This is a genomic window from Paracoccus sp. (in: a-proteobacteria), from assembly GCF_030538695.1.
Classification (GTDB): Bacteria; Pseudomonadota; Alphaproteobacteria; order Rhodobacterales; family Rhodobacteraceae; genus Paracoccus.
Window position 1 is genome coordinate 57,672 of record NZ_JAUNTN010000007.1, and the last position, 57,671, is coordinate 115,342.

51 protein-coding genes (2 of these 51 cut by a window edge) are annotated in these 57,671 nt (G+C 61.2%); 29 read left to right on the forward strand and 22 right to left on the reverse strand.

Annotation, left to right across the window (positions count from 1 at the left end):
* The 10 genes from Q4G24_RS05250 to Q4G24_RS05295 all read left to right on the forward strand — a co-directional run.
* A protein-coding gene (locus Q4G24_RS05250) for a nitrite reductase (protein WP_303365456.1) crosses the window boundary here: on the forward strand, window positions 1-1,269 show its 3' portion. The gene continues 570 nt to the left of window position 1, outside the view; the window shows 1,269 of its 1,839 coding nt (coding positions 571-1,839); its start codon lies beyond the left edge, outside the window; the stop codon is at window positions 1,267-1,269.
* A 69-nt stretch (window positions 1,270-1,338) separates the two neighbouring features.
* Window positions 1,339-2,112, forward strand: coding sequence for a uroporphyrinogen-III C-methyltransferase (cobA, locus tag Q4G24_RS05255; protein ID WP_303365457.1), 774 nt, complete (start codon window positions 1,339-1,341; stop codon window positions 2,110-2,112).
* Window positions 2,105-2,419 (forward strand): cytochrome c, encoded by a 315-nt coding sequence (locus Q4G24_RS05260; protein WP_303365458.1) that lies wholly within the window; start codon window positions 2,105-2,107, stop codon window positions 2,417-2,419. Before cobA ends, Q4G24_RS05260 begins: the two co-directional genes overlap by 8 nt.
* 59 nt (window positions 2,420-2,478) lie before the next feature.
* Window positions 2,479-3,624, forward strand: coding sequence for a cytochrome D1 domain-containing protein (locus Q4G24_RS05265; protein ID WP_303365459.1), 1,146 nt, complete (start codon window positions 2,479-2,481; stop codon window positions 3,622-3,624).
* Window positions 3,624-4,574 carry an AsnC family transcriptional regulator gene (locus tag Q4G24_RS05270; RefSeq protein WP_303365460.1) on the forward strand — a complete coding sequence of 317 codons (951 nt, stop codon included), beginning with the start codon at window positions 3,624-3,626 and terminating at the stop codon, window positions 4,572-4,574. The genes Q4G24_RS05265 and Q4G24_RS05270 overlap by 1 nt, the downstream gene beginning before the upstream one ends.
* The gene (locus Q4G24_RS05275; RefSeq protein ID WP_303365461.1) at window positions 4,571-5,044 is read left to right on the forward strand and encodes an Lrp/AsnC family transcriptional regulator; all 474 of its coding nucleotides are present in this window, start codon (window positions 4,571-4,573) and stop codon (window positions 5,042-5,044) included. The genes Q4G24_RS05270 and Q4G24_RS05275 overlap by 4 nt, the downstream gene beginning before the upstream one ends.
* Window positions 5,041-5,523, forward strand: a complete 483-nt coding sequence (locus Q4G24_RS05280; protein WP_303365462.1) for an Lrp/AsnC family transcriptional regulator — start codon at window positions 5,041-5,043, stop codon at window positions 5,521-5,523. Before Q4G24_RS05275 ends, Q4G24_RS05280 begins: the two co-directional genes overlap by 4 nt.
* A gap of 9 nt (window positions 5,524-5,532) precedes the next feature.
* Complete coding sequence (nirJ, locus tag Q4G24_RS05285; protein WP_303365463.1) at window positions 5,533-6,756, forward strand: heme d1 biosynthesis radical SAM protein NirJ; 1,224 nt, start codon at window positions 5,533-5,535, stop codon at window positions 6,754-6,756.
* 43 nt (window positions 6,757-6,799) lie between these two features.
* Window positions 6,800-8,323, forward strand: a complete 1,524-nt coding sequence (locus tag Q4G24_RS05290) for a nitrite reductase (RefSeq protein ID WP_303365464.1) — start codon at window positions 6,800-6,802, stop codon at window positions 8,321-8,323.
* The gene (locus tag Q4G24_RS05295; protein ID WP_368660925.1) at window positions 8,301-8,543 is read left to right on the forward strand and encodes a hypothetical protein; all 243 of its coding nucleotides are present in this window, start codon (window positions 8,301-8,303) and stop codon (window positions 8,541-8,543) included. The genes Q4G24_RS05290 and Q4G24_RS05295 overlap by 23 nt, the downstream gene beginning before the upstream one ends.
* A gap of 37 nt (window positions 8,544-8,580) precedes the next feature.
* Here Q4G24_RS05295 and recF read toward each other — a convergent pair whose 3' ends face one another.
* The 6 genes from recF to mutM form a co-directional block, all read right to left on the reverse strand.
* Window positions 8,581-9,660 (reverse strand): DNA replication/repair protein RecF, encoded by a 1,080-nt coding sequence (recF, locus tag Q4G24_RS05300; RefSeq protein ID WP_303365466.1) that lies wholly within the window; start codon window positions 9,658-9,660, stop codon window positions 8,581-8,583.
* Entirely contained in the window at window positions 9,657-10,775 is a 1,119-nt protein-coding gene (gene dnaN / locus Q4G24_RS05305) for a DNA polymerase III subunit beta (RefSeq protein WP_303365467.1), read from the reverse strand. Before dnaN ends, recF begins: the two co-directional genes overlap by 4 nt.
* Window positions 10,776-10,826: 51 nt before the next feature.
* Window positions 10,827-12,176: a chromosomal replication initiator protein DnaA gene (gene dnaA, locus Q4G24_RS05310; RefSeq protein ID WP_303365468.1), complete on the reverse strand. Its 1,350-nt coding sequence runs from the start codon at window positions 12,174-12,176 to the stop codon at window positions 10,827-10,829.
* A 520-nt stretch (window positions 12,177-12,696) separates the two neighbouring features.
* Window positions 12,697-12,963, reverse strand: coding sequence for a 30S ribosomal protein S20 (rpsT, locus tag Q4G24_RS05315; RefSeq protein ID WP_303365469.1), 267 nt, complete (start codon window positions 12,961-12,963; stop codon window positions 12,697-12,699).
* A gap of 149 nt (window positions 12,964-13,112) precedes the next feature.
* Window positions 13,113-13,889 carry an enoyl-CoA hydratase gene (locus Q4G24_RS05320; RefSeq protein WP_303365470.1) on the reverse strand — a complete coding sequence of 259 codons (777 nt, stop codon included), beginning with the start codon at window positions 13,887-13,889 and terminating at the stop codon, window positions 13,113-13,115.
* A gap of 206 nt (window positions 13,890-14,095) precedes the next feature.
* Entirely contained in the window at window positions 14,096-14,941 is an 846-nt protein-coding gene (gene mutM / locus Q4G24_RS05325; protein ID WP_303365471.1) for a bifunctional DNA-formamidopyrimidine glycosylase/DNA-(apurinic or apyrimidinic site) lyase, read from the reverse strand.
* Window positions 14,942-15,017: 76 nt separating this feature from the next.
* Between mutM and ubiE the strand changes: the two genes are divergently transcribed.
* Together ubiE and ubiB are read left to right on the forward strand one after the other, a co-directional pair.
* Entirely contained in the window at window positions 15,018-15,764 is a 747-nt protein-coding gene (gene ubiE / locus Q4G24_RS05330; protein ID WP_303365472.1) for a bifunctional demethylmenaquinone methyltransferase/2-methoxy-6-polyprenyl-1,4-benzoquinol methylase UbiE, read from the forward strand.
* Window positions 15,765-17,291, forward strand: a complete 1,527-nt coding sequence (gene ubiB / locus Q4G24_RS05335; protein ID WP_303365473.1) for a 2-polyprenylphenol 6-hydroxylase — start codon at window positions 15,765-15,767, stop codon at window positions 17,289-17,291.
* A gap of 36 nt (window positions 17,292-17,327) precedes the next feature.
* Here ubiB and Q4G24_RS05340 read toward each other — a convergent pair whose 3' ends face one another.
* Both Q4G24_RS05340 and Q4G24_RS05345 read right to left on the reverse strand, forming a co-directional pair.
* A complete protein-coding gene (locus tag Q4G24_RS05340) occupies window positions 17,328-17,990 on the reverse strand; it encodes a flagellar hook capping FlgD N-terminal domain-containing protein (RefSeq protein ID WP_303365474.1) in 663 nt (220 codons plus the stop codon).
* Between the two features lie 11 nt (window positions 17,991-18,001).
* Complete coding sequence (locus Q4G24_RS05345; RefSeq protein WP_303365475.1) at window positions 18,002-19,723, reverse strand: flagellar hook-length control protein FliK; 1,722 nt, start codon at window positions 19,721-19,723, stop codon at window positions 18,002-18,004.
* A 169-nt stretch (window positions 19,724-19,892) separates the two neighbouring features.
* On the opposite strand from Q4G24_RS05345, the gene Q4G24_RS05350 reads away from it, so the two are divergent.
* From Q4G24_RS05350 to carB, 7 genes are all read left to right on the forward strand, one after another.
* Entirely contained in the window at window positions 19,893-20,135 is a 243-nt protein-coding gene (locus Q4G24_RS05350) for a hypothetical protein (RefSeq protein WP_303365476.1), read from the forward strand.
* On the forward strand, window positions 20,125-20,442 hold the full coding sequence (locus tag Q4G24_RS05355) for a hypothetical protein (protein WP_303365477.1): 318 nt from the start codon (window positions 20,125-20,127) through the stop codon (window positions 20,440-20,442). Before Q4G24_RS05350 ends, Q4G24_RS05355 begins: the two co-directional genes overlap by 11 nt.
* A 167-nt stretch (window positions 20,443-20,609) precedes the next feature.
* The gene (locus tag Q4G24_RS05360) at window positions 20,610-21,440 is read left to right on the forward strand and encodes a flagellin (protein ID WP_303365478.1); all 831 of its coding nucleotides are present in this window, start codon (window positions 20,610-20,612) and stop codon (window positions 21,438-21,440) included.
* Window positions 21,441-21,526: 86 nt separating this feature from the next.
* The gene (flaF, locus tag Q4G24_RS05365) at window positions 21,527-21,895 is read left to right on the forward strand and encodes a flagellar biosynthesis regulator FlaF (protein WP_303365479.1); all 369 of its coding nucleotides are present in this window, start codon (window positions 21,527-21,529) and stop codon (window positions 21,893-21,895) included.
* On the forward strand, window positions 21,892-22,293 hold the full coding sequence (gene flbT, locus Q4G24_RS05370; RefSeq protein ID WP_303365480.1) for a flagellar biosynthesis repressor FlbT: 402 nt from the start codon (window positions 21,892-21,894) through the stop codon (window positions 22,291-22,293). Before flaF ends, flbT begins: the two co-directional genes overlap by 4 nt.
* Window positions 22,290-23,087: a DUF1217 domain-containing protein gene (locus Q4G24_RS05375; protein ID WP_303365481.1), complete on the forward strand. Its 798-nt coding sequence runs from the start codon at window positions 22,290-22,292 to the stop codon at window positions 23,085-23,087. Before flbT ends, Q4G24_RS05375 begins: the two co-directional genes overlap by 4 nt.
* Window positions 23,088-23,170: 83 nt before the next feature.
* Window positions 23,171-26,506: a carbamoyl-phosphate synthase large subunit gene (gene carB, locus Q4G24_RS05380; RefSeq protein ID WP_303365482.1), complete on the forward strand. Its 3,336-nt coding sequence runs from the start codon at window positions 23,171-23,173 to the stop codon at window positions 26,504-26,506.
* 135 nt (window positions 26,507-26,641) lie between these two features.
* On the opposite strand, the gene Q4G24_RS05385 is transcribed toward carB, so the two are convergent.
* From Q4G24_RS05385 to Q4G24_RS05410, 6 genes are all read right to left on the reverse strand, one after another.
* Window positions 26,642-27,739 (reverse strand): flagellar basal body P-ring protein FlgI, encoded by a 1,098-nt coding sequence (locus tag Q4G24_RS05385; protein WP_303365483.1) that lies wholly within the window; start codon window positions 27,737-27,739, stop codon window positions 26,642-26,644.
* Window positions 27,736-28,731 (reverse strand): flagellin, encoded by a 996-nt coding sequence (locus Q4G24_RS05390; RefSeq protein ID WP_303365484.1) that lies wholly within the window; start codon window positions 28,729-28,731, stop codon window positions 27,736-27,738. Before Q4G24_RS05390 ends, Q4G24_RS05385 begins: the two co-directional genes overlap by 4 nt.
* An 11-nt stretch (window positions 28,732-28,742) precedes the next feature.
* Window positions 28,743-30,203: a flagellar hook-associated protein FlgK gene (gene flgK, locus Q4G24_RS05395; RefSeq protein WP_303365485.1), complete on the reverse strand. Its 1,461-nt coding sequence runs from the start codon at window positions 30,201-30,203 to the stop codon at window positions 28,743-28,745.
* A gap of 15 nt (window positions 30,204-30,218) precedes the next feature.
* Complete coding sequence (locus Q4G24_RS05400; protein WP_303365486.1) at window positions 30,219-31,550, reverse strand: flagellar hook protein FlgE; 1,332 nt, start codon at window positions 31,548-31,550, stop codon at window positions 30,219-30,221.
* Window positions 31,551-31,640: 90 nt separating this feature from the next.
* Window positions 31,641-32,441, reverse strand: coding sequence for a flagellar motor protein MotB (locus Q4G24_RS05405; RefSeq protein WP_303365487.1), 801 nt, complete (start codon window positions 32,439-32,441; stop codon window positions 31,641-31,643).
* 74 nt (window positions 32,442-32,515) lie between these two features.
* Window positions 32,516-34,108, reverse strand: coding sequence for a GMC family oxidoreductase (locus tag Q4G24_RS05410; protein ID WP_303365488.1), 1,593 nt, complete (start codon window positions 34,106-34,108; stop codon window positions 32,516-32,518).
* A 56-nt stretch (window positions 34,109-34,164) separates the two neighbouring features.
* On the opposite strand from Q4G24_RS05410, the gene Q4G24_RS05415 reads away from it, so the two are divergent.
* The 4 genes from Q4G24_RS05415 to Q4G24_RS05430 are packed head-to-tail and all read left to right on the forward strand — an operon-like array spanning window position 34,165 to window position 38,222.
* Window positions 34,165-34,881, forward strand: a complete 717-nt coding sequence (locus Q4G24_RS05415) for a paraquat-inducible protein A (RefSeq protein ID WP_303365489.1) — start codon at window positions 34,165-34,167, stop codon at window positions 34,879-34,881.
* Window positions 34,878-35,534 carry a paraquat-inducible protein A gene (locus tag Q4G24_RS05420; protein WP_303365490.1) on the forward strand — a complete coding sequence of 219 codons (657 nt, stop codon included), beginning with the start codon at window positions 34,878-34,880 and terminating at the stop codon, window positions 35,532-35,534. The genes Q4G24_RS05415 and Q4G24_RS05420 overlap by 4 nt, the downstream gene beginning before the upstream one ends.
* The gene (locus tag Q4G24_RS05425) at window positions 35,531-37,585 is read left to right on the forward strand and encodes an intermembrane transport protein PqiB (RefSeq protein ID WP_303365491.1); all 2,055 of its coding nucleotides are present in this window, start codon (window positions 35,531-35,533) and stop codon (window positions 37,583-37,585) included. Before Q4G24_RS05420 ends, Q4G24_RS05425 begins: the two co-directional genes overlap by 4 nt.
* A gap of 1 nt (window position 37,586) precedes the next feature.
* Window positions 37,587-38,222, forward strand: a complete 636-nt coding sequence (locus Q4G24_RS05430) for a membrane integrity-associated transporter subunit PqiC (RefSeq protein ID WP_303365492.1) — start codon at window positions 37,587-37,589, stop codon at window positions 38,220-38,222.
* Here the strand turns inward: Q4G24_RS05430 and Q4G24_RS05435 are convergent, their stop codons facing one another.
* Genes Q4G24_RS05435 through Q4G24_RS05445 form a run of 3 tightly spaced genes read right to left on the reverse strand, consistent with a single transcriptional unit; the run spans window position 38,223 to window position 41,954 of the window.
* Window positions 38,223-39,005 (reverse strand): 3'(2'),5'-bisphosphate nucleotidase CysQ, encoded by a 783-nt coding sequence (locus Q4G24_RS05435; RefSeq protein ID WP_303365493.1) that lies wholly within the window; start codon window positions 39,003-39,005, stop codon window positions 38,223-38,225. It lies immediately after the preceding gene.
* Window positions 38,992-40,341: a TldD/PmbA family protein gene (locus Q4G24_RS05440; RefSeq protein ID WP_303365494.1), complete on the reverse strand. Its 1,350-nt coding sequence runs from the start codon at window positions 40,339-40,341 to the stop codon at window positions 38,992-38,994. The genes Q4G24_RS05435 and Q4G24_RS05440 overlap by 14 nt, the downstream gene beginning before the upstream one ends.
* A gap of 53 nt (window positions 40,342-40,394) precedes the next feature.
* On the reverse strand, window positions 40,395-41,954 hold the full coding sequence (locus tag Q4G24_RS05445) for a DUF2125 domain-containing protein (protein ID WP_303365495.1): 1,560 nt from the start codon (window positions 41,952-41,954) through the stop codon (window positions 40,395-40,397).
* Between the two features lie 80 nt (window positions 41,955-42,034).
* On the opposite strand from Q4G24_RS05445, the gene Q4G24_RS05450 reads away from it, so the two are divergent.
* Both Q4G24_RS05450 and Q4G24_RS05455 read left to right on the forward strand, forming a co-directional pair.
* The gene (locus tag Q4G24_RS05450; protein ID WP_303365496.1) at window positions 42,035-42,652 is read left to right on the forward strand and encodes an enoyl-CoA hydratase/isomerase family protein; all 618 of its coding nucleotides are present in this window, start codon (window positions 42,035-42,037) and stop codon (window positions 42,650-42,652) included.
* Between the two features lie 58 nt (window positions 42,653-42,710).
* The gene (locus Q4G24_RS05455; RefSeq protein WP_303365497.1) at window positions 42,711-43,853 is read left to right on the forward strand and encodes an alpha-D-ribose 1-methylphosphonate 5-triphosphate diphosphatase; all 1,143 of its coding nucleotides are present in this window, start codon (window positions 42,711-42,713) and stop codon (window positions 43,851-43,853) included.
* Here Q4G24_RS05455 and Q4G24_RS05460 read toward each other — a convergent pair.
* Window positions 43,850-44,962, reverse strand: coding sequence for an NADH:flavin oxidoreductase/NADH oxidase (locus Q4G24_RS05460; protein ID WP_303365498.1), 1,113 nt, complete (start codon window positions 44,960-44,962; stop codon window positions 43,850-43,852). The genes Q4G24_RS05455 and Q4G24_RS05460 overlap by 4 nt on opposite strands.
* A 141-nt stretch (window positions 44,963-45,103) precedes the next feature.
* Here Q4G24_RS05460 and Q4G24_RS05465 point away from each other — a divergent pair, with 141 nt between their 5' ends.
* From Q4G24_RS05465 to Q4G24_RS05480, 4 genes are all read left to right on the forward strand, one after another.
* Entirely contained in the window at window positions 45,104-45,721 is a 618-nt protein-coding gene (locus Q4G24_RS05465) for a TetR family transcriptional regulator (RefSeq protein ID WP_303365499.1), read from the forward strand.
* A gap of 74 nt (window positions 45,722-45,795) precedes the next feature.
* Window positions 45,796-46,983: an efflux RND transporter periplasmic adaptor subunit gene (locus Q4G24_RS05470; RefSeq protein WP_303365500.1), complete on the forward strand. Its 1,188-nt coding sequence runs from the start codon at window positions 45,796-45,798 to the stop codon at window positions 46,981-46,983.
* A 3-nt stretch (window positions 46,984-46,986) separates the two neighbouring features.
* Entirely contained in the window at window positions 46,987-50,133 is a 3,147-nt protein-coding gene (locus Q4G24_RS05475) for an efflux RND transporter permease subunit (RefSeq protein ID WP_303365501.1), read from the forward strand.
* 168 nt (window positions 50,134-50,301) lie between these two features.
* Window positions 50,302-52,389, forward strand: coding sequence for a TonB-dependent siderophore receptor (locus Q4G24_RS05480; RefSeq protein WP_303365502.1), 2,088 nt, complete (start codon window positions 50,302-50,304; stop codon window positions 52,387-52,389).
* Here Q4G24_RS05480 and Q4G24_RS05485 read toward each other — a convergent pair.
* The 4 genes in view from Q4G24_RS05485 to Q4G24_RS05500 are tightly spaced (at most 19 nt apart) and all read right to left on the reverse strand, a layout consistent with a single transcriptional unit that may run on beyond the window.
* On the reverse strand, window positions 52,386-53,318 hold the full coding sequence (locus Q4G24_RS05485; RefSeq protein ID WP_303365503.1) for a DMT family transporter: 933 nt from the start codon (window positions 53,316-53,318) through the stop codon (window positions 52,386-52,388). The genes Q4G24_RS05480 and Q4G24_RS05485 overlap by 4 nt on opposite strands.
* A gap of 18 nt (window positions 53,319-53,336) precedes the next feature.
* Entirely contained in the window at window positions 53,337-54,734 is a 1,398-nt protein-coding gene (locus Q4G24_RS05490; protein ID WP_303365504.1) for a hypothetical protein, read from the reverse strand.
* Entirely contained in the window at window positions 54,731-55,771 is a 1,041-nt protein-coding gene (locus Q4G24_RS05495; protein WP_303365505.1) for a hypothetical protein, read from the reverse strand. Before Q4G24_RS05495 ends, Q4G24_RS05490 begins: the two co-directional genes overlap by 4 nt.
* Before the next feature lie 19 nt (window positions 55,772-55,790).
* Window positions 55,791-57,671 carry the 3' portion of a glycosyltransferase family 2 protein gene (locus tag Q4G24_RS05500; RefSeq protein ID WP_303365506.1) on the reverse strand. The gene runs 429 nt beyond the window's last position, so the window shows 1,881 of its 2,310 coding nt (coding positions 430-2,310); its start codon lies off the right edge, out of view; it ends in the stop codon at window positions 55,791-55,793.

The window sequence follows — 57,671 nt, forward strand, 5'->3', positions numbered from 1 at the left end:
ACCTGGCAGGTTCGGATTGCGCCGGAAGATCGTCCGACCGAGCAACTGAACGACTGGGATCTGGACAACATCTTCTCGGTCACGCTGCGGGATGCCGGTCAGATCGCCCTGATCGACGGCGACACCTATGAGATCAAGCGCATCGTCAACACCGGCTATGCGGTTCACATCAGCCGGATGTCGGCCTCGGGTCGTTATCTGATGGTGATTGGCCGCGACGCCAAGATCGACATGATCGACCTGTGGATGGAAGAACCCGATGTGGTTGCCACCATCAAGGTCGGCTCGGAAGCCCGCTCAGTCGAGACCTCGAAGTTCGAAGGCTGGGAAGACAAATATGCGATCGCCGGCACCTACTGGCCGCCGCAATATGTCATCATGGACGGCGCCACGCTGGAGCCGCTGAAGATCGTGTCCACCCGCGGCATGACCTATGACGAGCAGGAATATCACCCGGAACCGCGTGTTGCCGCGATCCTGTCCTCGCACTTCCGGCCCGAGTTCATCGTCAACATCAAGGAAACCGGCAAGATTCAGCTGGTCGATTATACCGACCTGAAGAACCTGAAGATCACCGAGATCGAGACCGAACGCTTCCTCCATGATGGCGGTCTGGACAGCACGCACCGCTACTTTATCACGGCGGCTAACGCGCGCAACAAACTGGTCGTCATCGACACCAAGGAAGGCACGCTGGAAGCCATTGAGGACACCGGCGGCGCGACCCCGCACCCCGGCCGTGGCGCGAACTTCACCCACCCGGATCACGGTCCGGTCTGGGCAACTTCGCACCTTGGCGACGATTCGGTGGCGCTGATCGGCACCGACCCGGAAGGCCACCCGGATCAGGCGTGGAAGATCGTCGAGAGCTTCCCGGCACTTGGCGGCGGCTCGCTGTTCGTCAAGACGCACCCGGAATCGACGCATCTCTATGTCGATGCGACCTTCAACCCCGAAGCCGAAATCTCGGGCAGCGTGGCGGTGTTCGACACCACCAAGATGAAGGCCGGGGAACAGCCCGAACTTATCACCCTGCCGATTGCGGAATGGGCTGAAATCTCGGGCGGTCAGCCGCGCGTGGTGCAGGGCGAGTTCAACAAGCAAGGCACCGAAGTCTGGTTCAGCGTCTGGAACGCACAGGATCAGGAATCGGCCATCGTGGTTGTGGACGACAAAACGCTTGAGCTGAAACACGTCATCAAGGACGAGCGCCTTGTGACGCCGACCGGCAAGTTCAACGTCTACAACACGCAAAAAGACGTTTACTAAGATCATCGCCGGGGGCGGGCCACCTGCCCCCGGCATCCTTTCCCCAAGCCATATCGCAAGGGCAGTCACATGAACGGCAAAGTCTTCCTCATCGGCGCGGGTCCGGGCGACCCTGACCTGCTGACCATCAAGGCCCTGCGCCTGATCCAAAGCGCCGATGTGGTGGTCTATGACCGCCTTGTCAGCCCCGAAATCATGGCACTGATTCCCGCCGGAACCCGCTGCATCAGCGTCGGCAAGGTTGCAGGCTTTCATGCCGTGCCGCAGGACCGCATCAACGCGCTGCTGGTCGATCTGGCCCGACAGGGCCACAGCGTTGCCCGCCTGAAAGGTGGCGACCCGCTGATTTTTGGCCGCGGCAGCGAGGAGGCCGAGGAGCTGGCGCAGGCGGGCGTCGCCTATGAATACGTCCCCGGCATTACTGCCGCGCAAGGGGCCGCCAGCACCACCGGCATCGGCCTGACCCATCGCGGGCTGGCGACCGGGGTGCGCTATGTCACCGGCCACCGCGCACGGGACGAACAGCTTGATCTGGACTGGGCCTCGCTTGCGGACCCGGACACCACGCTGGTGGTCTATATGGGCGCCGCAAATATGGGTGAGATTTCCGCCCGGCTGATCGCCCATGGCCTGCCGACCGATACGCCGGTTCTGGCGATAGCCCATGCCACCACCCCCCGCGAACAACGGCGCATTTCAACCCTTGCGCGGATCGCGGACGATATGGCCCGCGACCCGTTCGAAGCCCCGGTGCTGTTTATGATCGGCCGCGTGGTCGGCCTGTATCAGCAGGCAGGCTCTGAAACACTGGCGCCGGTGCTGCGTCTGGTGGCGCATGGTTAAAGCCGCCGCCGTCCTGCTGCTGGCGCTTGCCTTGCCCGCCACCGCCGAGGAGATTACCCCCGCCCGCGCCGCCGAGCTGGAACATATGGTTCGGCAGGATTGCGGATCATGCCACGGGTTACGCCTGACCGGCGGGCTTGGCCGTCCGATCACCGCGCAGGCGCTTGCGGGCTATGATCCCGACGGATTGGCCGCTATCATCCTCGACGGTGTGCCGGATACGGCCATGCCGCCATGGCGTCCGCTGATTTCGGAATCCGAGGCGCGGTGGATCGCGGATTATCTGCTGAAGGAGCCAAACCCATGATTTCGCGCCTTGGTTCTGCCCAAAGCCGCCTCCGGCGGGGATATTTGGGGACAAAAGATGTGCTGATTGCTGCGCTTCTGACCCTGACCTTTGCCCTGCCCGCACTGTCGCAGGACTTGCGCGGCACCGGCGACCTTGGCCTTGTGATCGAGCGCGAGGCCGGTTCCCTGCTGGTGGTCGATCAGACCGCCCGCACCAGCATCGGCCAGATCGAGGGGTTGGGCGACCTGTCCCATGCAACCATCGTCTATGCGCCTGACGCGCGCCACGCCTATGTCTTTGGCCGCGACGGCGGGCTGACCAAGGTGGACATCCTGACCCAAACCATCGTGAACCGGGTGATACAGGGCGGCAATTCCATCGGCGGGGCGATTTCCGACGATGGCAAGCTGATCGCCGTGTCGAATTATGAACCCGGCGGGGTCAAGGTGTTCGATGCTGACACGCTGGAACTGGTGGCCGATATTCCAATGGAATCGAAAACCGTTGGCATTGCGGATGTGCCCGGCAGCCGTTTTATCGTCGCCACATGGGACACGGGCGAGGTCTGGATTCTGGACTTTTCCGCTGGCACGACCCCCGAAATCACCCGGCTGGAGGGGATCGGCAAGAACCCCTATGACGCGCTGCTGACCGGCGACGGGCGCATCTATATCGTCGGCCTGTTCGGGGAAAAGGGCCTGACCGCCGTCGATCTGTGGCAAAACCCACCGAAAGTCACGCATTTCCTGCCCGATTACGGCAAGGATCAGCAGGACATGCCGGTTTACAAGATGCCGCACCTGCAAGGCTGGACGCTGGCCGAGGGAACCTATGCTCTGCCCGCCGCCGGATTGCATCAACTGCTGTGGGTCGATGCCGAAACCCTGTCTGAAATCGGCCACACCGATCTGGCGGGCCAGCCGGTGTTTGCCGTCGCCCGCCCGGACAAGCGCGAAATCTGGGTCAATTTTGCCCCGCCGCATAATGACACCATCCAGATCGTCGATACCCAGACACATGAGGTCATCGACACGCTGAAACCCGGCAAGGGTATCCTGCACCTTGAGTTCACCCCCCGCGGGCGTGAGGTCTGGCTGTCGGCCCGCGACGATAACAAGGTACTGATCTATGATGCCCGCAGCCATCAGCCGATCTCGGAAATCGAGGCTGCCGCGCCTTCGGGCATTTTCTTTACCGACCGCGCCCATCGCACGGGGCTGTAATGGACGATCTGGACCTGCGCCTGCTGAATGATTTTCAGCGTGACCTGCCGCTGGTGCCGCAGCCTTTTGCCGCGATTGGCGCGGCTTTGGGCATTTCAGAAGCCGAGGTGCTGACCCGGCTGCAAAGGCTGGTCGCGGCAGGGCGGATTTCGCGCGTGGGGGCCACCTGCCGGCCGAATACGGCGGGGGCCTCGACACTGGCAGCGCTGGCGATTCCGCCGCAGCGAATCGAGGACGTGGCCGCCATCGTCAGCGAGGAGCCGGGCGTTAACCATTCCTATCTGCGCGAGGACCACTGGAACCTGTGGTTCGTGGCCACCGCACCGGATGCGTCCACGCTGGCACAAAGCCTTGCCCGGATTGGTCAGCGCAGCGGGCTGCGTGTGCTGTCGCTGCCGCTGGAACAGGCATATAATATCGACCTTGGCTTTCCGCTGACCGGCCCGCGCCAGTCGATGCCGCCCGACCGCCCCGCCGATCTGTCGGTGCTGCGCACGGGCGACCGCGCCCTGATGCACGCCTTGTCCAGCGGGCTGACGCTGGAGCCGCGCCCCTTTGCCGCGCTTGGTGATGAAACCACCGTTCTGGACCGTATCCGGGTGCTGGCGGATGCTCGTATCCTGACCCGCGTGGGCGTGATCGTGAAACACCGCCGCCTTGGCTGGACGGAAAATGCGATGGTGGTCTGGAACCCCGCCCCCGACCACATCGCGGCGGCGGGCCGGGCCTTGGCGGCGCTGCCGGGCGTCACCCTGTCCTATCGCCGCCGCCCGGTGCCGGGCGTCTGGGACTGGCCGCTGTTCTGCATGATTCACGCCCGTTCCCGCCCCGAGGCGCTGGCAGTGCTGGACCGCGCCCGCGCCTTGCCGGAACTGGACGGGGTGGCACATAAGATCCTGTTCTCGACCCGCTGTTTCAAACAGCGCGGCGCATTGATCGAGGCCGCATGAGACGTTCCCCCCTGCCTGCCGAGGCGCTGGACGCCACCGACCGCGCCATTCTGAACCGCTTGCAGGACGGCTTTCCGCTGTCGCCGCGCCCCTATGACGAGGCCGGAGCCGCGCTTGGCATCAGCGGCGATGACCTGATCGCCCGCATCAAACGCCTGTCCGAGATCGGCGCAATCACCCGTTTCGGTCCGTTCTTTGACGCGGCGGCGATGGGCGGGGCGTTTTGCCTTTGTGCAATGGACGTGCCTGCGGATGATTTTGACCGGGTGTTGTCTTTGGTCAATGCACATCCCGAGGTCGCCCATAATTATGAGCGAAACCACCGGCTGAATATGTGGTTCGTCCTTGCCACCCCGACCCCGGAAGGCATTGCCCGCACCGCCGCCGCCATTGAACAGGAAACAGGTCTGACCGTGCTACAATTCCCCAAACTGCACGAGTTCTTTATCCGCTTTCGGGTGCCTGCATGAGCGCCCTTTCAGATTTTGAACGCCGCCTGATGGCCGCGACACAGGCCGGGCTGCCGCTGGTGGCGGAACCCTATGCTGCGCTGGCCGCTGATCTTGGGGTCAGCGAACAGCAGGTGATCGACGCGCTGACCGCGATGCAGGACCGCGGCGTGATCCGGCGCATCGCGCTGGCGGCAAATCACTATGCGCTGGGGATGGTCGCCAATGGCATGAGCGTCTGGGACATCGACGACGCACAGGCGATTGCCTTGGGCGAGCAGGTCGGGGCGCTGGATTTTGTCAGCCATGCCTATCTGCGCCCACGGGCCGAGGGCTGGCCCTATAACCTGTTCGCCATGCTGCACGGCAACAGCCGCGATGAGGTCGAGGCCAAGCGCGATCAGGTTCGCGCCCTGCTTGGACAAGCGCGGCGCAGCGATGATATTTTGTATTCCACGCGCATCCTGAAAAAGACCGGGATGCGCCTGCGCGACAGCTAAGGAGGCGATATGTTCCGCCTGAGCCAATATATGCACCAGCTTGTGAACCCGACACCCGTGCGGCGGCGTGGCGCGGGCGGGCCGGTCAAGCCGGTGGTGATCTGGAACCTGACCCGGACCTGCAACCTGAAATGCCGGCATTGCTATACCGTGTCATCGGATCACGTCTTTCCGGGCGAGCTGACCCACGAACAGGCCATGGGCGTTTTGCGCGACCTGTCGGATTTCCGCATCCCGGCGCTGATCCTGTCGGGGGGCGAGCCGATGTCGCGCTTTGACTTCTGGGAACTGGCCGAGGAAGCCCGCCGTCTGGATTTCCGCCACCTGTCGCTGTCCACCAACGGCACCAAGATCAATGCTAAAAATGTGGACCGGCTGGCGGATCTCGGGTTCGACTATGTGGGGATCTCGCTGGACGGAATCGGCGCGGTGAACGACTGGTTCCGCGGTGTCGAGGGGGCTTTTGACGACGCACTTGCAGGCGTCCGGGCCTGCAAATCGCGGGGCGTCAAGGTCGGGCTGCGGTTCACCATCACCGAGCAGAATGGCAAAGACCTGCCCGCCATGCTGGACCTGTGCGAATCCGAAGGGGTGGACAAGTTCTATCTGTCGCATCTGGTCTATGCAGGCCGGGGCGACAAGCACCGGGGCGACGATACCGAACACGGCCATACCCGCCGCGCCATGGACCTGCTGATTGAACGGGCATGGGATGCGGTCTCGAACGATCGTCCGCTGGAAATCGTGACCGGCAATAACGACGCCGATGCTGTCTGGTTCATGCGCTGGGCCGAGCAGCGTTTCGACCCGCAGGCCGTTGCCCATGTGGCCGACCACCTGCGGGCATGGGGTGGTAATTCGTCGGGCCTGGGGGTTGGGAATATCGACCCGCAAGGTCGGGTGCATCCCGATACCTACTGGTCGGATTACACCATCGGCAGCGTCAAAGATAAACCGTTTTCCCAGTGGTGGACCGGCGATGATCCGATGCTGGCCACGCTGCGCACCCGCCCGCGCCCGCTGAAAGGGCGTTGCGGGGCCTGTGCCTATAAAGATATTTGCGGCGGCAATACCCGCATCCGGGCGCTGCAACTGACCGGCGACCCCTGGGCCGAAGACCCTGCCTGCTATCTGTCGGCGCAGGAAATCGGCGTCGAGGGCGCCGATCTGGACCGCCTGACTGTCACCCCCTTCAAAGGTAAAAGCCATGATCCCGCGCATCGGTTCTTCTGAAACCTGCCTCCGGCGGGGATATTTGGGGACAAAAGATATGCTGATGGTGGCGCTTTTGGCCTTACTGCCGGGTGCGGCGCTGGCCGATGCGGCGGCGGATTATGCTGAGCATTGTGCGTCCTGCCACGGTGAGGAACGGCTTGGCGGCACCGGCCCGGCGCTGATCCCGGAAACGCTGGGCCGTGTGCGTGGGCTGGAACAGGTCATCGCGGACGGGCGCGTGTCCACGCAGATGGCAGGCTTTGCCGATCAGCTTTCGCCCGATCAGATCGCCGCGATGGTCGATTATATCAAAGCCCCGCTGGATCACACACCCGACTGGACTTTGGACGAGATGGCCGCAAGCCGCGAGATGGCGGCGGATTACGCGCCGGTTGATGCGCCGGTGTTCAGCGCCGATCCGATGAATATTACGCTGGTTGTGGAAACCGGCGATCACCACGTCAGCGTGCTGGATGGCGACACGTTCGAGGTGTTGGACCGTTTCGCCACGCCCTATGCCGTGCATGGCGGGCCAAAGTTCACCCCGGACGGGCATTATGTGTTCATCATGTCCCGCGATGGCTGGGTGCAGAAATACGACATCTGGGCTTTGCGTGAAGTTGGCCGCATCCGTGCCGGGCTGAACAGCCGCAACATCGCCATGAGCGAGGACGGCAAATGGCTGGCGGTGGCGAATTACCTGCCCAACAGTCTGACCATTCTGGACAGCGACACGCTGGAGCCGGTGAAATCCGTTCCCGTGGTGGCCAAGGATGGCACCTCCAGCCGGGTCAGCGCGGTCTATCAGGCACCGCAGCGCAAGTCCTTTGTGCTGGCGCTGAAGGATGCACCGGAGATTTGGGAAATTGCGACCTCAGACGATGGTGGGCCGTTTTATGATGGCGGCGCCCATTCCTATACCACGGGTCAGGTCGAGGCTGTTGGGGTCGAGCAGGGCCTGTTCGCCCGCCGCCGCATCGTGCTGGATGAGGCGGTGGATGATTTCTTTTTCACCCCCGACTATCGCGCATTGATCGGCGCGAACCGGGATGGAGACAAGGGGGTCGTGGTTAACCTTGATGTCGGGCGTATCATTGCCGAGCTGCCCCTACCGGGGATGCCGCATCTGGGGTCGGGGATCAGCTGGATTCGCAACGGTCATCGCGTGGTGGCAACCCCACATCTGGGAGAGGGCGTTCTGTCGGTGATCGACATGGACGACTGGTCCATCGTGAAAGAGGTCAAAACCAACGGTCCGGGATTTTTCCTGCGCAGCCATGACAGCAGCCCCTATGTCTGGGCCGATGTGTTTTTCGGCCCGCACAAGGATGAAATGCATATCATCGACAAGCAAAGCCTTGAGATCGTGAAAACCCTGCGCCCCGAACCTGACAAAACGCTGGCCCATACCGAGTTCACCCGCGACGGCAAATACGCGCTGGTCTCCTTGTGGGAGGATGATGGCGCGGTGCTGGTCTATGATGCCAAAACGCTGGAGGAGGTCAAGCGCCTGCCGATGCGGAAACCTTCGGGAAAATATAATGTCTGGAACAAAATCAACTTTGAAGACGGAACCAGCCACTAGAACGGGCTGGCCGGTCTGGAAGCTGGCGGTGTTATTTTACCCGTTCTCGATTCTGGCGGTGTGGATCAACCTGTTTTTCCTTGGGCTGATCGGCACCTGGGTCGGATTGGCGGCAATCTCCCCTGTCACGGCGCTGATCGTGTCGGTTTTTCTGGGGATACCGGCGACATGGGGCTTCGGAATCTGGGTGCGCAGGCTGATGGATCAGGCCGAGGAATGATTCTTGCCTCCGGCGGGGATATTTGGGGACAAAAGATTCAGGCGCTTTCCTGCAACATCGAGCCTTCCGCGTCCGGCATCACCCGCAGCATCAAGGCGCGGTTGGTCAGCGTTTCAAATAATTCCGGGCCGGTGCCGGTCAGCAAGCTTTGCGCAGGCAAGGCCAGCAGCTCGTCGTAAAGCAGCGCCCGGCGATCCGCGTCCAGATGGGCCGCGACCTCATCCAACAGCAACAGCGGGCGGTATTCCGCAAGGGCGCGGGCGTTGGCAAGGATCAGCGACAAAAGCAGGGCCTTTTGCTCGCCGGTCGAGGCCAGCGCGGCAGGCAAGCCCTGCCGCCCCCAAACCGCGCCAAGATCGGCGCGATGCGGGCCGGTCAGGCTGCGCCCGGCAGCCATATCACGGCGGCGGTGGTCATCCATGCGGGCGGCGATACTGTCCGGGTCGGGATCGTCAGCATGACCTTCACCCGGCAGCAGCGACAGGCTGGCGGCGGGAAAAGCGTCCGAACCTTGCGCCTGCGCCGCCGTCAGCCCGGCCAATGCCGCCAGCCGGTTCCGGGTCAGCGCCGCGCCGGATTCCGCCATCTGCCATTCCAGTGCCCGATACCAGCCGGGATCGCTGATCTGGTCGCGCAACAGGCGGTTGCGTTCCCGCATCGCTTTTTCATAGGCCAGCGCGTGATCGGCATGGTCGGGCGCAAAGCTGAGGGTCAGCCGGTCCAGAAACCGCCGCCGCGCCTCGGGCGCATCGGTCCACAGGCGGTCCATCGCTGGCACCAGCCAGATCACGCGCGTCAGCCGGGCCAGCGCGGTCTGCGGCGCAGGCTTGTCGTCGATCTGCACCTGCCGCGTGCCGCCGGGATCGGCGGTGATGGTGATGTCGTGATCGTCCAAAGCTGCCCGGATCCGCCAACCCGAACCCGCGGCCTGCCGCGCCTGATCGGCGGCAGGAACGCCGCGCAAACCACGACCAGGGGCCAGCATCGAGACGGCCTCAAGGATATTGGTCTTGCCCGCACCATTGGGGCCAAAAATCGCCACTGGCCGCGCGTCGAGATCAAGCGACAAGCGCGGCCATGACCGGAATTGCGCAAGGGTCAGGCAGGTAAGGGTCACACCCGCATCGGCATCACGACATAGACGGCCGAAGTGTCGCTGCCCTCACGGATCAGCGCCGCATCGCCCGAGCCGTTGAACAGGAACACCGCGTTTTCACGGTCCACCTGCGCGGCGATTTCCTGCAAATATTTGGCGTTAAAGCCAATTTCCAGCGGCTCGTCGCCATAGGCCACGGCCAGTTCCTCCTCAGCCGCACCGGCGTCGGGGGCGTTCACCGACAGGATCAGCCGATCCATGTCCAAGGCCAGCTTGACGGCGCGGGAACGCTCGCTGCTGACGGTGGCCACGCGATCCACGGCGCGGGCGAAATCCGAGGCATCAACCTGAAGCTGGCGGGTGTTCCCGGTCGGGATCACGCGCGTATAATCAGGGAATGTGCCATCAATCACCTTGCTGGTCAGGGTGATGGTCGGGGTGGCAAAGCGCACCTTGGTTTCGCTGACCGAAACAGCAATCAGCGCATCGTCGTCATCCAGCAGCTTGCGCAGCTCGGCCACGGTTTTCTTGGGCACGATCACGCCGGGCATATCGCTGGCCCCTTCGGGCAGCGGGGCATCAATCCGGGCCAGACGGTGGCCGTCGGTCGCCACGCAGCGCAGCGCCGGGCCATTTTCCGACTGCGCAACGTGCATATAGACACCGTTCAGGTAATAGCGGGTTTCTTCGGTCGAGATGGCGAACTTGGACTTGTCGAACAGCCGCCGCAGGTCCGGCGCCTTGGCGCTGAAATTGGCGGTATATTCACTGTTGGCCATGACCGGAAAATCTTCACGCGGCAGCGTCGCCAGGCTGAAATTGACCCGCCCGGCCTGCACCGTCAGCCGCCCCGAGGCGTCATCGCTGGCAATGGAAACCAATGCGCCATCGGGTAGTTTACGGGCAATTTCGTTCAGCAGCGCCGCCGAAACCGTGGTCGCGCCGGGGCGTTCGACCTGCGCCGGGGCGCGGTCCACAACCTCGGTGTCCAGATCGGTGGCGCGGAAACTGACGCCCTCGGGCGTGGCCTCGATCAGCACATTGGCCAGAATCGGAATGGTGTTGCGACGCTCAACCACCGATTGGGCCTGATTGACAGCTTTGACCAGAACGGCCCGTTCGATTGCGAATTTCATGCCGCGCCCCCGTGTTATGGAACTACCTTTTAACGCCCTGCGAGGGCTTACTCAAGTTTCCAGAAGCCGGCGCAGAAGATCAACGTCTTCGGCAAGCTGCTGATCCTGCGGGGTCAGCTCCTCGATCTTGCGGATGCCGTGCATAATCGTGGTGTGATCGCGCCCGCCAAAGCGGCGGCCAATATCGGGCAAGGACCGGCTGGTCATCTGCTTGCACAGATACATTGCAATCTGGCGCGGACGGGCAATGGCGCGGGCGCGTTTCGGCCCGATCATATCGGCCAGACGGATGTTGTAATGTTCGGCAACCTTGCGCTGGATTTCCTCGATCGTCAGCTTGCGGTCGCTGGCGCGCAGAATATCGGCAAGGCAATCCTGCGTCATTTCCAGCGTAATTTCACGGCCCATCAGGCTGGCAAAGGCGAACAGCCGCTGCAAAGCGCCCTCAAGGACGCGCACGTTCGAGGTGATCTTGCGGGCCAGAAACTCCAGCACACCAGAGGCGATTTGCAGGCCCGGATATTGCGCCCGGAAGGTCTCGGCCTTGGTTTGCAGGATGCCAAGGCGCAATTCGTAATCGGTCGGGTGCAGGTCCACGATCAGCCCGCAGGACAGGCGCGACTTGATCCGATCCTCAAGATCCTTGATCTCGCCCGGTGCGCGGTCGGCAGAAATAACGATCTGTTTGCCCTGATCGACCAGCGCGTTGAAAGTGTGAAAGAACTCCTCCTGCGTGGAATCCTTGCCGGCGATGAACTGCACATCATCGACCATCAGCACGTTCACGGTGCGGAACATTTCCTTGAAATCCATGACGGTGCGTTCGCGCAACGCCTGAACAAAGCGATACATGAACTGTTCCGCCGACAGATACAGCACCCGCGAATCAGGCTGGCGGGTCTGAATCTCGCGTGCGATGGCGTGCATCAGGTGGGTTTTGCCAAGCCCGACACCACCATACAAAAACAGCGGGTTGAAGGTGACGGGGCCGCCTTCGGCCACACGGCGGGCAGCGGAATAGGCCAGCTCATTCGGCTTGCCCACGACGAAATTGTCAAAGGTGAAACGCGTATCCAGCGGGGCGCTGATGTCATCACGCACCGGCGCAGGGCGGGCCGGGCCGGCAGCCACGGCACCCGCACCCAAAGATGCGGCAGGACGGCTGGCTGCGATTTCAAAAACAATACGATCAACCGGATGGCCTGCATCGTTCAACGCCCGCAGAATCGGGTCCGAGAAATTGCGCGACACCCAATCGGACATGAAGCGGGTCGGGCTGGTCAGCTCGGCCACACCATCGTTCAGCCCGGTCAGGCGCAGTTTCTCGATCCAGGCTGCAAAATTATCCGCACCAACGGTTTTCCGCAGCGTCGAGCAGGCCTGACCCCAAATATCGTCCATTTTCGTTTCGTCCTTCCATGTCCCCAACCCCCGCCCGGAACGACCGGCAGGACGACGATTCAGCACACGGGAGACACAGCACCACCCACCCGGCCAATGACCGGACAGCGCGGCAAATCTGTTCCGTCAGACACGAAGCCGGGCCCGTGGCAGCGGGCCGCGAGGCTTCCGGGCTGGATCGCGTGGCAGCGCAATCTGGCCTGCCGCCGAATCGCCCGCATCCGTTTGGGATGCGAAATGCCTGTTCTGGCAAGGATTCGACGGGGTGTCCCCCAATGCGACGTGAATCGCTGCAAGGAAGCTAACAATCCACAGCCCCCCCCTGCAACCGATCTTCGCGCTTGACATAAAAATCGGCGGGCCGAATCTGGAACATGCGTAAAATTACGCAACACATTCCAAAAAATCTATTAAACACATACCCTTAGCGCAAACATGCAAAAGGGCGCATCCCTAGTGGAATACGCCCAAAAACTGTGTTTTCTGCATTAAAACGGGGGCTGCACGCCCCCGAAATGGCTTATGCCGACAGCGCCTTCACACGTGCCGCCAAGCGCGAGATTTTACGCGACGCGGTATTCTTGTGGATAACACCTTTGGTCACGCCGCGCATCAGTTCCGGCTGCGCGGTTTTCAGCGCCTCAGCGGCAACAGCAGCGTCCCCACCGGCAATGGCTTCCTCGACCTTGCGGATGAAGGTGCGGATACGCGAACGACGGGCTTTGTTCACTTCGGTGCGGCGCTCGATCTGGCGGGCGCGTTTCTTCGACTGGGGCGTATTGGCCATGGGTGTGGTCCTGTTCTTGCAATATATCGGTTGCACGAAAAGACCCAAGACACCGTTCCAAAGAACGGCACTGATTCTTGCCTTAAGCGGGCCCACGCGCATGTAAGCCCCGGCCTATAAGGCAGCCGGGGCGAAAAGAAAAGCGAAAATCAGCGGTCGCGGAACTGCGGCTGACGTTTTTCAAGGAAAGCCGCCATGCCTTCTTTCTGATCCTCGGTCGCAAACAGCGAATGGAACAGGCGGCGCTCGAACAGCAGCCCTTCGCGCAGCGTGGTTTCATAGCTGCGGTTGACGGCCTCTTTGACAGCCAGAGTGCTGATTGCGGATTTCTCGGCAATTTTGCGGGCGGTCGCCATCGCCTCGGGCAACAGCTTGGCCGCCGGAATCACCCGGCTGACAAGGCCGGAACGCTCGGCCTCCTCGGCATCCATGAAGCGGCCGGTCAGGTTCATTTCCATCGCCTTGGATTTGCCGACGAATCGGGTCAGCCGCTGGGTGCCGCCGATACCCGCGATCACGCCCAGGTTGATTTCCGGCTGACCGAACTTGGCCGTATCCGCCGCAAGAATGAAATCACAGGCCATCGCCAATTCGCAACCACCGCCCAGCGCATAACCCGCAACCGCCGCGATGATTGGTTTGCGCACCCGCAGGATACGGTCGATTTCCGCGCCGAACAGGTCTTGGGAAAACACCTCGGTATAGGTTTTTTCCGACATTTCCTTGATGTCCGCGCCCGCCGCGAAGGCCTTGTCGCTGCCGGTCAGCACGATGCAGCGCACCTTGTCGTTGCTGTCGGCATCGGCCAGCGCCTCTCCCAGCTCCGTCAGCAAGGCCGAATTCAGCGCGTTCAGCGCCTCGGACCGGTTCAGGCGAATCAGCGCCACATGGTCTTCGATTTCAACGATCAGGTTCTGGTAAGCCATCAGTCTGCCTTTGCGAGATCAGTTGCCCATCACTAACAGGTGAACATCCACCGTGCCAGCATCTTATCGCCCGGACCCCAGCCGTTGCCCGATACGACGCGATCCGTTATGCTGTTTGTTGCTTGCGTCGTTCCGGTGATTGGACCCCACAGGCGCAGGCGCGGACGGTCGGATCACCCCGACCGTCTTTTAGCGCGATCCGTCTTTTACCGCTGACAGGCCGGGCAAAAATAGCTGCTGCGCCCGGATTGCACGATCCGCTGGATCACGCCTCCGCAGCCCGGCGTTGGACAAGCTGCGCCTTCGCGGTCGTAAACCCGGAAACTGTGCTGGAAATAGCCCAGCTCGCCCGTCGCCTGCCGGTGGTCGCGCAGCGAAGACCCGCCCGCCGCAATCGCCTCGGTCAGCACGTCGCGGACATAACCGACCAGCGCCGCAAGCCGCGCAGCCCCGATCCGCCCCGCCGCCCGACGCGGGTCGATCCCTGCACGGTGCAACGCCTCGGACACATAGATATTGCCCAACCCCGCCACGATCCGCTGATCCAGCAGCGCCGCCTTGACCGGCGCACGGCGGTTCGCAAAAACTGCCCGCAGGTAACCGGGACTGAAATCCGGCGACAATGGTTCCGGCCCCAAATGCGCCAGCAAGGGATGTTCCTGCCCCTCGCGCACCAGATCGACCATGCCAAAGCGGCGGGCGTCGTTGAACACCACCACACCCCCGGCACCAGTATGAAACACCACATGATCGTGACGTGGCAGAACGGCCGGGTCGCGGTGGAACTGCGCCATCGCATCGCCCTGCACCAGCAAACGCCCCGACATGCCCAGATGCAGCAAAATCGACCCGCCCCGATCCAGATCCATCAGGATATATTTCGACCGCCGTCGCAGCGCATCGACCCGCGCGCCCGTCGCCATCTGCACCAGATCCGGCGGCATCGGCCAGCGCAGATCGGGGCGACGCAGCTCTAACCGGGTGATCTGCTGCCCTTCCAGCACGGGAATCAGACCCTGACGGACGGTCTCGACCTCTGGCAGTTCTGGCATTCCGTCCCCTTTCGTCGCATTGTGCAGCCGGGCTTGCCGCATTAGGTGGGGCAAACCGCGCCATAGGACAAGAGCGATGACCGATCACAAAACCACCCATTTCGGCTTTCAGACCGTGGATGAGGACGCCAAGGCCGGAATGGTTCATGGCGTGTTTTCGCGCGTCGCCTCGCGCTATGATGTGATGAACGACCTGATGAGCGTGGGCATTCACCGGATCTGGAAAAACGCCATGATGGACTGGCTGGCACCGCGCAACGGGCAGCATTTGCTGGATGTGGCAGGCGGCACAGGCGACATCGCCTTTCGTTTCCTGAACCGCGCACCCAGCGCCCGTGTCACCGTCTGCGACATGACCGAATCCATGCTGATTGAGGGCCGCAAACGGGCCGAAGCCGACCGCCTGGCCGACCGTCTGGCATGGGTCACGGGCGACGCCATGGCCCTGCCCTTTGCCGATAACAGCTTTGACCGCTATACGATCAGCTTCGGCATCCGCAACGTCACCCGCATCCCCGATGCCCTGGCCGAGGCATATCGCGTGCTGAAACCCGGCGGCCGCCTGATGGTGCTGGAGTTCAGCCAGATCCCGGTGCCGATGCTGCAATGGGCCTATGACCGCTATTCCTTCAACGTGATCCCGGTCATGGGGCAAGTGGTGGCGAATGACCGGGACAGCTATCAATATCTGGTCGAATCGATCCGCAAGTTCCCCGATCAGGAGACCTTCGCCGCCATGATCCGCGAGGCAGGTTTTGGCCGCGTGACCTATCGCAACCTGTCGATGGGCATTGCCGCCCTGCATTCCGGCTGGAAGCTGTAAATGCGCGGTCCGCATAATATCTGGCGGCTGATCCGCACCGGGGCCACCTTTGAACGCACCGGCGCCATGGGCGAGGCCCTGACCGCCTTTAACGCGCCCCCGCGTCTGCGTCTGGCGGCGCGGATCATGGGCTGGCCGTTCCGCTGGCTGGGCTACCGCGGCGACCCGGACCTGCCGCCGATCACCCGCGCCATCACCGCGCTTGGCCCGGCCTATATCAAGTTTGGCCAGATCCTTTCGACCCGCCCCGATGTGGTCGGCCCGCAGATGGCCGAACAGCTTTCGATGCTGCAAGACCGCCTGCCCCCCTTTGAGCAGACCGAGGCCCTGCGCATCGTCGAAACTGAACTGCGCCGCCCGGTCGATGACCTGTATTCGCAGTTTTCCGAACCTGTTGCCGCCGCCTCGATCGCGCAGGTTCACCATGCCCGCCGTGCCGATAACGGACGCGAAGTTGCGGTGAAAATCGTCCGCCCCGGCATCGAAGCAGCCTTTCGCCGCGACATCGACGCCTTTCATTTTGCCGCCGGGATGATCGAGTTCCTGTCCCCCGCCAGCCGCCGTCTGCGGCCGCGCGATGTGATTCACCATTTTGAATCGGTCGTCGCCGGAGAGCTGGACCTGCGGTTGGAGGCTGCCTCGGCCTCGGAATTTGCCGAAAACACCAAAAACGACACCGGTTTCGACGTGCCGGACCCGCATTGGCCGCTGACCACGCGACAGGTGCTGACCAGCGATTGGGTCGATGGCATCCCCTTGGGCGATGTGGCCGCAATCCGCGCCGCCGGGCATGATACCAACGCCCTTGGTGAACGCATCCTTCAGCTTTTCCTGCAACATGCGCTGCGCGACGGGTTTTTTCACGGCGATATGCATCAAGGGAACCTGAAAGTCGCGCCGAACGGCGATCTGGTCGCCTATGATTTCGGCATCATGGGCGAGATCGACGAATACACCCGCCGGGTTTACGCCGAAATCCTGATGGGCTTTATCCAGCGTGATTACGCCCGCGTTGCCCGCGTGCATTTCGAGGCCGGATATGTCCCCGCCGATCAGGACGAGGCCGGTTTTGCCCGCGCCCTGCGTGCCGTAGGCGAACCGATTTTCGGGGCCGACGCCAGCCAGATTTCCATGGCCAACCTGCTGTCCTATCTGTTCGAAGTCACCGAACGCTTCGGCATGGCCACCCGAACCGAGCTGATCCTGCTGCAACGCACCATGGTCGTGGTCGAAGGCGTCGCCCGGTCGCTGAACCCACAGATCAACATGTGGCAGGTCGCCCGCCCGGTGGTCGAGGATTACATCCGCAGCACCCTTGGCCCCCGCGCGGTGGCAAAAGACGGCATCCGCATCCTGCAAAGCCTGTCGCGTTATGCACCAATGCTGCCGAAGATAATTGATGACAGCATTGCACAGCGCCAGCACAACACCGCCCCCCCCAAGAGGCGCGGCCTCACCCCGGCAACCATGGCGCTTACGACGGCAATGCTGGGGCTTGGTCTGGTCATCGGACTGCTGGCGGGCTAACCGCCAGCAACGCCAAAGCCTGCACAACCCCATCATCTATGACTGCGGCGCACGAATCGCCGTCACCTCACTCAGCCTTGCGGTGACACCGCCTTCCAGCCCCAGAATGACGCCGTTGCTGCCAATTTCGGTTTCAACCACGCGGGCATAGGTCTCGACATCACCTTCTGAAATCACATCACCGCCACGCAAAGACTGAATCCTGAAGGAATAGACGCCGTTCGGCAGGGTGCCATCCGCTCCATCCGGTCCCGTCCAGTCGATTTGCCCCTTGCCCGGCCCAATCGACTGCTGCGTCAATTCCCGCCCATAGCGGTCCGAAACGATCAGCACCACATCATCGGCCAGCCCATGTGGTTCGATCTGCAATGTCAACGGCTTGCCCGAGAAATACGCCTGCCCGGCGACGCGAACCTCTTTGCCGATCCAGCCCGCAACCTGACCAAGATCAGATTGTCCCTGCCCCGCCAGCATCGACTGCAAAAGCTGGTTGGTTTTGGCCTGCTGTTCGACCCCGGAGAAAGTCGCCAACTGCACTGCAAAATCAGACCCTTCCATCGGGTTCAGCGGGTCTTGATTCGTGATCTGTGTGGTCAGCATTTTCAGAAATGTCTGAAAATCCCCATTTGCCAACCCGCTGGCATTGGTCGAGCCTGTATCAACTACCGCTGTGGATATGCTGCCAATCGCTGAAATCATACCGTTTCCTTTCAAATACGAATATCAAGAGGGCCGCCCTGATAGGCTTGCGGCCGCATTTCGATGACTGGTGCGGCCTCATCACCCTTGTTTTGCTGCACATAGACACGCCCTCCCGGCTGCGCCTCTGGCTGCCGCTGCCCTTGATCATTGCCGAAATCCAATTCCGGCGAAGGCAGCCCCTGATCACGAAGATCCTGCAACAGCAGGTCAGCGTTGCGTCGCAAGTGCTGCATCACATCGGGCCGTTCCGCCCATATCACCACCCGCGTCACATCCTGTTCGGGCCGAATGCTCAGCTTGACGGCACCAAGTTCTTCAGGGGACAGGCGCAACTCCACCTCTCCGGTCCGCACGTTGCTGACCGCCTGAACCAACTGCTGCACCAATGGCGTGGCTTGCCGGGGCGATGGTGTAGCCCCTTCAACGGCGGTCCGCATCTCTGCCACGAACCGCCGATCATCACCAAAATCCACGACTGGCGCTGATGCCCCCAAATCCCGGAGCGTCTGCACCCGCGGATCAGTGTTGCTCTGTGGCTGCGGCACCACCTCGAACCGTTCAATTGGCATGACCACCCGCGTCGTCTCTTGTTCAAGACGAATATCCGACCGGACACCCCCCTGTTCCGCAGGAGGCAGAAGCATCTCAGCTTTCTCCACAGGCATAGCCTTAACCATCTGCATCTGCCGATATGGCGGTGATGCAACAAAAGCCGGTTGAGAATCGCGCACTACAGCAGCCCCTGTCTCTGGCTTCCTGATCGCTTCCACATCATACCGTTTCGATGGGGCCAACGCTGTTTCTTGCAACACTCGAACAGCTTCCAACGGAACCCGGTCTTGCGCACCCTCCCCTTCGTGTCGTGGCAATCCGGCTGAAATGCGGCTCTCCGCAACCATCACCGCTTGCCCCTCGGAAGGTAAATCCGGGGGCCGATGGTGTTTCGGGTCAAAATCGACACGCTCTGCAAGCACCGGCAGCATCGGTTGCGCAAGCGTCCGCAAGGCATCCATGCTGTCCAGAACACCCAGATTGGCCTGCGTGATGACCGCTTCTGAATACGCCTCCTGTGGCACGGCCCGAACAACAGATTCGGCGGGCGGTTCAAAACGTTCCGGTTGAGGCACCTCAAGGGCCAAAGGCGCTTGTGGTGCTGGCGTCCACACCACTTCCAACGGCGAATCGGCGGACCCTTCCTGATCTGCACCAACGGCCACCGGAACCACCCCCAGGCGCCCTGTTGATTCGTGGTTTTCCTTGGTTTCCACATCAGACAGAGTGGTCAATTCAGCGCCGAAAACCGGCGCCATCTTTACGTTATCCACTGGCAGCATCTTTCCAACGGCATCCTCCCGACGCTCTGGCGGCATCCAGATTTGCGGGGTTGCGGCTATGTCACCTGCCCGAGCAGAAGCAGCACCCCACGGCACCGCCGCAGGGCTGTCCGCCCCCTCAGAACGTGTCATATCCGGCGTAACACGCTCCACCTCCGGGCCTGCCGTGGCAGGTTTGGCCCACTGTGCGGCCAACGATTCATCACCATGATCCCCAGCCTCAGGCGGCACCGCATCCAGCCCGAGAGGTTCCGATTCGCTATCGGCTGCCTGATCGACCAAATCGGCATTATCAGCCTGACCATCCGCCTCTGCCCCCGGATCAACAACAGATCCACCCTCAGCGGGCGAATCATCCGTTACAGAAAACGCCGCCAGAAAATCATCCTCTGACATAGAGCGACCCAAAGCGCCTTGTCGCACGGGTGCCACGGCTGAAAATAGATCAAGAACCTGTCCAATATCCACGAATCACCTCACATCATTTTTTTCACATATACCCCTGTAAGGTTACTAAATATTTACCGCTCACTGTTATGCCTGCACTTATTGCACAGGAGGGCGCATGAACATCACAGAAATATCCAAACAATTTTATCTATCTTCACGGCAAGCACAGATCGACAAGATGGAAGCATTGTTTGTCAAAGAGATACTGAAACCCACCGAAAGCATCGGGGCCGAGCGCGGCGGCATAGGAGAGGGGCATTTCCGATCCCTCATGACCGATCTGCAAGCTGATTCGCTGGCCCGGAAAATGGACTTTGGCTTGTTCGACAACCTGTTGGAGACCCGCAATGAACCGTAACATCCACGATCAGATTGAGGCCGCATATCAGGCGATTCGGTCAGGTGAACCTTTGAAAGCAAGCGAGATTCTGGAAAACACCGAACGGCTGATGACCTCTGCCCCGCCGGATGCCGCGCAGGCACAAACCCTGCGAAGCAGGCTGGAACGGATCGTCGCACTGGCGCAAGCATCCGAAGATGGGATGCGCCGCGCCACAGACCGTATCGCGGAAATCATCGCACATGCCCACACGATCAGCAGCTATGACGCGACGGGTGAGCGGCACGATGACATGGTGCAGCCCAAACTGTCGAACATATTTTAATTAAAATTTTAATTAAAATAGATTTCGCATCCCAGGTTCTGTTCACTATTTATTAGGAACCTCGTGCCATAAGGGGGATGCGCAGAAAACGCAGCGGAATACCCGCCAGGTCAGAAGGCCAAACATATGTAAACCGGCACAAAGTGCCACACGTTAAGGAGGACAATATGTCCAGCATTCTGACCAACAACGGCGCAATGGTTGCTCTTCAGACCCTGAAGGGCATCAACTCGAACCTGTCGAAAACCCAGTCCGAAATCTCGACCGGCAAATCCGTGGCCAATGCCAAGGATAACGCCGCAATCTGGGCCATCGCCAAAACGATGGAAAACGACGTGTCGGGCTTCAAAACCATTGGCAGCAGCCTTGCACTGGGCGAATCGACCGTTTCCGTGGCGCGAACCGCTGCTGAATCGGTCGCCACCCTGCTTGGCAAGATCAGCGATAAGATCATCGCCGCACAGGAAGGCAACATCGACCGCGAAAAGATGCAGACCGACATCAAGGCCCTGCGTGAACAGATCACTTCTGTGGTCGATTCGGCGCAGTTCAACGGTCTGAACCTGATTGATGGCACCAGCACGGATGATGTCACCATTCTGTCGTCGCTGAATCGCAAGGCTGATGGAACGGTCGAGGCCGCCCATATCACTGTTGGGCGCATCGACCTGAAGGTGGATGGCGGGCTGTCCGATCTGGAAGATTTGGACGTCACGGACGATCACGCAGATGCACTGGAGAAAATCACTGGCCTGATCAAAACCGCCACGGACGCTGCTGCGGCCTTTGGTTCCGCAGAACAGCGCATCACGATCCAGAAGGATTTCGTGGGCAAACTGGCGGATGCGATGACCTCGGGGATCGGCTCGCTGGTTGATGCCGATATGGAGGAGGCCTCGGCCCGCCTTCAGGCCCTCCAGGTCCAGCAGCAGCTGGCTACGCAGTCTCTGTCGATTGCCAACCAGGCACCGCAGCAACTGCTGTCGCTGTTCCGCTGATGAACAATACGGGGGCGCTCAACGCGCCCCTGTAACCCACACGCGGCAAGCCGCGACCTGACCAATTTTCGTAAAAAGGTTGATCCGTGAACGCACATGCTTTTTCCGGTTATGGCGCAGTAAACTCGCCCATCAAAGACAGCCGCACTGCCGAAGCGCAGCTTTTGCAACGCCTGACTGGGGCTATGGAACAGGCAAGCCACAACCCCGCCGATTTCCCGGGGCTTGTCCGGGCCATTTCGGACAATCAAACCTTCTGGCACCAGATTGCTTTTGACCTGGCCTCTGACGACAACCGCCTGCCGGCACCGCTCAAGGCCGGACTGCTGTCCCTGGCAGCCTTCACCGAAAAGCACACCAGCCGGATTCTTGCCGGAAAGGCGGATGTTACGCCCCTGCTGGACATGAATCGCACCGTCATTCGTGGCCTGATGGGACAAGGGGCCGCCGCATGACCGGACTGATCCTGAAACTCGCCCCCAATGAACGTGTCCTGATCAACGGGGCCGTCATCGAAAACGGCGACCGCCGCACACGGCTTTCCATCCGCACCCCGCGGGCCAATATCCTGCGACTAAAAGATGCCATCCACCCGGATCAGGCCACCACACCCGTTTCACGCGCCTGCTATACTTGTCAGTTGATCCTGTCCGGCGATCTGGACATTACAGACGGCAAGCGTCGCCTGAACATCGCCGTCGAGGAACTCAGCCGTGTGTTCACCGATGCCGACAGCCGCCGCCGCATCAATCTGGCCAGCGCCGCGGTTCTGGACGGCAATGCCTATGCCGCGCTGAAAGAGCTGCGCCAGCTTTTACCCAGAGAGGCGCGACTGTTCGCGTTCAAACAATGAGTTACGCTGTCACTGTCGGAACGGGGGGGCTGGCGGGCTGGCGGGTGCTGAATCGCACCGCAGACACGCAAAAAGCCATCATCGCCGCCGAACATCAGGTCCAGACCACGCGCAGCAGATTTCAGAACGGGATGAGCCGCTTTACCTCGGCCGATGATCTGATGTCAGATTATCGCAGCCTGACGGTTGCCCTGACGGCCTTTGGCCTTGAATCCGACCTTCCGAACAAAGCCTTCATTCGCAAAGTTCTGGAATCGGACCTGAGCGACCAGAAATCCTTTGCCAACCGGCTTCGTGACAAGCGATATGTCAAGCTGGCCGAGGCATTCAGTTTTGGTGACAAGACATTTGGTCAGGCGCAGCGTGTCGTCCGGGCTGACAATATCGGCACTCAATACATTGACCGGGTGTTCGAACAGCGTGTTGGCCAGACGGACAACAATATGCGGCTGGCCATGAATGCCCGACGCGAGCTGGCAGATCTGGCACAGAAGTCCTCGGGCGAGAACACCAAATGGTATGAAATCCTTGGCTCCCCCCCGCTGCGCGAGGTTGTGTCAGGGGCCTTGGGACTTGGGCAAAGCTTTGGCAGCATGCCGCTGGACAGTCAGCGTGACCTGTTCAAAAGCGCGGCGCAAAAACAGCTCGGCATCGACAGCCTGTCGCAGCTTGCTGATCCTGCAACACTGGAAAAATTGCTGGATCGCTTTATCATCCGCGCCAGCATCAGCAGCGGCAGCGCAACGGCCTATAGTCCGGCCCTTGCTCTTTTGACCGGCGGTCGTATGGGCTGACCGTATAATCACCTTGCGCATATGGCCATGTTGGCTATAACCCCGGACGATTTGCGCCGATCACAGACAACCGGGGGGCCACCATGCCGAAAAGAACCGATATCCAGTCCATTCTGATCATCGGTGCCGGACCTATCGTGATCGGTCAGGCTTGCGAGTTTGACTATTCCGGCGCCCAAGCCTGCAAGGCGCTGCGCGAGGAAGGCTACCGGGTCATCCTAGTGAACTCGAACCCGGCAACGATCATGACCGACCCGGAAATGGCCGATGCAACCTATATCGAGCCGATCACCCCGGAGATGGTCGAAAAGATCATCGCCAAGGAACGTCCCGACGCGCTGTTGCCGACCATGGGAGGCCAAACCGGGTTGAACACCGCGCTGGCACTGGCCGATGCCGGGGTGCTGGAAAAATATGGGGTTGAGCTGATCGGCGCCCAACGCGCCGCCATCGAAATGGCCGAGGATCGCAAGCTGTTTCGCGAAGCCATGGACCGGATCGGGCTGGAAAACCCCCGCGCCACCATCATCAGCGCGCCCAAAGCCGCGAATGGCAAATATGATGTTAACGCTGGCGTCGCGCTGGCAATGGACGCGCTGGAAGAAATCGGTTTGCCCGCGATTATCCGCCCGGCCTTTACCTTGGGCGGCACTGGCGGCGGCGTGGCTTACAACCGTGACGATTACGAACGGATCGTGCGTTCGGGCCTGGATGCTTCACCCGTGGCGCAGGTGCTTGTCGATGAAAGCCTGCTCGGCTGGAAAGAATATGAGATGGAGGTCGTCCGCGACAAAGCCGACAACGCCATCATCGTCTGCTCAATCGAAAACGTCGATCCGATGGGCGTCCACACCGGCGATTCGATCACGGTCGCCCCGGCACTGACCCTGACTGACCGCGAATATCAGCGGATGCGGAACGGTAGCATCGCGGTTTTGCGTGAAATAGGTGTGGAAACCGGCGGCTCCAACGTGCAATGGGCGATCAATCCGGCGGATGGCCGCATGGTGGTAATCGAAATGAACCCACGCGTGTCGCGTTCGTCCGCTCTGGCCTCTAAGGCCACTGGCTTTCCAATTGCGAAAATCGCGGCGAAACTTGCGGTTGGCTATACCTTGGACGAGCTGGACAACGACATCACTCGCGTGACGCCGGCCAGCTTTGAACCCTCGATCGACTATGTGGTCACCAAAATCCCGCGCTTTGCCTTTGAAAAGTTCCCCGGCAGCAAGCCCGAGCTGACCACGGCGATGAAATCCGTGGGCGAGGTCATGGCGATTGGCCGCAGCTTTCACGAAAGTCTGCAAAAAGCACTGGCCAGCATGGAAAACGGCCTGACCGGGCTGGATGAAATCACGGTTCCCAACGCGGATCAGGGACAGCCGGCCTATGTCAAGGCACTGTCACAGCAGACCCCCGACCGGCTGCGCATTATCGCTCAGGCCATGCGCTTTGGCATGACCGATGATCAAATCCAGAGGATCACAGCTTTTGATCCGTGGTTCCTGGCGCGCCTACGTGAAATTGTGGACGCTGAAAACACTGTCCGCACGAATGGTCTGCCGACGGAAACCGAAGGGCTGCGCAAGCTGAAGATGATGGGCTTTTCCGATGCCCGCCTGGCAATCCTGACCGGACGCGATGAAAATGACATCCGCCGCGCGCGTCATGCGCTGAACCTGCATCCGGTATTCAAGCGCATCGACACCTGCGCGGCCGAGTTCGAGGCGCAAACCCCTTATATGTATTCCACCTGGGAAGCCCCCGCGATGGGCGATGTGGAATGTGAATCCCGCCCCTCGGATCGCAAAAAGGTGGTTATTCTTGGCGGCGGCCCGAACCGGATCGGTCAGGGGATCGAATTCGACTATTGCTGCTGCCACGCCTGTTTTTCGCTGTCGGACGCAGGTTACGAAACCATCATGGTTAACTGCAACCCGGAAACCGTCAGCACTGACTACGACACATCCGATCGCCTTTATTTCGAACCGCTGACGCTGGAGCATGTTCTGGAAATCCTGCGCACCGAACAGCAGAACGGCACTCTGCATGGCGTCATCGTGCAATTCGGCGGCCAAACCCCGCTGAAATTGGCCAATGCACTGGAATCCGAAGGTATCCCAATCCTCGGCACCACTCCGGACGCCATCGACCTCGCCGAAGATCGTGAGCGTTTTCAAAAGCTCCTGAACGATCTGAAGCTGAAACAGCCGGTGAATGGCATCGCGTCCAGCGACGATCAGGCACGCCAGATTGCAGAGCGGGTCGGCTTTCCGTTGGTGATCCGCCCGTCCTATGTGCTTGGTGGGCGCGCCATGGAAATCGTGCGCGACATGGACCAGTTGAACCGCTACATCACCACGGCGGTGGATGTGTCGGGCAAGAACCCGGTGCTGCTGGACAGCTATCTGTCCGGCGCAATTGAGGTTGACGTGGATGCGCTGTCTGATGGCGAAACCGTGCATGTCGCCGGGATCATGCAACATATCGAGGAAGCTGGCGTTCATTCCGGCGACTCGGCCTGTTCGCTGCCGCCCTATTCGCTGTCGGCGGAAACCATCGACGAGCTGAAACGCCAGACGGTTGCCATGGCCCGTGCGCTGCATGTGGTCGGGCTGATGAATGTGCAATTCGCCATCAAAGACGGCACGATCTATGTGTTGGAGGTGAACCCACGCGCCTCGCGCACCGTGCCTTTCGTCGCCAAGGCCACCGACAGCGCCATCGCCAGCATTGCAGCCCGGTTGATGGCCGGCGAGCCGATGACGAACTTCCCCGCCCGCGCGCCCTATCCCGAAGGCGTCGGTCCCGAGGATGACCTGCCCTTCGCGGACCCAATGACACTTGCCGACCCGATTACACCATGGTTCTCGGTCAAAGAAGCCGTTCTGCCCTTTGCCCGCTTCCCCGGCGTCGATACGGTGCTTGGGCCGGAGATGCGCTCGACCGGCGAGGTGATGGGCTGGGATCGTAACTTCCCCCGCGCCTTCCTGAAAGCGCAAATGGGAGCCGGAACTGATCTGCCACATGACGGCAAGGTCTTTGTCTCGGTCAAGGATGCCGATAAGTCGCCAGAACTGGCTGCCGCGATGGGCGACATGACCGCAATGGGCTTTACGCTGATCGCAAGCAAAGGCACTGCCGAATATCTGGCAAGCCAAGGGGTAAGTTCGGAACAGGTGAACAAGGTCTATGAAGGCCGCCCAAATGTTGTGGATCGGCTGAAAAACGGTGAAATCGCCATGGTTCTGAACACAACCGAGGGCGCACAAGCATTGGCAGATTCGCGTGAAATTCGGGCGGTCGCGCTCTATGATAAGATCCCCTATTTCACCACCGCCGCAGGCAGTATCGCCGCTGTTGCCGCGATCAAATCTCGGGACGAGGGCGAAGTCGGGGTTCGCAGCCTACAAGCCTAAGATGATAAGTGCCGGCCTTATGGCCGGCGCTTTTATATCGCACCCACATGCAGGGTTCGGGCATCATAAGGACATACCAGACCAACGGCACACCGAATCCATGATGTCGTTATTATAGTTCTAAAACAACAAGTATCAGTTAATGACCATATCTGCGTGTAGCGCACCTGCAGCATTTATGGCCTTTAGTATTTGAATCAAATCCATTGGCCTGACACCAAGCTCATTCAAACCATTAACTAAATCCTGCAAGTTTGCATTTCCGTTGAGATGCGCCAGTTTTCCACCACTTCCGTCAGTCGTTTGAACCGAGGTGCTTGGAACAACGACTGTTTGCCCTGTCGAAAATGGATTCGGCTGAGACACCATGTCGCTTTCTGTCACACGAATAGATAATGCCCCATGAGAAATGGCAACTGTTGATATTTTGACGTTTCGATCTATTACCACCGTTCCCGTTGCCGCATCAAGAACAACGCGTGCGGGCGTATCCGGTTCAACCATCAACTCTCCAATCCTTGCAGCAATATCTGCAAGACGCCGACCGCCAATTCTCTCCGATGAAATTCGTATCGTTGCCGCGTCAGTCGCAACCGCCACCCGAGGCCCTAGGTTGCCGTTCACCACACGCTCAATTTGCATCGCAGTTGCAAAATCTGGGTTGCGTAAAGACAAGGTAAGCTCATCAAGATCTTCAAACCGGAAATCCACTTCGCGTTCAACCCGAGCGCCACCTGGCACGGCACCGGATGTAGGCACCCCTTCAACAATGCTTTCCCGCCGCCCTTCAGCCGAAAACCCTCCGGCAATAACGGAGCCTTGCGCAACAGCATAAATTTGTCCATCCGCTGCGCTTAGTGTTGTCATAGCCAACATACCCCCGCGCAGACTTTTCGCGTCTCCAATCGCAGAGACCTTGACGTTGATTTTGTCCCCACTGCGTGCGAAGGGGGGTAATTCGGCTGTAACCAGCACCGCAGCAACATTTTTAGGTTGCATTTCCGTAGGCTCAACCGCAACACCAAACTGTCCCAAAAGCGCCGAAAGTCTCTCTGCTGTATAAGGCGCGCTGCGCGCACTATCTCCACTTCCATTCAGACCTGTAACAATACCGTATCCAAGCAGGTCATTGCCCCGAACGCCAGAGAAATTAGCTAAATCTTTGATCTTTACCGGCACCGCAAATGCGATGGAGGAAAACATCATCGTGAATAGGATAAATAGTTTAATCATCTCAGGTAATTCACCAATGACAGCTCATTCAAGCGTGCGGTCGCCGCATAAAGCCTCTCGAGTGCAGCACGCTGTTCATTCAAAGCAGTGATGGCATCATACTGATCGACCCCAAGCATATCATTGCGCATCTTTTTGATGGATTGAATTTCCGTATTCTTTGATACAGACAAGGCATCAACCCGCTCTTGATCACTTCCTATTTCTGCTTGCATAGAACGGATTTGATGGGCGCCTTTCAATGTCGTTTTGGAACCCGACTCTACAAGTTTACGCACCTCTTTATCATCAAGATCGGGACGCTGACCAGCAATCAGGGACATAGCCATACCAGCCATTACATTTAGTATTCCTGATTTTTTCGCAGAACTCGTTACATCAACGACAGCTTCTCGATCAACAAGTGCAGAAGAGACTCTCTCACTTCCAACCGGCAGCATTGCAAGAAATCCATTCTCTGCATCTGAAAACCATTCCTCGATAGATATAATAATATCTGCGGCATTATCCTTTCCATCTACCAAAGAGAAAATTTTTGACTTTAAGAAGTCAGAATCGGGAATTGCGGCTTGATCAACAGCCTGGCCAGAGAACAGATAATCATTACCATGCCGCACATTCAACTTATCAACTGTTGCCGCAAACGCTTTATCCGCCTCTGCCGATCGCAAATCAATCATTGACCGATTTGCCAATGCATTTTCAGCCAAACTGTGCTGTGCTGCATTTTCGGAACCGCGCCTCACCGATTCTAATGTTACCTGCATTATTTCCAGCCGAGTTGCAGCAAAATCAATATTTTGCTTTTCCACCTCAGCTATATTTTGACGCGAATCTATCTGAGCCAAAGCTGCAACATTTCCTCCAACCCGTGCAAGCGGGTCAGAAGATAAACCCGTTATTGCCTCCTGTGAGCTGCGCACAATGCTTGATTTCAGCGATTGGTTCGTTCTAGAAAACACCCCTGATCGCAAAAGATCAGCGTATCCCACATTCCCCATCATTATCTGATCTCCAAAATCGTGTCCAACATACCCATTGCGGCCTGAATGACGCGTGCGTTCGCGGCATAGGCGACCTCTAGCTGCATCAAGTTTTGCAATTCAATATCCGTATCCACACCATAAGACTGCGCATTAGCCTGCATTTCTTGATGATACGCGTGAGAGGCAACAGAGGCGCTTTCACTATTTACAACAGAAGTGCCTATACTGCTGGAAAAATTGCTCAGGAATGTTATGAAGCTCGCGTTGCGCACACCCAAGACTTCCGATGCCGGTGCGTGGACTTTATCAAACAGACCAGCAAGATTCATTAGCAAAGAGGTGTCACCTACGCTCCCCGGCTCAACTGAATTCAGGCCGTCACGGATTCGCCAACTCTCTCCGCCTTTGGTGGGGTCAATCAGAGCGGCAAGAGTGATACGCCCAGAAAATCCAAGCTCATTTTCTGGATTATAATTGCCAAGCGCATCCGTGAACAGTCCATGATCGCCAGCGTCGATCGTATCATCCAGTGTCAGATCTGCGAAAATTGTGTAAAGGTCGGCCGCTAGCGCATCAAGCTCTGCTTGCACTTTGGGACCAAAATTATCCCTTACATCAACTGCGGCGCTCAAACTGCCACCGCTAAACATACTGAATTGACGATCACTCATCAGTTCGCCATCCAGCATTAAGAAAGAGACCGGCGGAGTGCCAACCTGCATTTCGGGAACGAAAGTTCCGGCTGGCGCAAAGCCAAGGTTCACGGGATCCTTGCCATCCAGCAATGTTGCGCCATGCTCGGTAAACAGAGATATACGCCCATGTTCGCGCGTCACTTCCCGGATCGGAACTATTCCTGAAATCTCATCTATCAGCTTTTGCCGCTGATCCATCAGCGCCGAGGCATCCCCATTATGGGCAAGTTGTGTGATGATCTTTGTGTTCAGATCCGCGACCCGTGTCAGCCTGTCGTTTAGCGTATCAACCTGACGACCAATATCAGCGTCAGCTTCACTGCGCTGACTTTGAACTGTTGCGCTGACCTGGTTCAGCTTGTTCGCCAGTGCCCCCAGTGATTCCGCAACACGATTCAGCAAGATGCCATTGCTCGGCTCTGCGGTTGCGGCAATCAGGTTGGCCTGAACATTACCAAGCCGGGTTGTCAGGGCATCAGCCTCTCCGGGCAGACCGATCTTTTGACCCAGTTCAGCATAAAATGCGCTGTAGGTCTGATCGGACGCCAGTCGCGCTTGCGCCAGCCGCGTGTCCGCAATCGCACGATTGGATACCACCCGCGAGATGCTGTCGATCTGAACCCCGCCACCGTTCCCAAAAGCCGTTCGCGATGAAATTTCCACCGCACGGCGCCCGTAAGACGGATTTTGTGCATTTGCGATATTCGAGGAAACGATCTCTGTCGTTTTCGATACGGTTCCAATACCCGAAAGGGCGCTGGAAAGTGCAGCAGAAATACTCATATCACGAGATCCTTATCAGCGTTTGATGTTGGTGGTTTCCTGCAACATCTCATCAACGGTCTGGATAACTTTGGCATTCGAGGAATAGGCGCGCTGCGTCTGGATCAATTCCGTCAGTTCAGCCGCAACGTCTGTCGTCGAGCCTTCACGGGCATAGCCGACAATCGCCCCGGTCGGCCCGTCGCCCGCATCCCAAAGAAAGAATGAGCCGGATTCGGGCGATACTTTGAAAGTCTGGTTGTTCAGTGCCGTCAGGGCATTTGGATTTGGCACATCCACCAGCGGAATCTGATAGATAGTGCGAATAAAGCCAGTGTCATAGGTGGCGATAATCAGACCGCGTTCGTCAACCTCAACCCCGGTCAGGTTGCCAACCGGAGAACCGTTCTTGGTGATATTCTGCGTGAAGGTATCCCCCAGTTGCGACAGGCCGTTCTGATCCAGTGGACGCCCGATATTGACCGTCACCGGCCCCCCAGCCAGTTCAAGCGACAAATTGCCGGTCTCTGCATCATAGGCGCCGCCGTTTTCAACCTCCACCTTTTGGATACGGCCACCGTTCGACTGGTCGTCCTGGAACGTAACGGTATAGGTGCCAACGATATTGGCGTCCTCATCATCGCTGATGTCGATGGCGGAGTCGCGGATTTCCATGGTCCAGGTGTTTGTCATGCCCGAGCCAGGATCGCCGTCAACATTCGGGGTAAAGGTGATGCTCAGCGCCTCAGACGTGCCGAGGTTGCCAAAATATTCAACCTTGATGGGCAAAGACTGGCCGGTCGATCCGGCATAAGTATCCGTCGCGGGCAGGTTGATGCCCAGATTGATATGCGTGGTCGGGTCGCTGGCGGTCTGGTTGGCGCTGATGACGACCGGCTGAAGGCCACCAATCGTATCGCGCGGCATGATGTCGATGTTGCCGTCCGCATTCGCGGGCCAGCCCATCAGGACCAGACCGGATTCCGTTTTCAACACCCCATTGGCATCCGTGCGGAAACCGCCGGTCGTCGTCATCAGCAGCGAGGTCGTGGACATATTCGACCCCATCGAGGTGGCCGGAATGACCGGCAGCATCCCACGCCCCGACACCGCCAGATCCAGCGGATGTTTGGTCGAGATCAGCGCCCCGCGTTCGTCGATGATGCGCGAGGTCATGGCCCGCACCCCGCCAGCCGAGTAAGTGCCGGCACCGCGCGCCTGACTGATAACCATGCCTTCGAAATCGGTGCGCACCCTTTTGTAGCCATAGGTACCAGAGTTCGAAATGTTATCGGCAATCGTGCCGAGCTTGGTCGCATTCGCCGACAGGCCAGCCACACCAGCGTTGAGCGAAGAAGAAATCGACATTCAGCTTGTCCTTTGCATAAGGGATTCGTGTTACGGTTCAGTCTGGCAGGAAAAGATTAAGCCACCGCTAACGGCGGCAAAGATTCCCGCCTATCGCAGCAAAATAATTTCCACCCGGTTATTGCGCGGCCCCATCGGGTCGCCCGGATTGCTTTGGCGGTCGCCATAAGCGACGACACGGCGGATGCGGCGGGGGTGAAAACCGTCATCTTCCAAAAGATTGCGAATCGTATGGGCGCGGGCATCAGAGAGCGGCCAGATCGGGGATTGCGCCAAAACCTCGGGGAAGGCCCGCACATGGCCGTTAATCGCCAGATCATTGCGCACCGGCCGAAGGACCGTTGCCACGATCCGCACCAATTCGCGGGTCTGCGGATTGGGCTGCGCCGTATCATCACGGAACAGGGGCGTATCGGACAAGTCGCTGAGTTCGATCACCAGCCCCTCATCGGTCAGGCGCGTGACCACATGGCGCAGCAGGTTCTGATGCTGCATGGATTCCGCACCAAGACCGTTCAACTGGTCCTGAATGTGGCGGGCCATTTCCTCAAACGCCTGATCCGGCGCAGCCTTTTCGTTTGATTCAGCCAACCCGCCGGACATATCGGTTTCGTTCTGAACCTGTGTGTCCCGCATATTGCCACCATCCGACAGGCCGGAATTACCGCCCGCCCGTGTCTGGATAACCGTCGGATTGAAGTAATCGGCCAGCCCCTGTCGCTGTTTTTCTGTGGTTGCGTTCAGCAGCCACATCAGCAGGAAAAACGCCATCATCGCCGTAACGAAATCCGCATAGGCAACCTTCCACGCGCCACCGTGATGGCCGTGTTCCTCACCCGCCTGCACCCGCTTGATAATCAGCGGTCTGCTGCCTGATTTATTTCCGGCCATGCTGGCCCCCGTTACTGCTGTTCCGGGGTCAGCTTTAACAGCCGCAGGTTGAAAACAAGTTAACGTATAAAATCTTAATTATTTTTCAGCCCCTGACGGATCATATCCGCAGCTTTTTCCGCAATCATAATGGTTGGCGAGTTCGTGTTTCCCGACACGATTCGCGGCATGACCGAGGCATCGACCACCCGCAGCCCCTCGAATCCGCGCAGGCGCAGCGCCGGATCGACCACCGATTCGGGGTCCGCACCCATCCGCGCGGTGCCAACCGGGTGGAAAATGGTCGAGGCAATCCGCCCCGCCGCTTCGGCCAGCGCAGCGTCGTCATCGGCGACCGGGCCGGGCTTGAACTCCTCGGGATGATAGCGGGCCATCGGGGCCTGCGCCATGATACGACGGGTCAGGCGAATGGCGCGGGCGGCAATCACGCGGTCGGTTTCCGCCGACAGATAGCGTGGTGCGATCTCGGGATGGGCGGCCGGGTCAAGGCTGGTGATGCGCACATGACCCCGGCTGTCGGGGCGCAGCGGCACCACGCTGGCGGTAATCGCAGGGAAATCATCAAGCGCCCCGCCAAAGGCATCAAGGCTGAGCGGCTGCACGTGATATTCCAGATCGGGCGTGGCTACATCCGGGCCGGATCGGGCAAAGGCGCCAAGCTGGCTGGGCGCCATGCTCATCGGGCCAGACCGGCGCAGCAGATATTCCAGACCAATTTTTGCTTTTCCAAACAGGCTATTGGCCAGAGAGTTCAGCGTTTTCGCCCCTTGCAGACGATAGGCGCAGCGGATTTGCAGGTGGTCTTGCAGGTTCTCGCCCACGGGGGCATCGCGGCGGACCTCGACCCCTATGTCGCGCAGCAGACCAGCCGGACCAATCCCCGAGCGTTGCAGGATCGCGGGTGTGCCGATTGACCCCGCCGACAGGATCACCTGACGGCCTGTCACCTGCCGCGCGCCGCCTTCGGCCAGCAGGCGCAGCCCCGTCGCGCGGTTGCCGTCAAATGTCACCGTATCAATCAAGGCCCCGGTCATCACCGTCAGGTTCGGGCGCTTCAGTGCCGGGCGCAGGAACGCCTTGGCCGCCGAAACCCGCCAGCCACCGCGTTGGTTAACGCGGAAATAGCCTACGCCTTCGTTATCGCCAGTATTGAAATCATCCGTTGCGGGGATGCCCTCGGCCTGCGCGGCGCGGGCAAAATCATCCAGCACATCCCAACGCAGGCGTTGCTTTTCCACCCGCCATTCACCGCCCGCACCGTGATGTTCGGACGCGCCATCGGCATAATCCTCGGATTTCAGGAAATAGGGGCGCACGTCATCCCAGCCCCAGCCGGTGCAGCCCATCTGTCGCCAACCGTCATAATCCGCCGCCTGCCCGCGCAGGTAAAGCATCCCGTTGATCGAGGAACAGCCCCCCAGCACCCGCCCGCGCGGGTAAAGCAAGGACCGCCCGCCAAGCCCCACTTCGGGCGCGGTCTTATACTGCCAATCGGTGCGAGGGTTGCCGATGCAATACAGATAGCCCATCGGAATATGAATCCAATGGTAATTGTCGCGCCCGCCAGCCTCGACCAGCAGCACCCGCGTGCCGGGGTCTTCGGACAGGCGCGCAGCCAGAACGCAGCCGGCGCTGCCTGCGCCAGCGATAATGAAATCGTAATCCATCGGTTCCTCCCTCCGCGGCAGATTAACCGGGGGGCAGGCGCAGGCAAGCCCTTCCCTTGCTGCCGGCCCGCGCCTATCTTGCGGCAATGGAAACGCGGGCCAGCTATGACATGACCACCGGCGCGGGGCTGATTGCCTGTCCCCGCTGTGATGCGCTGCATGTGGAAACGGAATTGCAGACCGGCGAAACCGCAAGCTGCATCCGCTGTGCCACGGTTCTGGCACGACCGCGCAGCGGGGCCTTCACGCAGATCGTGGCCCTGTCGGTCACGCAGATGGTGCTGATGTTCGGGGCGGTGTTCTTTCCCTTTCTGCGGATTCACCGCATGGGGTTTGGCAATGATACCTCGCTGTTCGGGGTAGCGATGGCCTATTCGCATGGCTGGCTGGCCCCGCTGACTCTGGTGTTGCTGGCCTCGATCGTCGGGCTGCCTGTGCTGCGGGCGGGGCTGCTGGTCTATGTGCTGGCCCCGATGGCGCGGGGCGGGCGGCCCCTGCGTCATGCGGCAGGAGCATTCCGCCTGTCCGAACAGTTGCGCCCGTGGTCGATGGCCGAAATCTTCGTCATCGGCACGGCGGTGGCGCTGATCAAGATTGCCGGGCTGGCGCATATCAGCCTTGGCCCTGCTTTCTGGGCCATTTGCGCACTGATCTTTGTCGGCGCGGCCAGCAATGTATTCCTGTGCGCCACAACCATCTGGGACGCGATCGAGGATGGGGGCGGCACAACCGACGGGCGCGAAATGCGCGATCCGCTGAAAGGCCGGGCATGAGCAGCACCGACACCCCTGCCCCGATCCTGACCGCCCACCGGGCGCATCTGCTGGGTTGCCGCGCCTGTGGCCGCGTCTGGCCCGAGGATGAAACCCATTGCCACCGCTGCGGCGCGGCGCTGGTGCCGCCGGACCGGCGGGGTTTGCAGGCGGTATGGGCCTGGCTGATCGCCGGAATCATCTTTTACATCCCTGCCAATCTGTTCCCGATGATGCGCACCGCAACCTTTGTCGGAAGCACCGAATCCACCATCCTCGGCGGCGTGATTGAGCTGATCCACCATGGCGATTATCCGGTGGCGGCTGTCGTCTTTGTTGCCTCGATCATGGTGCCGATCGGCAAGTTCATTGCAATTGCATGGCTGGCCCATGTCGCCGGACGTCCTGCCAGCGTGGATGAGGCCCACCATCGGCTGCGCGTGCTGGAGGTGGTCGAGTTCATCGGTCGCTGGTCGATGATCGACGTGTTCGTGGTGGCGATTCTGGCGGCACTGGTGCAGCTTGGCTTTGTGGCCTCAATCCATCCGGGCATAGCGGCGGTCAGTTTTGCGCTGTCTGTTGCTTTCACGATGCTTTCCGCGCAAAGCTTTGACCCAAGACTGATCTGGCGCGGGCTGCCCTTGCGCCAAAGCAAGGACCGCCGCCGCAAATGAGTGACCAGCCCGACCTGAAACCCGCCAGCCCCGCGCGCCGCACGGCGGCAAAGGCCGCGCAGGCGTCCTTTTCCCTGATCTGGCTGGTGCCGATCATCGCGCTGGTGGTCACGCTGGGGATCGCCTGGAACGCATGGCAGGGGCGCGGCCAGTTGGTCGAGGTGCAGTTCCGCGACGCCACCGGCATCACGCCGGGCGATACTGCGGTCAAGTTCCGCGAAGTGACCGTCGGCAAAGTCGAATCCGTCCGCTTCACCCCTGATCTGACCAATGTCATCGTCGGCCTGCGTATCGAACCGGCTGTGTCGCGCTATATCGACACCGACGCCGAGTTCTGGATCGTTCGCCCACAGGTTTCAGCACAGGGGATCTCGCGCCTTGATACGGTGCTGTCGGGTGCGTTTATCGAGGGCAACTGGGACGCCAACCCCGGCACGCCGCTGGATGGCCGCGTGGTGGAGGGCCTGCCCCGTGCGCCGCTGGCCCGGATGGGTGCGCCCGGCACCTGGATCAGCCTGTCCTCGGACAGCGCCAGCGGGTTGACCGAAGGTGCGCCTGTCACCTTCCGCGGCATCCAGATCGGCCGGATGGAGAACCTGCGCCTTTCGGAAACCGATGAAACCGTGCTGGTGGATGTGTTCGTCCCCGCGCCGCATGATAAGCGGCTGACCTCGAACACGGCGTTTTGGGACACCTCGGGCTTTTCGCTGTCTCTTGGGGCGCAGGGTCTCAGCTTCAATGTCAATTCGCTGGCTTCGCTGGTGCAGGGGGGAGCGCAGTTTGCGACCTTCAGTTCTGGCGGCAGCCCGATTGAGGCGGGCCATGTCTTCCGCCTTTACCCGGATGAGGACGCCGCCCGCATCAATGCCGCCAGCGACGAATCCGGGTTGGAACTGCGCCTGACGGTGCTGGTCGATAACGCTATCCGGGGCCTGAATATTGGGGCGGATGTGCAGTTTCAGGGCCTGACGGTCGGCAAGGTCAGCGACCTGTCGGTGCATATCGAACCCGGACAGGACGGCGCCGCACCAGAACCGATGCAGGATGTGACGCTGGCGATTTCGCCGGTGCGCCTTGGCCTGCCCGTCGATGCGACCGAGGCCGATGCGCTGGCCTTCCTGCAAGCCCGTGCCAATGAAGGGCTGCGGGCGCGGGTCGCCAGCGCGGGCTTTTTCGGCACTTCGCTGATGATCGAACTGGTCGATATTCCGGGCGCGGGCGCGGCAGAAATCCGCGCGGCGGCCCCCTATCCGGTGATGCCATCAGCCGCCTCGAACACCGAAGATTTCAGCGCCTCGGCACAGGGGTTCATCAGCCGCATCGGCAAGCTGCCGCTGGAAGAAACCCTGAAATCCGCCACCGACATGATGAACAGCGTCACCGCGCTGGCCAGCAGCGAGGACACCCGCGCCATTCCCGAAGGTCTGCGCCACACCATCGACGAAGCCCGCGCCACCATGGAGCAGTTGCGGCAAGCCACCGACGATCTGCGGCAGGCGGGCGCGGTGGATAACGCCGCACAAATGCTTGAACAGGCCCGCACGCTGGCCGAGCGCCTGAACACCGCCGCCGAGACCCTGCCACAGACCATGGCACAGATCGACACCGCCGCCGCGCAGGTGGCGCAGGTCCGCTTTGCCGAGATCGGGGATCAGGCCGCCGGGATCATGGCCGACCTGCGGGCGATGCTGGGCAGCGAGGATGCCGCCGAACTGCCGCGCAACCTGTCGGATGTGCTGCAAGCTGCCTCGGGCCTGCTGACAGACCTGCGCGACGGCAATGCGGCCGGCAGCCTGAACGCCGCGCTGCAAAGCGCCCGGACCGCCGCCGATGAGATCGCCGCCGCCAGCCGTGGCCTGCCCGATCTGACCCGCCGCATCGACGCAGCGGCACAGCAGGCACAGGCGACCATCGCCGCCTATGGCGCGCGGTCCAACTTCAACAATGAAACCGTTAACCTGATGCGCGAATTGCGGCGGGCGGCCTCGTCCTTCGGACAGCTTGCGCAGATGATCGAACGCAACCCCCGCGCCTTTATTATGGGACGATAAGATGCGACTGCTTTTGCCCTTGCTTGCCACGCTGACCCTGACCGCCTGCGGCAATCCGGAAAAGGTCGCCCGCTATCTGATCGACCCGCCAATGCCGCCGGTCGCGGTGGCGAACCGGCTGGGAACGGCAGAACTCAAGGACGTATCGCTGCCGGATTATGCCTCGGGTCAGGAAATCTCCTGGCAGACGGCAGATGGCGCGGTGCGCTCGACCCCCGACAATCTTTGGGCCGACAATCCGCAGCGGGCCTTTACCCAAACGCTGGCCCGCACTATTTCTGAAGTCTCGGGCGCAACCGTCATCGCGGAACCCTGGCCGCTGGCCGAAGCACCGTCGAAACGGATCGAGGTGCGGGTTGAAAAGGCGCTGGCGCAGGCAGATGGCATTTACCGGCTGAGCGGGCGCTATTTCGTCTCGGATGACGGCTATTCAGGGGGCAGCAATCAGGTGCGCAGCTTTGATATTTCCATCCCGCTGGCGTCCGAGGGCAGCGGCGCGATTGCAGCGGCGCAATCGGCGGCGATCAGCCAGCTTGCGGCGCAAATCGCCAGCCTGGGCGGGCCGGGGACGGCAATCCGCACCCGCACGCCTGCCGCGCCTTCGGGGGATATGTTCAGCCTGCCGCCACTGATGTAATCACAGCAGAGCCAGCCGGGCCATGATCTGCCCGTGCAGATGCGGCCCGGCAATCACCAGCCCATCGACCCGCGCAGCGGCGTTGTTGAACCGCATCCGCTGGCCGCGCATATCGCTGACCATGGCCCCCGCGCGTTCCGCGATCAGCGCCCCGGCGGCAATGTCCCATTCCCACGCCGCGCGCAGGGACAGGGCCGCATCGAACCGCCCTTCGGCCACCAGCGACAGCCGCCACGCCAGCGACGGCCGGAATGTCCGTTGCACCGGCGGCACGATCCCGCCGCGCCAGAACACCGGGTCCAGCGCAGGCTTGTTGGTCAGCACCGACGCGCCATCAATATCCGCCGCGCTTGGTGCAATCGCCTGCCCGTTCAGCAGCGCCGGGCCATCGGCAAAGGCTGTATAAAGCTGCCCCCGCACCGGCAGAAACACCGCCGCCGCCACGATCCGGTCGCCCTGCGCCACGGCAAGCGAGTGGGAAAACCCCTCCTGCCCGTCGATAAAAGCGCGGGTGCCGTCGATCGGGTCGATGATAAACACATGCTGCGCATCAAGGCGCGACGGATCATCGGCGCTTTCCTCGGACAGCCAGCCATAATCGGGCCGGGCCTGCCGCAACAGGCGTTCCAGATGGGTGTTCACGGCCAGATCGGCCTCGGTCACTGGGCCGGCCTCGCCCTTGTCCCAGACCTGCGGGTCTTGCCGCCAGAAGCGGGTCGCGATGTCGCCCGCCTCATGCGCGGCCTGTATCAGCAGGTTCAGGTCGTCCTCAGGCCCCGGCAACGGTCAGCCCTTCGACCAGCAGGCTTGGCACCCGATGGCTGCGCCAGTCGCGGGCGTCATTGGCCGCAATCAGCGTCGCCATCATCTCGCGCAGGTTGCCCGCGATGGTGCATTCATTCACCGGATAGGCAATTTCACCGTTCTCGACCCAGAACCCCGCCGCCCCGCGTGAGTAATCCCCCGTCGTCGGGTTGATCGAAGCCCCCAGCATCGACGTGACCAGCAAGCCCCGGCCCATATCGCGGATCAGCTCCGCGCGGCTGGCATGGCCCGGCGTCAGCACAACATTGGACACCACCGGCGCCGGCACCCCACCGGCGCTGCGCGCGGCACTGGCGGTGCTGGCCATGCCCAGCCTGCGCCCGGTGGCAAGGTCCAGCGTCCAGCCCTGCACCACCCCGTCACGGATAATATCACGCGGCGCGGTCGGCAGCCCTTCGGCGTCAAACGGGCGCGAGGCCCCATAGCGCGGCAGATGCGGGTCTTCGCGCAGGTCCATCCCGGCGGGCAACACCTGCTGGCCCAAGGCATCGCGCAGCCAGCTTGCCCCGCGGGCAACCGCGGTTCCGCTGACCGCCGCCAGAACATGCCCGATCAGCCCTGCCGCGATACGTTCATCATAAAGGATCGGCACCGCGCCGGTCGGCGGCTTACGCGCCCCGGCCCGCGCCAGCGTGCGCTCTGCCGCCAGCCGCCCGATGTCCTCGGGCGCAGGCATATCAGACAGCCAGACCCGCGATTCCCCGGCCCAGTCGCGTTCCATCGCCAGCCCCTCGCCGGTGATCGCCACGGTGGACAGGGAATAGCCGCTGCGGCCATAGCCCGCCGACAGGCCATTCGTTCCCGCCAGCCACATCCAGCGCCGCGTTGCCGCCGCACCTGCGCTTTCGACCTGCGAAATGCCGGGGTGATCCAGCGCCGCCGCCTCGGCCCGCAGGGCCATATCGCGCAGCGCCTCGGGCGCGGGTTCGGGCGCGTCGTCGGCCAGTTCCAGCGCCTCGGCCATACTGCCCGACGGCACGATCTGCGCCGGATCGGCCAGCCCCAGATTATCGTCCAAAGGCGCTTCCCGCGCCATCGCCACCGCCCGCGCGGCCATTTCCGCAATGGTGGTATCGTCATGCTGACTGGCCGAAACGCAAGCCTGCCGCCCATTCAGCAGCACCCGCAGGCCGATCTCGACCGCATCGGCGCGTTCCGCCTGCTCCAGCGCCCTGCCCCGCACATCCACCGATTGCGCCACAGCGCGAACGGCCATTGCGTCGGCCTCGGCTGCACCAGCCTTGCGGGCAGCGTCCAAAAGCCGCGCAGTCAGCGGGGCAAGATCGTCAAGCATGGGAAAGTCCTGAAAAATGCCCCGGCCAGCAGCGCCAGCCGGGGCGAATCGTGTTACTGGATCTGCTGCCCATTGGCAAAGATCTGGCCGCCTTCGCGGAACTCCAGCCTGGATTCCAGCTTGTCAGCCTGACCATCGACCGGCTTGGCGAACATGGCCATCATCATGCGCACACCCATGATCTCATCCTGACCAACCACGCCCATGCTGACCAGCGCATCCATCAGCCCGTTCACGCCTTCAAAGCTGGCCTTGATCTCACCCACGGGCTGTTCCGGCTGTTCCGGGTTCGGAAAGTCCAGCTTGCCCGCGCCATCCACAGTTGCACCAACCGCCGACAGGAACAGCCGGTTCAGCGTTACATCCATTGGCAGGATCGGCTGCGGCGCGCTGTCCATGACTTCGGATTCATCAGCCATGCCCGCATGACCATCATCAACCTGATAATTGTCCGAGAACAGGCTCTGCATCAGCTTGACCGTCGCTTTCACATCAATATCCAGCGAGATCGGATCACGCTTCAGCGCAGCCGCAGGGTCGAACAGGCCCCAGACGTTATCGCTGATTTTCAGTTCATCGAACTTGTATTTCAGCGCCGCGGGCTGACCTTCCTCTTTCGGGGTGACAGGCATCGCCACCAGGAACTCGGCCCCGGCCATCGAATATTCGATCGGCCCCGAGATTTCCGGCATGTTGTTCATCTCGATCATTGCCTCAACCGAACCGCCCTTGCCTGCGTAAAGCAGCTCTTCCGCGTTCATACGGAAGGTCAGCTCGCTCGGCTCACCCTTGCCATTGGCGGTCATCATCATAGCCTGTCCGGGATCTTCCGAAGGCGCGTCCACCAGCACATCAAAGGTATTCCGGCCAAGACCGATGGTCATATCAAAGTTCGCACCATCACGCAGCGCGGCCTCAAGGTCCACATCGTCGCCCATCATGGCCGCCGTGATCGTCGCCGTGCCTTTTGTGGTCACATCCGCATAGGATGCGTTCAGCTTCAGAGTGCCCTTATCCGGCATACCCTTGGGTTCGGCGGTCAGGTCAAGCTGGCCGATTTTTACATCAAAATCGGTCTTGTCGCCCTGCTGCCCATAGCTGCCGGTCACGTCTTTCAGCACGATTTTCGCAACATCGGTCAGATTGGCCGCATCTTCGCCTTTGGTCGTAAGACTATCGACCGAAACCGTTGCTTCCGGCGCATTGATGACCCAGGCCAGATTGTCCGGGGTTCCGGATGCAACCATATCCGCGCCCGGCATGGTGCCGGACATTTTCATCTCGAAGCTGCCCTCATCATCGGCTTTCCCACTGACAACAGAGGTCCAGCCGTCTTCGTAGCTCATGCGCACATTGCCGTCGCCGGTCTGTTGCAGCACGACCTTGGGCATGGTGACATTGACCTGAGTGTCGCTTTCCTTGGCGACGGCGACCACATCGGTCAGGGTCAGCGTCTGGCCCGCGTCATCCGTATTGCCGATCTGAAGATCATAGCCTGCCTTGGTCATGGCGTCCGTCTGAACCTTCCACACTTCGGCGGGGGTCAGATCAGCAAGTGCGGGGGTTGCGGCCAGCAGGGCAATAACAGAAGCTCTTGTCAGGACTTTGTTCACGGAATTACCTTTCCACGTGTGATCAACCGGATTTGGCCGCATAGTTTCACAACCCGGCCCTGCTTCCAAGGAACTTTTCCATGATCTCGGTTCAGTTTTCCGATGGCATCAGCGTGATTTCGCTGAATCGCCCCGATAAGGCCAATGCCCTGACCCCCGAAATGCTAGAGGCCCTGCATGCCGAAGTTGACGCAGCGACAGAGCGGGCCGACCGGGCGCTGATCCTGACCGGCACGGGCAAGGTTTTTTCCGCCGGGGCGGATCTCGACGCGGCCAAGGCAGGGCTGGCGACCTCGCCCTTATGGGACCGGCTGTCGGGGGCGCTGGCGGCGGCGCCGATGCTGACCATCACGGCGCTGAACGGGACGCTGGCGGGCGGCGCCTTTGGCATGGCGCTGGCCTGCGATTTGCGGCTGGCGGTGCCGGGGGCGCGGTTCTTTTACCCGGTGATGCGGCTGGGATACCTGCCGCAGCCCGCCGACCCACCGCGTCTGGCGGCATTGGTCGGGCCAGCACGGGCCAAAATGATCCTGATGGCCGGGCAAAAGATCGGCGCGGATGAAGCCCTGGCCTGGGGGCTGATCGACCGCATCAGCCCGCCCGAGACGTTGCTGGATGACGCCCGCGCGCTGGCGGCGGATGCGCTGGCGGCCAGCCCGGCCCATGTCGCGGGCATCAAGGCGATGATACCCGGCTAGCCCTTGCGCCGCGCCCGGTTTTCGCCATTCTGTCGCCGCCAAAGCCAGAGGTGCCGCGATGTCGTCCGACCTGATCCTTGCCAATGCCCGGCTGATCCTTGCCGACCGCGTGCAAACCGGCGGCGTGGTGATCCGCGACGGGCTGATCCATGATCTGATCGACGGCCCTGCCCTGCCCGCTGGCGCGACAGATTGCGGCGGCGACCATCTGTCGCCGGGCCTGATCGAGTTGCACACCGACAATCTGGAACGCCATATCCAGCCGCGCCCCGGCGTGGACTGGCCACATACGGCAGCGATTCTCGCCCATGACGGGGAATTGGCCTCTTGCGGGATCACCACGGTGTTTGACGCGCTGCGGGTTGGCTCGATCCCGGCCGAGGGGGCCAGCTATGACAAATATGCCCGCCCGCTCGCATCTGAAATCGCGGCGCTGGCCCATGCGGGCGTGACCCGCATCAGCCACCTGATCCACCTGCGGGCAGAGATCTGCTCCGAAACCCTGCTGGCCGAGCTGGACGAGTTCGGCCCCCACGACCGCATCGGCCTTGTCAGCCTGATGGATCACACGCCGGGCCAACGCCAGTTCCGCGACGTAACCAAGCTGGCGAAATATGTGCAGGGGAAATATGCGCTGTCCGATCAGGCGTTTACCGAACACGTCGCCCGGCTCAAGGCGCTGCGCCAAAAGCACGGCGATGCACATGAAGCGGCGGCGGTGGATATTGCCCACCGGCTTGGCGCGGTGCTGGCCAGCCATGACGACACCACCGCCGCGCAGGTCGCCACCAGCGCCGGTTATGGCATCCGTCTGGCCGAGTTCCCCACCACGACCGAGGCGGCCCGCGCCTGCCATGACCATGGCATCGCGGTGATGATGGGCGCACCGAACCTGATCCGGGGCGGCAGCCATTCGGGCAATGTCGCGGCCAGCGATCTGGCACAGGAAGGGTTTCTGGATATTCTGTCGTCGGATTATGTTCCGGCCAGCCTGCTGCTTGGCGCGGCGCGACTGGCGCAGATTTGGGGCGACCTGCCCCGCGCCTTTGCCACCGTCACCACAAACCCGGCACAAGCCACGGCGCTGGCCGACCGGGGCCGGATCGCGCCGGGACTGCGGGCCGACCTGATCCGGTTGACCGACCTTGACCAGACGCCGCGCATCCGGGGCGTCTGGTGCAAGGGCCGACAGGTCGGTTAGACCCGCGCAGAGCCCCGGTAACGCTCCAGCCAATGTGCATAGGGCGCAGGCAGCGTGGCCCATTCCGGGCGCTCGACCCCCAAAGCCTGTGCCAGCGCATAGGTGTAATGCGGATTGGCCAAATGGGCGCGGGCCATCATCACCAGATCCATATCGCCATTGGCCACCGCGCCTTCGGCAACCGCAGGCGCGTCCAGACCCCATGCCGACGCCACCGGCAAGCCGATAGCCCGCCGCACCTGCCCCGCAACCGGCACCATGAACGGCCCTTCGGCCCACGGCACATTTGCCGTCGGCGTGGAAAAGCCGATGCTGACCGACAGCAGGTCCAGCCCGCCATCGCGCAGCGCGGCAGCCATGCGGATACCGTCAGCCAGTTCAGCCTCGGGGTCGCCCGCATATTCCACCACCCCGAAGCGCGCCGTCAGCGGCAGGTTTTCCGGCCATTCCGGGCGAACAGCGGCCAGCGTCTCACGCAGGAACCGGCTGCGGCCCTCAAAATCGCCGCCATAGGCGTCGCTGCGCTGGTTGGCATGGGTGGAAAAGAAGCTCTGCCCCAGATAGCCATGGGCGAAATGCAGCTCCAGCCACTCGAACCCGGCGGCGCGGGCGCGGCGGGCGGCAGCGGCAAAAGCGACCTGAACGCGAGCAATCTCGGCCAAGGACATTTCTTCGGGCTGCTTCCACAAACCGCCGCCGAACACATGTGCCGAAGGCGCGATGCTCTGCCAGCCGCGCGGATCGTCGTTCGGGATATGGTCATCACCCTGCCACGGGTTGTTGGCGCTGGCCTTTGGCCCGGCATGGGCAATCTGGATGCCCGGCACTGCACCCGCCGCCTTGATGGCACGAGCGATTTCAGCAAGGCCGGAAATGTGGTCATCGCTCCAGATACCCAGATCGTCAGGGGTGATGCGGCCTTCGGGCGAAACAGCGGTCGCCTCGACGATCACCAACCCGGCCCCACCCCGCGCGATGCCGGGATAATGCACCCGATGCCAGTCATTCACGAAACCATCGGTTGCGCTGTATTGGCACATCGGTGCCACCGCCACGCGATTGCGCAGGGTGACATCCTTCAGCGTGAAGGGGGTGAACAGTTGGGACATGACGCTTCCTTCCATATGGCGTTTCGCAGGCAGATGGGGAACGATCCGCAGCATTTCCAGAATGGCATAGCTGCTATGCCAAAAAATCCGCTTACATACATGCGCGAATGTTTGTAAGCGCGGCGGCGAAAGGAACCCGCCATGCGCCGCACCAAGGACGATGCCGAACAGACCCGGACCGCGATTCTCGACGCGGCCGAGGTGATGTTCTGCGCCCGCGGCATCGACGGCACCACGCTGGAGGCGATTTCCCGCAGCGCCGGGGTCACGCGCGGGGCGCTTTACTGGCATTTCCGCGACAAGACCGACCTGCTGATCGCGCTGTATGACCGCTGCAAGATGGCACGACACGCGCTGCTGGAACAGGACATCCGCGCCGGACATTCCGACCCGCTGGGGTTGCTGGAACAGTCGGCGCTGGACTATCTGACCCGGTTCGAGGCGGATAAAAGTGCGCAGCATCTGTTTCAGATCATGTCCGGCCACAGCAGCAGCAATGAGGCGCGGGAATGGCTGGAAAAAACCAACTGCGACATATATGCTTTATTGAAACAAGCTGCGATTCTGGCCGGTGACAAGGCATTGTTGGCACCCGGTTTTACCCCAAAAGAGGCCGCCGTCCTGCTGATGGCGGTTATGAACGGACTGCTCAGTGAATGGTTGCGGTCGAACCGCGCCTTTTCGCTGACGGAAACGGGCGGCAAGCTGCTCAGGGCGCAATTCGCGCTGCTGCGTAACGGCACCGCCCCGCCTGACTAAGTAACGCGGGCACGCCCGTTCCCGAAACGACCTTGCCCCACGACACCCCATTTTCAGCCCTTCAGAGATCCCACATGCAAAATAAACTTATCATCGCCGCGCTGGCCCTGATGTTACCGCTGACAGCCGCCGCTCAGGCGCCGCTGCCCTCTGTTACCGTGATCGAGGCGCAGCCGCAGGATTTCACCCTGACCACGCGCCTGCCGGGCCGGATCAAGGCTTCGACCGTGGCCGAGGTGCGCCCGCAGGTATCCGGCATCATCCGCGAACGGCTGTTCACCGAGGGCGTCCCGGTCGAAGAAGGCCAACCGCTGTATAAGATCGAGGACGAAAGCTACGCCGCTGCCGTGGCCGCCGCAAAGGCCGCCGTAGCGCAGGCGCAGGCCAACGCCGATCTGGCCGAGCGCGACGCCGCCCGCGTCGAACGGCTGTTCCGCAACAACACCGTATCCGAACAGAACCGCGACAGTGCGCGCGCCACGCGTGAGGCCGCCGATGCCGCGCTGCAACTGGCACAGGCACAGTTGATGAGCGCCGAGATTGATCTGGAGCGCACCACCATCCGCGCCCCGATCGCCGGCGTGATCGGCCTGTCGCAGACCACCACCGGCGCACTGGTCGGGGCGCAGCAGGCGACTGCGCTGGCAACCATCCGGGCGCTGGACCCGATCTATGTGGACGTGACGCAATCCGCCAACGACCTGTTGCGCTGGCAAGAGGATGGCCGCAGCGGCAAGCTGCCGGAAAACGAAGCAACGCTGATCCTGCCAACCGGCAGCACCTTCCCCGAACGGGGCCGTCTGGAAGCCGCCGAACCGCAGGTCGAACCGACCACCGGCATGGTGACGCTGCGCATTACCTTCCCTAACCCTGACAGCATCCTGCTGCCCGGCCTGTATGTCGAGGTCGAGATGCCGCAAAGCACCGCCGAAGGCGCGGTGCTGGTGCCGCAGAACGCCGTCATGCGCGACCAGACCGGCGCGGCCCACGCCTGGATCGTCGAGGGCGGCAAGGTCGTGGTGCGTGATCTGACGGTGGAGACCACCTCGGGGAACACCTGGGTCGTAACCGGCGGCTTGCAGCCGGGCGACAAGATCATCACTTCGGGCTTTCAGAAGATCGCGCCGGGTGCCGATGTGCAGATCGTTGACGACGCTGCACCCGCGGGCGAAGCCGGGACCGAAGCCGCTGCCACTGAACCCGGCGAAAATGCTGCGGACGCACCCGCGCAGGACGCACCCGCCACGCAAGAGGGGCAGTAACACATGGCCCGCTTTTTTATCGACCGGCCCATCTTTGCATGGGTGATCGCCATTATCATCATGGGGCTGGGGGCGCTGTCGATCATGCGCCTGCCAATCTCGCAATACCCGTCGATTGCCGGGCCGCAAATCGTCATCAGCGCGGTCTATCCCGGCGCATCCGCCGAAACCGTCGCCGATACGGTGGTCCAGATCGTCGAAAAGCAGATGACCGGGCTGGACGGGTTGCGCTATATTAACTCAAGCACCACGTCGAACGGCACGGCCTCGATCACGCTGACCTTTGCCATCGGCACCGATCCCGACATCGCGCAGGTTCAGGTTCAGAACAAGCTGGCGCAGGCACAGGCCGGTCTGCCGGAATCCGTGACCCGTCAGGGGATCACGGTGGAGAAATCCGCCACCGGCTTTCTGATGGTGGCCGCCCTGATTTCGGATGACGGGGCGCGTTCGAACATCGACCTTGCCGACTATATGAACTCTTACATGGTCGAGCCGCTGGCCCGTCTGGAAGGCGTCGGCAGCGTGCAGGTGTTCGGGTCGGAATATGCCATGCGTATCTGGCTGGACCCGCAAAAGCTGAAATATTACAACCTGTCGCCCTCGGCGGTGACGGCAGCAATCTCGGCGCAGAACGCACAGATTTCGGCGGGCAGCTTTGGCGCCATGCCGGCGCCCTCGGGCCAGCTTCTGAACGCCACCATCACCGCGCAATCGCTGCTGCGCACGCCCGAGGATTTCGAGCGTATCGTGCTGCGTGCCGATACCGATGGCGGGCTGGTGCTGCTGCGTGACGTGGCACGGGCCGAACTTGGCACCGAAAGCTATGAGGTCGCACCGTTCTACAACGGCCAGCCTGCTTCCGGTCTGGCCATTCAGTTGGCATCCGGTGCGAACGCGCTGGAAACCGGCAATCTGGTCAAGGCCGAGATCGAAAACCTTGCCCGGTCGTTCCCGGCTGGCGTCAGCTATGAAATCCCCTATGACACCACGCCCTTTGTTCTGCTGTCCATCGAGGCGGTGGTGCATACGCTGGTCGAGGCGATGATTCTGGTGTTTCTGGTGATCCTGCTGTTCCTGCACAATTTCCGTGCGACGCTGATCCCGACGCTGGCGGTGCCGGTGATCCTGCTAGGCACCTTTGGCGTGATGGCCGCGCTGGGGTTCAGCATCAACACGCTGACCATGCTGGCCATGGTGCTGGCCATCGGTCTGGTCGTCGATGACGCCATCGTGGTGGTGGAAAACGTCGAACGGATCATGCGCGACGAAGGGCTTGATCCGGTCGAGGCCACGCGCAAGTCGATGGATGAGATCACCGGCGCGCTGGTCGGGATCGGCGTGGTGATTTCCGCCGTGTTCGTGCCGATGGCCTTCTTTGGCGGCTCGACCGGGGAAATGTATAAACAGTTCGCCGTCACCATCGTGTCGGCCATGACGCTTTCGGTGTTTGTGGCCATCGTGTTCACGCCCGCGCTCTGCGCCACGATGCTGAAACCGCATGTTCACCACAAGAAACAGAACATGCTGGGCCGCATCGCCACCCGTTTCAGCAATTGGTTCGAGCGTAACTTCACCGCCCTGACCAATGCCTATTCCTGGGGCGTGAACAAAGTCACCGCCGGGCCGCTGAAAATGCTGGTGATCTTTGCGCTGATCGTCACCGGAATGGTGGTGCTGTTCCAGCGCACCCCGACATCGTTCCTGCCGGACGAAGATCAGGGGATGCTGATGACCATTGTGCAGCTTCCCTCGGGTGCAACGGCCGAACAGACCGAAGACGTCCTGACTCGTGTGCAGCAATATTACAGCGTGCAAGAGGCGGAAAATGTCGACGCCGTGTTCTCGGTCCGGGGCTTCAGCTTTGCCGGGCAAGGGCAGAACATGGGTATGATGTTCATTAAGCTGAAGGACTGGCACGACCGCGCTCGCCCCGACCAGTCGGCGCAGGCGATTGCGGGCCGTGCCTTTGGTCCGCTGTTCGGCGGCATCCGCGAGGCGATGGTCATTCCCATCGTGCCGCCTGCCATGCTGGAACTTGGCAATGCCTCGGGCTTTTCGGCCTTTCTTCAGGCATCGGGCGGGCAAACGCATGAGGAGCTGCTGAATGCGCGGAACATGCTGCTTGGCATGGCCTCGCAGGATAGCCGCCTGACGGGCGTGCGCCCCTCGGGGGTCGAGGATGCGACGCAGTTCCGCCTGAACATCGACTGGGCCAAGGCAGGCGCGGTCGGCGTGACGGCGGCGGATGTCGGCACCTTCCTGAACACCATCTGGTCGGGCGCCTATGTCAACGACTTCCTGTATGAAGGCCGGGTCAAGCGGGTTTATGTGCAGGGCGAACCGTCTGCCCGCACCAAACCCGAAGACATGGGCCTGTGGCGGGTGCCGAATGCCAATGGCGATTTCGTCGATTTCAGCACTTTTTCCACGCAGGAATGGGTGTTCGGCCCGCAACAGGTCACGCGCTATAACGCGCTGCCCTCGATGGCGATCGAGGGTCAGCCCGCCGACGGCTTCACCTCGGGCGAGGCGATGAACGCGATGGAGGAGCTGGCCGCGCAACTGCCGCCCGGTTTCAACCTGCGCTGGACTGGCCTATCACTGGAAGAAAAAGAGGCAGGCGCGGGTGCAATGGCGCTCTATGCGCTGGCGCTGGCGACAATGTTCCTGTGCCTTGCGGCATTGTATGAAAGCTGGTCCATCCCCATCGCGGTGCTGCTGGCCATGCCGGTGGGTGTGCTTGGCGCACTGATCGGGGCATGGGTCGGCGGTCAGTCGAACGGCGTCTATTTCCAGGTCGGCTTGCTGACCGTGGTGGGCCTGACCGGCAAGAACGGCATCATGATCGTCGAATTCGCCCGCGAACGGATGCAGCAATTCGGCGAAACCGCTGTCGAGGCTGCCCGCCACGCCGCCCGGCTGCGCTTCCGCCCGATCCTGATGACCTCGCTGGCCTTCGGGCTTGGGGTGGTGCCACTGGTGATCTCGTCCGGGGCCGGGTCGGGGGCGCGTCACGCCATCGGTTACGCGACGCTGTTCGGGACTATGACCGGAACGGTGCTGGCGATCTTCTTTGTGCCGGTGTTCTTCGTGCTGGTCAGCCGGGTGTTCTCGGGCCGGCAAAAGCCGCAGGCGCAGACAACCTGACCCCCGGCAAAGACAGTCACAACACAAACCCCCGGCCCCGCGCCGGGGGTTTTTCTTTGCCGCCCGTTGTGACGCAGCGGCAACAGATACGGGGTTTCCCCTGTGGGCAATTGACAGGCCACAGGGCGCAGGCGCTATATCCGACATAAATCATAAGGAATCACCGCCATGCTCCGCGCCCTGCTTTCGACCTCTGCCATTCTGATTGCCCTGCCCGCCTTGGCGCAGGAGGACACCGTGGTTCTGGATACCGTCGTTCTGACCGGATCAAGCTATGAAACCGAAGGCAGCGGCAGCTATACCACCGATCTCGTGTCCGTCGGTGAGAAAGAGGCCATCGACCCGCGCAAGATCCCGCAGACCACCAGCGTTGTGACCCATAAGCGGATCGAGGATGCCGATTACACTTCGCTGGATACCGCCATGGCGAAAACGCCGGGGATGCTGTCACTGACCAATGACAATGGCCGCTCGTCCATCTATTCGCGCGGGTTCGAGCTGGACTACCTGTATTATGACGGCCTTCCCGCGCCTTTGTCGTCGATCTATGGCAGCCAGCCGGATATGTCGATCATCGACCATGTGGAAATCCTGAAAGGCCCCTCCGGCCTGTTCATCGGCACCGGGGAACCCGCCGGTTCGGTCAACATGCGGCTGAAACAGGCCAGCGACGTGTTCGGCGGCAGCGTGAGCGCATCGGCCAACAGCTTTGGCCGGGGCCGGGTGCAAGGCGATGTGACTGGGCCGCTGAACAGCGACGGCAGCCTGCGCGGCCGCGCGGTTCTGGCCTATGAGGATGGCGACGGCTTTGTGAACAAACAGGAAAACGGCGTCGCCTCGGCCTATGGCACGCTGGCTTATGACATTGACCCCGACACCACCGCCACCCTGTCCATCAGCCATATGAAACGCGACATCAAACCGTTCAACGGCCTGCCGACCTATGCCGATGGCAGCCTGCTGGACATCGACCGCAAGACCACCACGGCGGCGGATTGGAACGATTTTAATTCCACCGCGACCGATGTGCTGGCGGCAGTTGAACACCGGCTGGAAAACGGCGGTTTCATCAAGTTCGGCACCCGCTATGCCCGGCATAAGGCGGATTTCCTGTATGGCTGGGCCGGGTCGGCAGCCAGCGCAGACGATACGGTCAACGGGCTTGCCTATCTGGGGCGCGAGTTTGATTCCAACTCGCTGGCCTTTGACGCCTTTGCCAGCCTGCCCTTTACCCTTGGCACGGTTCAGGGCAACGCCATTATCGGCGCGGATTACCAGCGGGTGAAAACCGATCTGGACACCGCGCGGGGCCGCATCGCCGGGACATTCGACCTGAACGACTGGGATGTGTCCGGTGTGGCGCGGCCTGCGGTGAACTACACCACTGGCCAGCATGACGACGTGACGCGCTATGGTCTTTATACGCAGATCCGCCTCGCCCCGGTCGATCGCATGACCATCGTCGGCGGGGCGCGGCTGTCGTGGTATGAAAGCGAATCCTATAACCGCGTGACCGGCGCGGCCAACCCATCGCAAAAGATCAACGGCAAGGTGACGCCCTATATCGGCGCGACCTATGACCTGACCGACCAGATCACCGCCTATGCCGGCCACACCGCCATGTTCCAGCCGCAGACCGAACTGGACGCGAACGGCAATATCATCGACCCGCGCGAAGGCAGCCAGACCGAGCTTGGCCTGAAGGCCGATTTCGGCGGCATCAACGCCTCGGCCGCGCTGTTCGACCTGCGCGACAAGAACCGGGCGCAACTGGTCGAGGGCCAGACCTATTACGCCGCCAGCGAAAAGGTGCGGGTGCGCGGGCTTGAGCTGGAAGCCTCGGGCGAGATCACACCGGAATGGCGCGTCACCGGCGGCTATGTCTATACCGACACCAAATATCTGAACGGCAGCAATCAGGGCGAGACCTTCTCGACCTATACGCCCCGGCATCTGTTCAAGCTGTGGGGCGAATATGACCCGCAGCAGGGCGCGCTGGAGCGGTTCAGCTTTGGCGCGGGGGTCACCGCCATGTCGTCATTCTCCAGCGTCGCGCAGGGGGTCGAGGTCAAGGCGCCGGGCTATGCGGTGATCGACGCCAGCGTTGCCTATCAGATCGACGACCTGACCGAAGTGCGGCTGAACGTCAACAACCTGCTGGACCGGGATTATTACAGCCGCGTCGGCTCGACCTCGGTGTTCAACTTCTATGGCGAGCCGCGCAACGCCACGCTGAAACTGACCCGCCGGTTCTAACGCGGGCTGCCCGCCCGGCGCTGGCGTGCGCGTTCCAGCCCAAGCTGCCGCTCGCGCCAGATAATCAGCATCCCCGCAAGGATCACCAGCGCCGCCCCGGCCAGCATGGTCGGGGTTGCAATTTCGTCAAAGAAGAACCAGCCAATCGCCACCGATAAGATCATCGACGTATATTCAAACGGTGCAATCAGCGACGCCTCACCGAAACGATAGGCCGAGGTCATAAAGATCTGCGCCAGACCGCCCAACAGGCCGATGGAAACCAGCAGCGCCGCCGTTTCCGCATCGGGCCAGACCCAGCCAAAGGGCAAGGTCAGCAGGCTAAGCAGCGCCGAAGTCACCGAAAACCAGAACACGATGGCCGAGGTCCGTTCATGCGCGGTCAGTTTGCGCACGAAAACCTGCGCCAGCGCCGCGAATATGGCTGCCCCAAACGCCGCCGTCACACCCAGGCTGCGCCGCCAGTCCGGGCCTTCGCTGCCAAAGCCGATCTGCGGGGCCAGCACGATCAGCACCCCCAGCAGCCCCAGCGCGACCATGGACAGGCGGAACAGCCGCACCCTTTCACCCAGCAGCAGCGCCGCAAAAATGACCACCCAAAGCGGCGAGGCATAACCAATCGCTATGGCCTCGGGAAAGGGGATCATCGCAAAAGCCCAAAAGCCAAGCGCCATCGAGATCGTCCCAACGATGCCGCGATAGAAATGCCCCATGGGCCTGACCGTGCGCAATCCGGCCAGCACATCGCCACCTTGCAACAATAACCACAGCAAAATCACTGGAATGGCAAAAAGAGACCGAAAGAACACCTGCTGCCCCGGCGGCACGCCAAGCCCATCACCAGCGGTCGCCTTGACCAGCGCCCCCATCACCGTGAACACGGCAACCGAAGCGCATTTCAGCATGATCCCGCGAATGGGGCTGTCCATCATGCGCCTTTCCGGGGCCTAGCCCTTGGCCATATCCTTCATCGCCAGACGGATATGCCGGTTATCGGCCCGCGCCAAGGCCCAGCGCCCGAACTTCAGCGCCAGCCCATCGCGGCCATTCTTGCGCAGCCGGTCGAACAGCTCTTTGTGATAGCGCGGGAAATCACGGCGGGCGCGCAGCAGGCGATAGAACTCGGCTTCGGTCAGGCTGCCATCCAGTGCGCCAAGGATGATCGGGGACAAAATCCCCATTTGCGACAGCGACGACCCCAGACGATGCCCCAGCAACGGACAGCGCAGCTTCATCACATTCGGCCCGGTGAAACGGCGGACATGACCGCTGTCCAGTGGCTCATGCGGATCATACAGGATCATCACCCGGCCCGCCGCCAGACTGGCCGTGGTCGCATCGCCATAAGGCCCGGAGAAATTACGGTCCCATGCGGTTTTATAGCGGGTTTCCCAAGGCACCAGCGTCTTGTCCAGCGTCGATTGCGGGCTGATCGCCACCACATCCGCACCGGGACAGGCAGCACTGAAGGCCGAGGCCGCATAGCCGCCCATCGAGGCGCCATAGAACACCACCCGGCCAAATTGCTTGAAAAAGCCCTGATCGCGCAGCCGGTCGAACTCGGCGCTGACCCACGGGTTGCGATACCACGTCCAGCCCCCCGCCAGAACGCCCAGCATGGACCAGCCTTGCTTCTCGATGAACTCATAGCCCCAGGGGCGGCGCGTGTCGCGCTTGTTCATCGCAATATCGAGGTTGTCAAAGGTGACGACCAGCACATCCTTGCTGCGCGGAACATACAGAAAGCTGTGTCCCTCTGGCCCGTCGCTGAAAAAACCGTCCTCGCCCGCCAGACCGCGGGCAATCGTGGCCCAACTGTCATCCGCAACCGGCGCGGGCGGGTTGGGCAGGAACCGCAGCCGCCAACGCTGGCTGTCGTCACCCGCATGTTCCGCGATGGTTTCCACCGCCCCCAGCTTGCGCAGGAACGGAAACGCGCCCGAACCTTTCGCCACATCGACGAACACCACGCTGTCAGCGTGAATCCCACGCTCCAGCACCGGCCGCAAATGCTGGATTTTCCAACGATCCCCGAAAGAAGTCAGCGCCAGAACCACATCGGCGGGGCGCAAATCCTGTTCCTTGCGCACCACCCGGATACGCTCTGCGGGAATCCCCGCGTCCTCCAACTGCGCCAGATAGCGTTTCAACCACGGGCGGCGCGGGTTGAACGCACCGTCCTTGCCCATATCCGCCACCAGAATGTCGCAGTCAAAGCGCCGTGACAGCGCGATCACCTGCGCCGCCGATTGTCCCGCCACATCCATCACCGAGGCGCAGGCGGTCAGACCGCCCAGCGCCGCATCAAGGGCAGCATTGAAAGCATCGGCGGCGGGATTGCTCACGATTTGGCCCCTTTCGGCTTGGTGGCCCGGCTGGCGACCGTCTTTGACGTGGCGGCTTTTTTCGTCGCTGCGGGCTTTTTTGCGGTGGTCGCCTTTTGGGTCGCGCTTGCCTTGGGGCTTGCCGGTTTGGCGGCGGTCTTTTTCACGGCAGCCTTTTTCACGGCGGCCTTTACCGGCGCAGCCTCAGCCGTCTCGACCGCAGCCGCAGGTGCCTTGCGTTTGATCGGAGCCGCGGCAGGGTCAATACCGTGCTTTTTCAGCAAGCGCCCAATCAGACTGCGCGGACGCGCAACCCCATCGAACTTTTCCAACAGACGGGCGCGCATCCGGCGCCCATAAAGATGGATCGAGATGGTTTCATCGGTCAGGTATTTATCCGCAGCAAAACCCGGCCGGGTCATCGACATACGGTCAGAATAAGGCACTGGATATAATGCAGCTTGCGGCAGGGTATATTTCACCTCGCCGGTTTTTTTCAGATAATGGGTCAGCGCATGAGGCCCCCAAACACCCCAGCGCATTTCACCGGCATGAACCGGATTTCCGGCGGCCATACGGGCCTCCATCTCGGCGCGCTCTTCGCCTTTATACCATTCGGGAATACCATAGGGATCTTTGGTCATCTCCAGAACCGCCGCCAGTGTTTCGCTGTCTTGCGGCAGGCCCAGGACACCGCCATTGATACCATGCTTGGATTCCCAGGCGTGCATATGTCCGTTCGGGGTTTCAAACCGCCGGACACAATAGGCATCCGTATCGACCCAGATCAGATCGTCATGTTTGGCCAGCATGTGATAGCGGAAGACATCAGAATGAAGCGCCGGGCTGCCAGTGCGTTCATTGGTCAGGAGATTATCCGATGAGAGGATTTCATTCGCATCGCGCATCTCGACCCCCTCAGGGGCATTGGTGACGCCTTCATAAGTATAAAGAATCGTATGCTGACCAGCATCCACAAAAGACTTCAGACAAAGCTGTTCCAGATAGCTGAGGTTGCCCCCGATCCACAATGCAGCAACGGCGTATTCCTTGGCCATCTGTCAGCCCTTTCCTTTGTCAGTGTTGCGTTTCGCCACTGTATTCGACTGTAAAGAAAAAATCATCGTCAGGATCACGGGCCACGACATCATCAGGGACAACCTCTGGCCCGGCGATATAGACATTCGATCCGAAATGCCCATGCAACCGCGTCAGCTTGCGGGTGCGGTCGCTGTTCAGCGCGGTGTGGAACGCCTGATAGTTCGGCTGCGCCTTCAATTCCCCGATCTTGGCCTTATGCGCCTCAACGCATTGCAAATGCATGGCCGCGATTTCGGGATCAGCCATCATCCGGTCATATTCGGCCTGAAGCAACGGCAGGATGCGGTGCATCCGCGTGTCCTCGACCACGTTGTGATTCATGCGGAACCAATAGGCCATGCCCTGATCGCGGTCCACATGGTTCACCCGGCCCCGGTCACGCTTGACCAGAAAACTTTCAGCCGAGCGCACCGCGTAATGGTTCAGCGCCACAAGATCATAGCCATAGGTGCCGGAATGAGACCGCCACGCATTGCGCCATTGATCCTTGGGCATCAGCTTGCCCGAGCCATTCACCCAGTTGATCCGGTCCACCGCCTGCGGCATCAGCCCCTTGGGCCGGTGAACACCCAGTTTCTTGAACAATCCGTCATTGCGGTAAAGCGTCTTGAAACCCCATGCCTGATGCGGCTTGTTCGCAAACTCACGGGCGGCGCGGGTGAATATCTGGGTGATGAACTCATCCTTGTATTCATCGACATCGGCATTACCGAACAGCCGCCATGTGCAGGAAATCATATTCGCATCCGGCACCGCATCGAACAGCGCCTTCATGGTGCCGTCGCCGGTATGGATGGCGATATATTCATCCACATCCATGCAGATCACCCAATCGGCGTTCTGAATGATGGGTTCATTATTGGCCGCATCCAGCGCCGCGTGCTGCGGTTTCATATTGACTTCACGATAGGGGTTATCGCGCCATTGCAGATAGCCCTTGCGTTCCAGCAATTGCAAAAGCTCGTCGGTGCCATCGGTGCAATCATTGGTATAGACCAGAAAATCACGCACCCCGATGGCGCGGTGATAGGCGATCCATTCCAGAATGAACGGACCTTCGTTCTTCATCGTGGTGACAATGGCGACATGATCGGTGCGCTTGGCCGCCTCGGCACGGGCAGCGGCCTCATCCGCGGGGATGCGCAAGGGTTTCGCCCCCAGCGCTTCGGCCATGGTCAACAGGCGGTCATCTTCGATCAGGCTCGATTTCGGCACGATCTGCCCGACCTTTGACCGCTCGATCCCGTGCCGCAGCGCCATGAAACGCCAGAACGGCCAAGGCGGCGCAGATGTTTTTGCGCCAAGGATGCGCAGCATCATCCAGATCGTGCCGGAAGGCATCCGCGCAGGCGCCACGCACCAGCGTGATTCAGCGGATTGCGCGTCAAAGCGACGGCAGATGTGATCTCCGAAGCCCGGCTCGGTGCCTTTACGCAGACCCCAGGGATAGACCCGCTCACCCCGCAAAGGCAGCACGCCCATGGGCATATCCTGCGCCATGTCAAAGATGCTGCCGCGTTCATCCGGGGGGGCGACCAGATCCATCAGCTCCAGATTGGCAACGGCGCGGGCAGAGGCCAGAAACTTGGCCCGGATCAGATCGAACAGCAGGCGATAGGACAGCGGCGCGTGCCACGGGTCGGGCGCAGGCTGCTCCATCCGGTCCTTGCCCGGCGCGTCGGGCGCGTTCATCGGGTGCTGTTCCGCCCCGCGCGCCGCATCACCCAGCGGCATGTCGCAATCGACCACCATCACGATCATGCCCGCCAGATCATCCGCCGCAGCCGGATCATCCGCCAGAAGCCGCGACAGATCGGCCACCAGATCGTCGGCATGGCCGGGGGCCGCACGGTCGAT

Coding starts and splice junctions, on each gene's coding strand:
- Q4G24_RS05475 (WP_303365501.1), top strand. CDS start 46,987: ATGGCCCGCTTTTTTATCGACCGGCCCATCTTTGCATGGGTGATCGCC.
- Q4G24_RS05400 (WP_303365486.1), bottom strand. CDS start 31,550: ATGTCGATTTCTTCTTCGCTCAACGCTGGTGTGGCTGGCCTGTCGGCG.
- Q4G24_RS05360 (WP_303365478.1), top strand. CDS start 20,610: ATGTCCAGCATTCTGACCAACAACGGCGCAATGGTTGCTCTTCAGACC.
- Q4G24_RS05260 (WP_303365458.1), top strand. CDS start 2,105: ATGGTTAAAGCCGCCGCCGTCCTGCTGCTGGCGCTTGCCTTGCCCGCC.
- Q4G24_RS05320 (WP_303365470.1), bottom strand. CDS start 13,889: ATGGCTTACCAGAACCTGATCGTTGAAATCGAAGACCATGTGGCGCTG.
- Q4G24_RS05425 (WP_303365491.1), top strand. CDS start 35,531: ATGAGTGACCAGCCCGACCTGAAACCCGCCAGCCCCGCGCGCCGCACG.
- Q4G24_RS05450 (WP_303365496.1), top strand. CDS start 42,035: ATGATCTCGGTTCAGTTTTCCGATGGCATCAGCGTGATTTCGCTGAAT.
- flgK (WP_303365485.1), bottom strand. CDS start 30,203: ATGAGTATTTCTGCTGCACTTTCCAGCGCCCTTTCGGGTATTGGAACC.
- Q4G24_RS05355 (WP_303365477.1), top strand. CDS start 20,125: ATGAACCGTAACATCCACGATCAGATTGAGGCCGCATATCAGGCGATT.
- Q4G24_RS05405 (WP_303365487.1), bottom strand. CDS start 32,441: ATGGCCGGAAATAAATCAGGCAGCAGACCGCTGATTATCAAGCGGGTG.
- Q4G24_RS05430 (WP_303365492.1), top strand. CDS start 37,587: ATGCGACTGCTTTTGCCCTTGCTTGCCACGCTGACCCTGACCGCCTGC.
- Q4G24_RS05410 (WP_303365488.1), bottom strand. CDS start 34,108: ATGGATTACGATTTCATTATCGCTGGCGCAGGCAGCGCCGGCTGCGTT.
- dnaA (WP_303365468.1), bottom strand. CDS start 12,176: ATGGACGATATTTGGGGTCAGGCCTGCTCGACGCTGCGGAAAACCGTT.
- Q4G24_RS05480 (WP_303365502.1), top strand. CDS start 50,302: ATGCTCCGCGCCCTGCTTTCGACCTCTGCCATTCTGATTGCCCTGCCC.
- ubiE (WP_303365472.1), top strand. CDS start 15,018: ATGACCGATCACAAAACCACCCATTTCGGCTTTCAGACCGTGGATGAG.
- mutM (WP_303365471.1), bottom strand. CDS start 14,941: ATGCCAGAACTGCCAGAGGTCGAGACCGTCCGTCAGGGTCTGATTCCC.
- Q4G24_RS05340 (WP_303365474.1), bottom strand. CDS start 17,990: ATGATTTCAGCGATTGGCAGCATATCCACAGCGGTAGTTGATACAGGC.
- Q4G24_RS05485 (WP_303365503.1), bottom strand. CDS start 53,318: ATGGACAGCCCCATTCGCGGGATCATGCTGAAATGCGCTTCGGTTGCC.
- flbT (WP_303365480.1), top strand. CDS start 21,892: ATGACCGGACTGATCCTGAAACTCGCCCCCAATGAACGTGTCCTGATC.
- carB (WP_303365482.1), top strand. CDS start 23,171: ATGCCGAAAAGAACCGATATCCAGTCCATTCTGATCATCGGTGCCGGA.
- Q4G24_RS05385 (WP_303365483.1), bottom strand. CDS start 27,739: ATGATTAAACTATTTATCCTATTCACGATGATGTTTTCCTCCATCGCA.
- rpsT (WP_303365469.1), bottom strand. CDS start 12,963: ATGGCCAATACGCCCCAGTCGAAGAAACGCGCCCGCCAGATCGAGCGC.
- Q4G24_RS05460 (WP_303365498.1), bottom strand. CDS start 44,962: ATGTCCCAACTGTTCACCCCCTTCACGCTGAAGGATGTCACCCTGCGC.
- cobA (WP_303365457.1), top strand. CDS start 1,339: ATGAACGGCAAAGTCTTCCTCATCGGCGCGGGTCCGGGCGACCCTGAC.
- Q4G24_RS05375 (WP_303365481.1), top strand. CDS start 22,290: ATGAGTTACGCTGTCACTGTCGGAACGGGGGGGCTGGCGGGCTGGCGG.
- Q4G24_RS05420 (WP_303365490.1), top strand. CDS start 34,878: ATGAGCAGCACCGACACCCCTGCCCCGATCCTGACCGCCCACCGGGCG.
- Q4G24_RS05455 (WP_303365497.1), top strand. CDS start 42,711: ATGTCGTCCGACCTGATCCTTGCCAATGCCCGGCTGATCCTTGCCGAC.
- Q4G24_RS05290 (WP_303365464.1), top strand. CDS start 6,800: ATGGTGGCGCTTTTGGCCTTACTGCCGGGTGCGGCGCTGGCCGATGCG.
- nirJ (WP_303365463.1), top strand. CDS start 5,533: ATGTTCCGCCTGAGCCAATATATGCACCAGCTTGTGAACCCGACACCC.
- Q4G24_RS05470 (WP_303365500.1), top strand. CDS start 45,796: ATGCAAAATAAACTTATCATCGCCGCGCTGGCCCTGATGTTACCGCTG.
- Q4G24_RS05440 (WP_303365494.1), bottom strand. CDS start 40,341: ATGCTTGACGATCTTGCCCCGCTGACTGCGCGGCTTTTGGACGCTGCC.
- ubiB (WP_303365473.1), top strand. CDS start 15,765: ATGCGCGGTCCGCATAATATCTGGCGGCTGATCCGCACCGGGGCCACC.
- Q4G24_RS05280 (WP_303365462.1), top strand. CDS start 5,041: ATGAGCGCCCTTTCAGATTTTGAACGCCGCCTGATGGCCGCGACACAG.
- Q4G24_RS05275 (WP_303365461.1), top strand. CDS start 4,571: ATGAGACGTTCCCCCCTGCCTGCCGAGGCGCTGGACGCCACCGACCGC.
- dnaN (WP_303365467.1), bottom strand. CDS start 10,775: ATGAAATTCGCAATCGAACGGGCCGTTCTGGTCAAAGCTGTCAATCAG.
- Q4G24_RS05345 (WP_303365475.1), bottom strand. CDS start 19,723: ATGTCAGAGGATGATTTTCTGGCGGCGTTTTCTGTAACGGATGATTCG.
- Q4G24_RS05270 (WP_303365460.1), top strand. CDS start 3,624: ATGGACGATCTGGACCTGCGCCTGCTGAATGATTTTCAGCGTGACCTG.
- Q4G24_RS05350 (WP_303365476.1), top strand. CDS start 19,893: ATGAACATCACAGAAATATCCAAACAATTTTATCTATCTTCACGGCAA.
- Q4G24_RS05495 (WP_303365505.1), bottom strand. CDS start 55,771: ATGGCCAAGGAATACGCCGTTGCTGCATTGTGGATCGGGGGCAACCTC.
- Q4G24_RS05465 (WP_303365499.1), top strand. CDS start 45,104: ATGCGCCGCACCAAGGACGATGCCGAACAGACCCGGACCGCGATTCTC.